General features: G+C 45.3%; 40 protein-coding genes. 25 read left to right on the forward strand and 15 right to left on the reverse strand.

All coding sequences use genetic code 11. The annotated features are described in order from the left end of the window. Nucleotides 1-953: hypothetical protein (locus BW716_RS10505; protein ID WP_083722497.1), on the reverse strand; the 953-nt coding region annotated here is incomplete at its 3' end. A gap of 154 nt (nt 954-1,107) precedes the next feature. On the opposite strand from BW716_RS10505, the gene BW716_RS10510 reads away from it, so the two are divergent. Then, complete coding sequence (locus tag BW716_RS10510) at nt 1,108-1,653, forward strand: hypothetical protein (protein ID WP_083722498.1); 546 nt, start codon at nt 1,108-1,110, stop codon at nt 1,651-1,653. 114 nt (nt 1,654-1,767) lie between these two features. Continuing rightward, nucleotides 1,768-2,634 carry a Calx-beta domain-containing protein gene (locus BW716_RS10515; RefSeq protein WP_083722499.1) on the forward strand — a complete coding sequence of 289 codons (867 nt, stop codon included), beginning with the start codon at nt 1,768-1,770 and terminating at the stop codon, nt 2,632-2,634. A 112-nt stretch (nt 2,635-2,746) separates the two neighbouring features. On the opposite strand, the gene BW716_RS10520 is transcribed toward BW716_RS10515, so the two are convergent. Both BW716_RS10520 and BW716_RS10525 read right to left on the reverse strand, forming a co-directional pair. Then, nucleotides 2,747-3,241, reverse strand: coding sequence for a lysozyme (locus BW716_RS10520; protein ID WP_083722500.1), 495 nt, complete (start codon nt 3,239-3,241; stop codon nt 2,747-2,749). A 241-nt stretch (nt 3,242-3,482) separates the two neighbouring features. After that, entirely contained in the window at nt 3,483-3,962 is a 480-nt protein-coding gene (locus tag BW716_RS10525) for a GNAT family N-acetyltransferase (protein WP_083722501.1), read from the reverse strand. A gap of 468 nt (nt 3,963-4,430) precedes the next feature. On the opposite strand from BW716_RS10525, the gene BW716_RS10530 reads away from it, so the two are divergent. The 10 genes from BW716_RS10530 (at nt 4,431) to BW716_RS10575 (ending at nt 13,466) form a co-directional block, all read left to right on the forward strand. Beyond that, nucleotides 4,431-5,258: a sensor histidine kinase gene (locus tag BW716_RS10530; RefSeq protein ID WP_083722502.1), complete on the forward strand. Its 828-nt coding sequence runs from the start codon at nt 4,431-4,433 to the stop codon at nt 5,256-5,258. Beyond that, nucleotides 5,248-5,916 (forward strand): response regulator transcription factor, encoded by a 669-nt coding sequence (locus BW716_RS10535; protein ID WP_083722503.1) that lies wholly within the window; start codon nt 5,248-5,250, stop codon nt 5,914-5,916. The genes BW716_RS10530 and BW716_RS10535 overlap by 11 nt, the downstream gene beginning before the upstream one ends. Nucleotides 5,917-5,931: 15 nt before the next feature. Beyond that, on the forward strand, nt 5,932-7,353 hold the full coding sequence (gene miaB / locus BW716_RS10540) for a tRNA (N6-isopentenyl adenosine(37)-C2)-methylthiotransferase MiaB (protein WP_083722504.1): 1,422 nt from the start codon (nt 5,932-5,934) through the stop codon (nt 7,351-7,353). Between the two features lie 59 nt (nt 7,354-7,412). Next, the gene (locus BW716_RS10545; protein ID WP_083722505.1) at nt 7,413-8,669 is read left to right on the forward strand and encodes a sigma-54-dependent Fis family transcriptional regulator; all 1,257 of its coding nucleotides are present in this window, start codon (nt 7,413-7,415) and stop codon (nt 8,667-8,669) included. A gap of 9 nt (nt 8,670-8,678) precedes the next feature. Beyond that, nucleotides 8,679-9,194: an LPS assembly lipoprotein LptE gene (lptE, locus tag BW716_RS10550; RefSeq protein ID WP_083722506.1), complete on the forward strand. Its 516-nt coding sequence runs from the start codon at nt 8,679-8,681 to the stop codon at nt 9,192-9,194. Nucleotides 9,195-9,239: 45 nt separating this feature from the next. Next, nucleotides 9,240-10,382, forward strand: a complete 1,143-nt coding sequence (locus BW716_RS10555; protein ID WP_083722507.1) for a hypothetical protein — start codon at nt 9,240-9,242, stop codon at nt 10,380-10,382. 12 nt (nt 10,383-10,394) lie between these two features. Further along, entirely contained in the window at nt 10,395-10,736 is a 342-nt protein-coding gene (gene secG, locus BW716_RS10560; RefSeq protein WP_083722508.1) for a preprotein translocase subunit SecG, read from the forward strand. A 67-nt stretch (nt 10,737-10,803) separates the two neighbouring features. Continuing rightward, complete coding sequence (gene mltG / locus BW716_RS10565; RefSeq protein ID WP_083722509.1) at nt 10,804-11,868, forward strand: endolytic transglycosylase MltG; 1,065 nt, start codon at nt 10,804-10,806, stop codon at nt 11,866-11,868. 18 nt (nt 11,869-11,886) lie between these two features. Then, nucleotides 11,887-12,831 (forward strand): YihY/virulence factor BrkB family protein, encoded by a 945-nt coding sequence (locus BW716_RS10570; RefSeq protein ID WP_083722510.1) that lies wholly within the window; start codon nt 11,887-11,889, stop codon nt 12,829-12,831. Between the two features lie 53 nt (nt 12,832-12,884). Beyond that, nucleotides 12,885-13,466 carry a redoxin domain-containing protein gene (locus BW716_RS10575; protein ID WP_235643595.1) on the forward strand — a complete coding sequence of 194 codons (582 nt, stop codon included), beginning with the start codon at nt 12,885-12,887 and terminating at the stop codon, nt 13,464-13,466. A gap of 231 nt (nt 13,467-13,697) precedes the next feature. Here the strand turns inward: BW716_RS10575 and BW716_RS10580 are convergent, their stop codons facing one another. The 3 genes from BW716_RS10580 to BW716_RS10590 all read right to left on the reverse strand — a co-directional run bounded on the left by BW716_RS10580 (nt 13,698) and on the right by BW716_RS10590 (nt 19,504). Next, nucleotides 13,698-16,220: a M14 metallopeptidase family protein gene (locus BW716_RS10580; RefSeq protein WP_083722512.1), complete on the reverse strand. Its 2,523-nt coding sequence runs from the start codon at nt 16,218-16,220 to the stop codon at nt 13,698-13,700. Between the two features lie 40 nt (nt 16,221-16,260). After that, the gene (locus BW716_RS10585) at nt 16,261-16,605 is read right to left on the reverse strand and encodes a toxin-antitoxin system YwqK family antitoxin (RefSeq protein ID WP_143708817.1); all 345 of its coding nucleotides are present in this window, start codon (nt 16,603-16,605) and stop codon (nt 16,261-16,263) included. 127 nt (nt 16,606-16,732) lie between these two features. Then, nucleotides 16,733-19,504, reverse strand: coding sequence for a TonB-dependent receptor (locus BW716_RS10590; protein WP_083722514.1), 2,772 nt, complete (start codon nt 19,502-19,504; stop codon nt 16,733-16,735). A 121-nt stretch (nt 19,505-19,625) separates the two neighbouring features. Between BW716_RS10590 and ggt the strand changes: the two genes are divergently transcribed. The 5 genes from ggt (at nt 19,626) to BW716_RS10615 (ending at nt 24,222) form a co-directional block, all read left to right on the forward strand. After that, nucleotides 19,626-21,311, forward strand: a complete 1,686-nt coding sequence (gene ggt, locus BW716_RS10595; RefSeq protein WP_083722515.1) for a gamma-glutamyltransferase — start codon at nt 19,626-19,628, stop codon at nt 21,309-21,311. Between the two features lie 11 nt (nt 21,312-21,322). Continuing rightward, the gene (locus BW716_RS10600; protein ID WP_143708818.1) at nt 21,323-21,844 is read left to right on the forward strand and encodes a DUF1572 family protein; all 522 of its coding nucleotides are present in this window, start codon (nt 21,323-21,325) and stop codon (nt 21,842-21,844) included. Between the two features lie 69 nt (nt 21,845-21,913). Beyond that, nucleotides 21,914-22,318 (forward strand): hypothetical protein, encoded by a 405-nt coding sequence (locus tag BW716_RS10605; protein ID WP_083722517.1) that lies wholly within the window; start codon nt 21,914-21,916, stop codon nt 22,316-22,318. Then, nucleotides 22,319-23,368: a pyridoxal phosphate-dependent aminotransferase family protein gene (locus BW716_RS10610; RefSeq protein ID WP_083722518.1), complete on the forward strand. Its 1,050-nt coding sequence runs from the start codon at nt 22,319-22,321 to the stop codon at nt 23,366-23,368. Nucleotides 23,369-23,370: 2 nt separating this feature from the next. Continuing rightward, the gene (locus BW716_RS10615) at nt 23,371-24,222 is read left to right on the forward strand and encodes a TraB/GumN family protein (RefSeq protein WP_083722519.1); all 852 of its coding nucleotides are present in this window, start codon (nt 23,371-23,373) and stop codon (nt 24,220-24,222) included. Between the two features lie 3 nt (nt 24,223-24,225). On the opposite strand, the gene pstB is transcribed toward BW716_RS10615, so the two are convergent. The 4 genes from pstB to BW716_RS10635 all read right to left on the reverse strand — a co-directional run bounded on the left by pstB (nt 24,226) and on the right by BW716_RS10635 (nt 27,831). Then, on the reverse strand, nt 24,226-24,981 hold the full coding sequence (pstB, locus tag BW716_RS10620; protein WP_083722520.1) for a phosphate ABC transporter ATP-binding protein PstB: 756 nt from the start codon (nt 24,979-24,981) through the stop codon (nt 24,226-24,228). Between the two features lie 2 nt (nt 24,982-24,983). Continuing rightward, nucleotides 24,984-25,817: a phosphate ABC transporter permease PstA gene (gene pstA / locus BW716_RS10625; RefSeq protein WP_083722521.1), complete on the reverse strand. Its 834-nt coding sequence runs from the start codon at nt 25,815-25,817 to the stop codon at nt 24,984-24,986. Further along, a complete protein-coding gene (gene pstC / locus BW716_RS10630; RefSeq protein ID WP_083722522.1) occupies nt 25,814-26,701 on the reverse strand; it encodes a phosphate ABC transporter permease subunit PstC in 888 nt (295 codons plus the stop codon). Before pstC ends, pstA begins: the two co-directional genes overlap by 4 nt. A 302-nt stretch (nt 26,702-27,003) precedes the next feature. Further along, on the reverse strand, nt 27,004-27,831 hold the full coding sequence (locus BW716_RS10635; protein WP_083722523.1) for a substrate-binding domain-containing protein: 828 nt from the start codon (nt 27,829-27,831) through the stop codon (nt 27,004-27,006). A 224-nt stretch (nt 27,832-28,055) separates the two neighbouring features. On the opposite strand from BW716_RS10635, the gene BW716_RS10640 reads away from it, so the two are divergent. After that, on the forward strand, nt 28,056-32,807 hold the full coding sequence (locus BW716_RS10640; RefSeq protein WP_083722524.1) for a translocation/assembly module TamB domain-containing protein: 4,752 nt from the start codon (nt 28,056-28,058) through the stop codon (nt 32,805-32,807). A 95-nt stretch (nt 32,808-32,902) separates the two neighbouring features. Here BW716_RS10640 and BW716_RS10645 read toward each other — a convergent pair whose 3' ends face one another. Continuing rightward, nucleotides 32,903-34,105, reverse strand: coding sequence for a bifunctional 3,4-dihydroxy-2-butanone-4-phosphate synthase/GTP cyclohydrolase II (locus BW716_RS10645; RefSeq protein ID WP_083722525.1), 1,203 nt, complete (start codon nt 34,103-34,105; stop codon nt 32,903-32,905). Nucleotides 34,106-34,577: 472 nt separating this feature from the next. Between BW716_RS10645 and BW716_RS10655 the strand changes: the two genes are divergently transcribed. From BW716_RS10655 to BW716_RS10680, 6 genes are all read left to right on the forward strand, one after another. Next, complete coding sequence (locus BW716_RS10655) at nt 34,578-37,757, forward strand: carboxypeptidase regulatory-like domain-containing protein (RefSeq protein ID WP_083722527.1); 3,180 nt, start codon at nt 34,578-34,580, stop codon at nt 37,755-37,757. 71 nt (nt 37,758-37,828) lie between these two features. After that, nucleotides 37,829-38,536: an alpha/beta hydrolase-fold protein gene (locus BW716_RS10660; RefSeq protein WP_083722528.1), complete on the forward strand. Its 708-nt coding sequence runs from the start codon at nt 37,829-37,831 to the stop codon at nt 38,534-38,536. Between the two features lie 44 nt (nt 38,537-38,580). Beyond that, nucleotides 38,581-39,735, forward strand: a complete 1,155-nt coding sequence (locus BW716_RS10665) for a RimK family alpha-L-glutamate ligase (protein WP_235643597.1) — start codon at nt 38,581-38,583, stop codon at nt 39,733-39,735. Between the two features lie 214 nt (nt 39,736-39,949). After that, nucleotides 39,950-41,050, forward strand: coding sequence for a carboxylate-amine ligase (locus BW716_RS10670; RefSeq protein ID WP_083722529.1), 1,101 nt, complete (start codon nt 39,950-39,952; stop codon nt 41,048-41,050). Nucleotides 41,051-41,053: 3 nt separating this feature from the next. Beyond that, nucleotides 41,054-41,827, forward strand: coding sequence for a type 1 glutamine amidotransferase (locus BW716_RS10675; RefSeq protein ID WP_083722530.1), 774 nt, complete (start codon nt 41,054-41,056; stop codon nt 41,825-41,827). Continuing rightward, entirely contained in the window at nt 41,824-43,005 is a 1,182-nt protein-coding gene (locus BW716_RS10680; RefSeq protein WP_083722531.1) for a hypothetical protein, read from the forward strand. Before BW716_RS10675 ends, BW716_RS10680 begins: the two co-directional genes overlap by 4 nt. A gap of 42 nt (nt 43,006-43,047) precedes the next feature. Here BW716_RS10680 and BW716_RS10685 read toward each other — a convergent pair whose 3' ends face one another. The 4 genes from BW716_RS10685 to BW716_RS10700 form a co-directional block, all read right to left on the reverse strand. Next, complete coding sequence (locus BW716_RS10685; protein WP_083722532.1) at nt 43,048-43,356, reverse strand: rhodanese-like domain-containing protein; 309 nt, start codon at nt 43,354-43,356, stop codon at nt 43,048-43,050. A gap of 46 nt (nt 43,357-43,402) precedes the next feature. Continuing rightward, on the reverse strand, nt 43,403-44,212 hold the full coding sequence (locus BW716_RS10690) for a PASTA domain-containing protein (protein WP_083722533.1): 810 nt from the start codon (nt 44,210-44,212) through the stop codon (nt 43,403-43,405). Nucleotides 44,213-44,257: 45 nt separating this feature from the next. Further along, nucleotides 44,258-45,247 carry a D-alanine--D-alanine ligase gene (locus BW716_RS10695; protein ID WP_083722534.1) on the reverse strand — a complete coding sequence of 330 codons (990 nt, stop codon included), beginning with the start codon at nt 45,245-45,247 and terminating at the stop codon, nt 44,258-44,260. A gap of 175 nt (nt 45,248-45,422) precedes the next feature. After that, entirely contained in the window at nt 45,423-45,770 is a 348-nt protein-coding gene (locus BW716_RS10700) for a 4Fe-4S dicluster domain-containing protein (protein WP_083722535.1), read from the reverse strand. A gap of 92 nt (nt 45,771-45,862) precedes the next feature. Between BW716_RS10700 and BW716_RS10705 the strand changes: the two genes are divergently transcribed. Further along, nucleotides 45,863-46,861 carry an acyl-CoA reductase gene (locus BW716_RS10705; protein ID WP_083722536.1) on the forward strand — a complete coding sequence of 333 codons (999 nt, stop codon included), beginning with the start codon at nt 45,863-45,865 and terminating at the stop codon, nt 46,859-46,861. Nucleotides 46,862-46,950 lie beyond the last annotated feature (89 nt).

Raw genomic sequence — 46,950 nt, forward strand, 5'->3', positions numbered from 1 at the left:
TAACTTCCCGATTGCGCCAATGACACTGCTGCCATCGGTACTATCACCGCATTGTTATACCCACCTTCAAAATGGGAGTAATCCAATTGCTTTGTATACCCGAGTACACGTCTCAACAGTGCCTTTCTGCACCATCTTTTCCAGGTCGCCGCTTTTCGTTTTACAACCACTTTCAGCGTCTTGCTCTTCTGCACATCCATCAACCCTTCATTCAGCAACTTGATATGATCATAAAAAATATCATCGCGGGTGATCCGGACCAGACCATTACAAGCCATATAACTATACATGCGCTTCTCAAACAGTTCCCCTGCATAGTAAGGGTACTTTTCAGAACCGTAGTTATAGCAATTATAGATATCTCCCTGCAACCTTTCAGCTTCTACCAGAAAACACTGGTCAGAAAACCCCGTGGAGTGGATAAAATGATTGGCTGTTTTGATGATCTTCAGTTCTGCCTCATAGGTAAAATCCGTCCACATGGGGTTTGCTACGAAGATGTACCTATTACGTTTCATCTCTTCTATAGCCGCCCATACCCATTTACCACCTGCTCCTTCCTGCATCATACAATCGCAGGTGAAGTAGAGTAAATACTGGCCCTTACAGAAGTAAGCCGCTGTAAGGGGGCCTACACTATAGTAATATCCGTCGAAAAAATCGAGTTTGAAGCTTTCCCTGGTCATATTGTACTTGTCCAGGATCGCATCCATATGATCTTCTGCAAAGTAATAGGCATCAATGACCTTGCGGTTCATCGCACTGATCGCATATTGCTCTACCGTAGCCCGGTCCTTTACATTGTTAATGATTAGAATTTTCTCATAAAACGCTAGTTCGCATCTGTCTACCATTTGTTCCAGTCTATCTCCTTTCAATACTTTTTCCCAGTCGTTTTCATAACAATTTGTGAAAAATGATACAGTTGGCTGGCTTCCATTGTTTTCACTCATAGAACTCTTTAAATTGTAGCAGGTTGATAATTAGGTTAAAAATGTATCGTAATATACATAAATATTATTATCTGTTTAACTAATTCTTAACAAACACATGTACGCATATTTGCGAAATTCACTATGGCAGGGCATTTGCATTTAAAAAATTATCATGATCAGGGTCATATTCATCATTTCTATCATCTTCTTAACATCATGCTCCACCGGGAAGCATTCATATGGTTCTCAAGAGCCGGCATCTATTCAATGGAATCCGCTTCGCAAACTGACCTGGTCAGATTATAAAGGCACCCCTTACCGGGACCAGGATACCAATATTGCCGCGCGAACAAATTGCCGTTTTGGTATTAAAATAAATGGATTACAAGTCGACGTAATCAGTGAATTTATCCCTGAAAGGAGCAATGTACGCCCTGGAAAGGAAACGGCTGCCCTACTCGCGCATGAACAATTGCACTTTGATCTTTGTGAAGTATATGCGAGGTTATTGAGAAAAGAATTACGCAGATCTCCCCTCACTACCGACAATATTGCAGCTGTATCAAGAGATGCTTTCCTCAAATATTATGATGCCTATAAGGAAAGACAAATCATATATGACAGCGAAACTCACCACGGGCTTAATCAGGAGAAACAAAATTTATGGAACGCACAAGTAGCCACTGCACTCTCAGATCTGGCTGCGTATGCTAAGTAGTCATACTCATCGATAAAAGATTAGCATTCAACGATTACTCCAATTGTTGGGGCAACAAAGTTTTTTGCATTCCGTTAAACCTCCAAAAGCATCCCTAATTTTAAAAACTAAGTAATGCAAAGAAACCTTATTAGCGTCTCAACGATGGCGTGTGTCATGCTGATGACCCTCTCCTGTAAAAAAGATGATTCAACTGCGACCCAACAAATGGCATCCCTCAGTGCCACTTCTCAAACGGTAACTGAAGCTGCCGGTACAGCAAGTATCACGGTAACCCTACCTGCTACACAAACCAGCGATGTAACGATCAAGGCTACATTGGGAGGTACTGCTATCCTGAACGGGGACTATCAGGTAGCTACAGACACTACCTTAACCATTGCTGCGGGTAGTACTTCCGCTACTTTGACTTTTGACATCTTTGATGATGAAGTGGTGGAAAGCAGCAAGACGATCAATGTTACTTTCAGTAGTAGCAATGTTACGCTGAGCAACTCTACTGCCACTATCACCATTACAGACAATGATACGGATCAGTCCTCTGATGGCTTGCTCTCTGAACTGACATGGGATGCAGGCACGTTGGTAGATCTGGACCTTTATCTGGTGAACAATTTAACGACGACCAGTGATGGTTCCATCGATACTTACAATGTATTGTCAGGTTCTACTAACAGCACAGGTTTTGAATCTTACCTGCTGAGCAATGACCTCGATGATGATACGTATTATGTAGTGGTTGCTTATGCAGATGGTTCCAGAGAAGTAAATTATGACCTGACGATGAAAGTATCCGGTAATACCATTCTGGAAGATAGTTATGACTTCCTCGCAAGTGAAGTTGGATATGGTTACTTCTATGGTCCGCTTACCAAAAGCGGTACGGCTTATTCAGTTGGCAAAGCGACGAATTCAGTGTTGTGGGATGTGAAACTGTTAGAGCCGCATTTGTATAAAGGGAAAATTGCTAAAACTAAATAGGTGAAGTGGGGGAAACTCAAAAGTAAAATCAGGCACTGACATTTGGTTTAATAACTACCAGTATCCGAATAAAATGGGAGTGTATCATTCTTTAGATACACTCCCCTGATTATTATTTCTCATAATACTCCAACGTATTATTCGTATATAAGTTTGCTTCAGACTTCCTTCTTCTGGTCAGTCCGTCCAGTACTTTGCCACCACTTGTATTCCATTTCAGGAACTCAGCGGCGATTTTAGGATCTTTGGGGTTCGCTTTTACCAGCTTTAATAAGGTGCTGTCACCCAGCCCTTCTGCAATGCCGTTGTTGTTCATATCGCTGCCTACATTGTAAGCGAAAGATACTAATGCATCGAATTGATTTTGTTTTAAAACTATGCCTTTGGTAAGTTTGTTTACATCATTTACAAACCCTTTTACAATCACTAAGAATAACTCATCCGCGCCATCCTGTGTCAGTACATCGCCTTTCAGTACAGGTGAGTCATCGATATAGCGGGTATTGCCCCAGCCGATTGTCCACACACCCTTGCTATCCTGGTATGCCGACAAGCGGCACTTTTCATAATGCTTTATCAGCGTTTCGCCGTTAGCTCCTAAATTCATTGGTATAAGTATTTTCACATTAAAGATATACCAAATATATTTAATATTCTAGAATATGAGGGTTGTCCACTCTTCAGTTATAGTGTCAACCAAACAATAATAAATCCTATCTTCCCTCAAATTCCACATATGAAACCTTTACTGATAACCTTTATCTTGTGTATAGCCCTGCCATTGAACGCCCAGGTAAAGTCATCAGTAGTGATAATGCAATTCTTTTCAGGTGCATAAGGTGTGTGTGTTACATCAATGTTTTTTGCATCCAGATGGTGCAGGCAAAATGACCAGAATCTCCTAATGGCGCTGTTAAATGGCGGAACCCATTTCTTTCATACAGGGGAATAGCAGTGGTGAGTTCAGGCATTGTTTCGAGGTACATAGATTCGTAGCCCATTTCTTTGGCGCCGCTGATGCATTGTAGTAATAATTCTTTTCCCAGTCCTTTTCCACGCGCTTTTGGTAGTAGATAGAATTTTACCAGTTCTACACAACCTTTGTCTAATCCTTTTGTGGGGAAGATGCCTCCGCAACCTACGATTTCGTTGTCGATTTCAACGACCCAGTAGTTGGAACCGGGGGTTTGGAATGATTCGTATAATGAATATAATTGTGGATCGTAATAAGCGGTGCCTGGACGGTCTATGCCGAATTCTTTTAAAACGGTTTGGATAACTGAGCCTAAGGTCTGGTTGTCGTTGGGTTGTATTTTTCTGATTGCCATGGTGCAAAGGTATGGAAGGATGGGGTGAGAAAATTGTATGATAATAACCGGATAGTAATACAATCCCTCTCCCACTACATTAATGTCGGACTGCCCCTTCACCAACTCTTTACTACCACCACAAAGTATATGTTAAAAATGCAGATTCGCATGATAATGCCATTCAGAAGTATACCCCGTGGCATAAGTCGTCCCGGTGGTAATAATATGGTTAAAGATGTTCCTGAACCTTCCGGCCCACATACGTACCTTTCGCCATCTGAACCTGGCATTGTTGCATTATCATTTATTCCTTAATTGATTATTTCAATAAATATAAACAATCCCACATAGCTGACCACTTGAAAATTATTTTTATCCAATCCAATGTTGCAACCCTTTTTTTCCTTAAAATTGTAGAAGATTTGGGACAAACTTTTCTACTTCTCTCATAATTAACAGGATCTGACCCCTTTATTCTCTGTAACTATGAGCACTCATCTGTTCACGCACTTTATCCCCTCAACACCGCTACAGGCGGCAATGCATTTTTTTGAGTATAAGTCAGGGGATGTTACCGGTTTGCTGCCTTTACTAGGCATATGGAGTTTCATTTTTGTATTGATCCTCCTGCTGTACAAAATTGAAAGTTACAAAAAGAAAGAATTCCTTCTACTCAACCGCATTCATGAACAACAGGAACTTGAATTGAACATCCAGGAAGCGGAACGCCGCCGTATTGCCGCTGACCTGCACGATGAAATAGGCAGTAGTCTCGCAGCTATCAGAATCAACCTCCAAAGCCTGCACTACAGCTCTGCACACGATGAACAACGTGCCACTACGCTACTGGAACTGGTAGACCAGACCAGTCAGAATGTACGGAGGGCCACACACAACCTCATTCCCCCTCATTTCGAAACCACTCCCTTTACGTCTATATTGCAATCGTATTTTTCTTCCCTCGATTCCCGGAACACGATCGCCTTCCATTATTATTGCAACGCCTATCAGCGTCACTTTACCACCAGGCAGGAATTACTACTTTACCGCATTGTCATGGAACTCACACACAACATTATCAGGCATGCAAAGGCATCGGAAGCCACCATACAGGTACTCTTCTGCCCTACTTACCTCGAAATTATGGTTGAAGATAATGGTATCGGGTTTTCTACGGCTACTCATCAGGGTATCGGTTTGATCAGTGTGCATACACGGGTCAGATCACTGGGAGGAAATATTCACACAGACAGCGGAAGATGTGGTACTACCATCATCATTCATATACCTGTAAGCTGCGAACATGCCTGTTAACATCATGCTGGCGGATGATCACCGGCTTTTTACCACCGGAATCCGCTCCCTCTTAAGTGCCGACCCTGCCCTCAGGGTCACCCATATTGCCACCAATGGCCAGGAATTACTGGACCTGCTCTGCCTCCGGCTTCCCGACATCGTACTGATAGACGTAAATATGCCTGTCATGAACGGTCTGGATGCCACCCGGCTAATCAGGGACCTGTATCCCCAGGTAAAAGTGATCATTATAAGCGGGTACAACGACGCCTACCTCATTGCCGAAGCCATGCAGACCGGCGCCCGGGGTTACCTGCTGAAAGATTGTAATGCCAACGACCTTTACCACACCATTCACCTCGTGAATTCAGGGCAGACCAGCTTCCCTTTCCGCCCCCACCTCCCCGTTCAGAACTTCGAAACCGACAACGCCTTTTTGCAACAATTTAACCTCACCCGCAGGGAAAAAGAAATTCTCCAGCTCATTAGCAGCCAACACACCAATCAACAGGTGGCCGACCACCTACACCTTAGTATATATACCATTGAAACCCACCGGAAAAATATTATGAAAAAACTTCAACTCAAGACCCCGGCGGCTCTCATCAAGTTTATATTGACTCATCCATGCCATTCTGTCATTTTCGGATTTTATTGCTTAGTTTTGCTATCCTAAAATGATAAGAAAAGAATGCTGGATCAGGTAACAAAAGTGCATGACGAAAACCGGCAGGGCGAGGCTCTCGCTCCTGAGGCTGCAGATATTCAGACTTATACCAAGAAATTCTACATAGAAAGTTATGGTTGCCAGATGAACTTCAACGATAGTGAAATCGTAGCTTCCATCCTGAAAGAAGAAGGTTTCGGCCCTACCCGCAATGTGGAAGAGGCCAGCCTGGTGCTGCTCAATACCTGTTCAATCAGGGAAAAAGCGGAAACGACTGTGCGTAAAAGGCTCACCGAGTTCCAGAAAGTAAAGCAGCGTAATCCTGAACTCCTGGTAGGTGTACTTGGCTGCATGGCAGAAAGACTGAAAGCCAAACTGTTAGAAGAAGAAAAACTGGTAGACATGGTCGTTGGGCCGGATGCCTACCGTACCCTCCCTGCCCTCATAGAAGAAGCCGAAACCGGCCAGAAAGCAGTGAATGTACTGCTGAGCCGTGAGGAAACTTACGACGACATCAGCCCTGTAAGACTTGATTCGAATGGCGTAACTGCCTTTGTATCCATCATGCGTGGTTGTAATAATATGTGCTCCTTCTGCGTAGTACCTTTTACACGTGGTCGTGAACGCAGCCGTGACTACCGCTCTATTCTCCAGGAAGCTACTGACCTCTTTGAAAGAGGTTATCGTGAAGTGACCCTGCTGGGTCAGAACGTAGACTCCTACTACTGGGTAAACCCTGTGAACGATGCTGAAACCGTAACTTTTGCCAACCTGATGGAAAAAGTAGCGCAGATCAGTCCACTCCTCCGGGTTCGCTTCAGCACCTCACATCCGAAAGATATTACGGACGAAGTGCTGCACATTATGGCGAAGTATGAAAACATCTGCAATTACATTCACCTGCCGGTTCAAAGCGGTAGCAACAGGATATTGCAGCTCATGAACCGTACTTATACCCGTGAGTGGTACATGAAAAAAGTAGACCGCATCCGCGAAATACTCCCCGACTGTGGCATTTCTACCGATGTCATCACCGGTTTCTGCACAGAAACGGAAGAAGATCACCAGGACACCATGGATGTAATGGCGTATTCCCGTTATGATCTCGCATATATGTTCTTCTACTCCGAGCGCCCGGGTACCCTGGCCGCCCGCCGTTACCAGGACGATGTGCCGGAAGATGTAAAGAAGAGAAGACTGGCTGAAGTAGTGGAACTGCACAGGGGGCAATCCCTGGCAAGTATGCAGCAGGATGTGGGCAAGACCTTCAAAGTGCTGGTAGAGGGTACTTCCAAAAGGTCAGCAGACCATCTGTTTGGAAGAACCAGCCATAACAAGGTGATTGTTTTTCCTAAAGAAAATTTCCAGAAATGTGACTACGTTTGGGTGAAAGTAGACAGTTGTACCTCCGGCACCCTGATTGGTACCGCTACAGGAAAAGCATAAGAAGAAAATAAATTGGATCACAGCCGGGACTGATACCCTCAGCCCCGTAAATTAAGGATATGGATAACATACAGTCCATTAAAAACAGGTTTGGCATTATAGGAAATTCACCGGTACTCAACTACGCCTTACAGGTGGCCGCCCAGGTGGCCAATACAGACCTGACGGTATTGATAGTCGGGGAAAGCGGCGTTGGTAAAGAAGTGTTTTCCAATATCATCCACTCATTAAGTGCACGTAAACATAACCCTTTCATTGCGGTCAACTGCGGAGCTATACCCGAAGGAACAATCGATTCCGAATTGTTCGGACATGAAAAAGGATCATTTACAGGCGCTGTCGATAGCCGTAAAGGTTACTTTGAAACCGTAAGCGGTGGTACCATCTTCCTCGATGAAATCGGCGAAATGCCATTAGGCACACAGGCCCGCCTGCTCCGTGTACTGGAAACAGGTGAATTCATCAGGGTAGGTTCCTCCAAAGTGCAAAAAACAGATGTACGTGTGATCACGGCTACCAACCGCGATCTGCTGGATCATACCCAGGATGGAAAGTTCAGGGAAGACCTGTACTACCGTCTGAATACCGTGCCTATCCGGGTACCCTCGCTACGTGACAGGAAGGAAGACATTCCCCTGTTGTTCCGCAAATTTTGCCTTGACTTTGCCGAAAAATATAAGACCACTTCTATCCAGCTGGATGATGAATCACGTAATATCCTTGTCAATTATCCGTGGAGAGGGAATGTACGTGAACTGAAGAATATGGCGGAACAGATATCCGTACTGGCGCATGATAAACTGATCAACGTTCAGGAACTGAGAAGATTCCTGCCAGAAGTACCGGAAACGCCTCGTCTGCCTATGCTGGCAGCACCACAGGCCAAGGCTAACGGTGATTTTTCGAACGAAAGGGATATTCTCTACAAGTTGTTTTTCGACATGAAGAAGGATGTGACAGAACTAAAGAAGATGTTCTTCGAAGTACTGCAGAATCCTAATCTGGCGCATAGTGCCCCGTCCAATTACCAGGATAGTCATGTGCTACACAATTTTCATACTCAGCAGGAGGTGAATACGAATATGACATCTACGGCGATTGCTGCACCGCAACAACCGATCATCCTACAGGACAATAATAAGATAGACCACCACGAAGAAGTAGAAGAGACGCTGTCTATTGCCGACAAGGAGAAGGAACTAATTGTAAAAGCGCTGAAAAAACACAAGGGCAAAAGAAAAGATGCCGCGCTTGATCTGGGCATTTCTGAGAGAACATTGTATAGAAAACTGAAAGAATACAACATTAACGAATAAAGTATTGCAATGACCAGATTATTTCAGGGGATAATGGCCATCAGCCTGTTGCTGATGATAGGTGGATGCTCCGTTAAATACTCCGCCAACGGCGCCAGTATAGATCAGGGGGCAAAAACAGTGAATGTACGGTTCATTGATAACAGGGCGCCAATTAATAACCCAACCCTGAGCCAGAACGTAACTGAAAAACTGAGAACGAAAGTCACTTCACAAACAAGGCTGGTACAGGTGAATGAAGACAATACCGACTATGAGTTCAAAGGAGCTATTACGGGGTATGCTTTCAGCAATGCGGCAGTAACCAATGTGGATAAGGCGGCGACATCCCGTTTGACAGTGACCATCAGTATCACTTTTGTAAAGAGAGTGGGCGATAAGAAAGGATGGACCCAGGCCTTTACCCGATCTGCTGACTTCTCGGCCACGCAGTTGCCCAGTTCAGTGGAAAACAGCCTGTTAGAAAATACAATTCTCCCCCAGGTCGTGGATGATATTTTTAATAAGGCCTTTGCAAACTGGTAAAATGTAGCTTTCGTATTTAAATTTTTTTCATACTTTAGCAGCTATATGACCGCAAACAGGATCATTCAACATATTTTCCAAACGCCTGATATTAAGCAGGTAAACGAGCCGGATATAGATTGGGTTATTTCACAATATCCATACTTTACGGCGGCCAGGCTATTATTAGCCAGGAAACAGTATAGCGAACAAAAAAACCTGCTGGCGCCGGCTGTAAAGAAGGCACAGCAGTTCAGCAATAACATGCATTATTTCTATCGGTTTATTACTACGGATGAGGCAGTAGCAGCACCTGTAGTAGTAGAGCCGGTAACTTCGATAAATGAGGAGCCTGAGCAGGAAACGGGGTATGAGGCAGGGGGTTATGAGGCGCCTGAGCAGAAAGCGACTTACGAGACAAGGGGTTATGAAGCGCCTGAGCAGGAAGCGACTTACGAGACAAGGGGGTATGAAGCGCCTGAGCAGGAAGCGGCTTACGAAACACCTGAGCAGAAAACCGCACCATACGATACTCCTATAGAAGAAGAAATAACGACATTTATTGCTGATGACGAGCTCACCGTGACACCTGATAATGTGACAGTTACAGAAGAAGTACCAGAGCCGGAACCAGAAATAATAACAGAACAGACAAAAGTAGAAGAGCCAGAGATGGAACCAGAACCGATTATAGTAGCGTCCGACCTTCCGGTAGCCATCACAGCTGAAGAAGAGCCAATTAGAATATTCCCGCTGAACATGCCGGCGTTGGATGATAATTCTCCCCTTACATTCCAACCACTTTTTTCAGATGATTATTTCGCCTACAAGCGCCTGAAAGATCCTGAAAGAGCAGATGAACTGAATGAAAAGGGCAAAGCGGAGATGAAGAGCTTCACCTCCTGGCTGAAAGATATGAAAAGCAGCTTTGCTGATAAGGCCAGTAAAGACTGGTACCGTCAGCAGATCAATATTAGTTACCAGGATGCAGATCCTGAAGTATCTGAGGCTGTAGAGAAAATGGCGATGAATTCAATCACACTTAATAATGATATGGTCACCGAGACGCTGGCTGAGGTATGGGCGAAGCAACGCCAGTATAATACAGCGATCCTGATATATCAAAAATTAAGTTTGCTTAATCCCGCCAAAAGCGCTTATTTTGCGCAAAAGATCAAAGAAATACAAATTCTGACAGACAAAAATTAACACATTTATAATATGTTATTGATTTTCGGTATTTTAATCATCCTGGCCTGCGTGCTGTTAGGCTTTTTTGTGTTGATACAAAACCCAAAAGGTGGCGGTTTGAGCGGCTCTTTTGGTGGTTTTGGTAACCAGGTAATGGGTGTGCGCCAGACTACCGATGTACTTGAAAAAGGTACCTGGATCCTGGCTGCTATCATTGCTGTACTTTGCATGACCTCTTCTGTCTTCATTTCAAAGGGGACTGTAAAACAGCAGGAAAAGTCAGTGATCGAGCGTAATGTACCAGCTTCCGGTGGCCTTCAGCAGCAACAGCTGCCTGCTCCACAGGGTGGTGCTACTCCGCAATCTAAATAATCTGGCTAACTAAGCTATTAATAGAACCTCGCCAAACCAGCGAGGTTTTTTGTTACCTATCCTTTTTATGGCAAAGACAAAGAGCAGCAAATCAAAGCAACAGCAACATAAAAGCCTATGGATCAGACGCGCCGTGGTGGTCGTGATTGCCCTGGCCGCCGGAACGCTTGTTTATTTTGGATATCGCCTTTTTGGTCCTAATACCCGGTCATTTGGCGATAACAAATTCTTTTATGTCCGCACTGGCAGTACCTATACCGACGTTCTCAATGGACTCATGGACCAGGAAATCATCCGTAGCCGTGGCAGCTTTGACTGGGTGGCACGGGAACTGGGATACCCTGACCGTGTAAAGGCAGGTAAGTATAAGATCAACAGGGGCATGAGCAATTTCGAAATTGTAAAACTGCTCCGCTCCGGCCGTCAGACACCCGTGGTGCTCACCATCACCAAACTCAGAACAAAGCGGGACCTGATACATAAGATCTGTGCAAACCTTGAAGCAGATTCCGCTACTTTCCAGGCGCTGATCAATGACAATGTGTACCTCAGGCAGTATGGACTGGATACCAATACAGTGATGTGTGCCATTATGCCAAACACCTACCAGTTTTACTGGAACACTTCTGCAGAGAATGCATTTAAGAAGATTGAAAAAGGAAGAGAAGACTTCTGGACGACAGAAAGAAAAGAGAAAGCACAACATTTGAACCTTTCTATTGACCAGGTGACCATACTGGCTTCTATTGTAGAAGAGGAATCTAATAAGAATGACGAAAAACCATTGATTTCCAGTGTATATTTAAACAGGTTCAGAAAGGGAATGCGACTGCAGGCCGATCCGACTGTGAAATTTGCCCTGCAGGATTTTGCTTTGAGAAGGATCAGGGAAGGACATCTGCAGTTTGATTCTCCTTATAATACGTACAAGTATGCAGGTTTGCCTCCGGGTCCGATTTGTACACCATCCGTAAAAACACTGGAAGCAGTGCTCAATACGCCCGAGACGGATTACCTGTATTTTTGCGCTAAATCTGATTTTTCTGGTTATCATGCTTTTGCGGCCACCTACGCAGAGCATATGAAAAATGCCCATTTATATCAGGCAGCCCTGAATGCAAGAGGTATATAGTGGCCTACCTGCTTAGCTATGAGAAAAATAGAATCTATCATACTGGCAATCAAACCTATCAGCTTCCTTATCCACAGGAGCAAGGGGATCGTATTGCCCGGTTTTGAGGGCCTGCCCCTTTATGATGTGATCCATTACTTCTTCAGGGAAATCAAGAATAAAAGCCTCGGAGAAAGAGCTGCCGCCATTTCGTTTAACTTCCTGCTGGCGATACCGCCGTTCTTTATCTTCCTGTTTACATTGGTGCCTTATATCCCCATGAATAATGTGGAGGCTACCCTGTATGAACTGGCCGAGGATGTGACCCCGAATTACAACACTTACATCATAGTGCGTGATATGATCCACGACTTCCTGTATACACATCATAACGGGTTGTTGTCGATCTCATTTGGGATGAGCTTTTTTGCGTCTTCAAATGCCGTAATGGGGGTAGCCCGTTCGTTCAACAGAAAGCAATCGGGATTCAGGAAGCGGAAGTGGTGGCAGAAAAGATTACTGGCGCTGCAACTGACCGCAATATTGGTGTTTTTGCTGTTGCTGACGGTGGCATTGATCATTGCGCAGGGTACTGTACTGCATTATATATTTGATACACTGGGCATTAAAAACAAGTCGGTTATTTCACTGGCGGAGACAACAAGATGGGTATTGATTATCTTCCTTTTTTATTCTATCTTGTCTGTGTTGTACAGGTTCGTGCCAGCGACGAATAAGCGTTGGAAGTTTATTACGGCCGGAAGTACCCTGGCTACGATTTTAATGATTTTGGTGACTATTGGCTTTTCAGTGTTTGTGAATAACTTTAGTAATTACAATAAGATTTACGGGTCCGTTGGGACGTTGTTAATATTGATGATTGCGGTATATTTGAATTCCTTGACCTTGTTGATTGGTTTTGAGCTCAATGCGAGTATTAAGTATCTAAAGGAAGCCCACCACTCATCCAATAGATTGAATTAATTTAATACATAAGTATTATCTTGGCCCAACTGTTACCCCGTAAACCTATATTTATGATGAAGTCTCACTACCTAGCGCTATGCTTTGCTCTCACCGCCATGCAGGTGAGGGAAGTATCTTTGGAAATAGGAGCACCTATCCCTAAAGGTGATCAGGCACTTAAAGACATTTCCGGAAAAGAAATTACACTCAACAAAGCCAAACAAACCAATGGCCTGTTAGTCATGTTTTCGGGCAATGACTGCCCGTATATTGAAAGGAACAAAGCCAGAACTATTGAAATTTGCCGCTATGCCCTCACCAACCAGGTTGGGGTAGTGCTCGTGAACTCAAATGCCAATGCTACGCTGGAAGCTATGAAAGCTTATGCGCTTTCTCAGCAATACAACTGGTATTATGTAGCTGATCCTGGAGCAGGTATAGCAGATGCGTTTCAGGCTGATCATATGCCGGAGTGTTATCTTTTTAACCAAAGTGGTATGCTGGTTTATAAGGGCAGTATTGATGATAGTCCGGGTAATGCGGATGCTGTGAAGACAAGGCATCTTAATAATGCGATCAATGATTTATTGGCGAAGAAATCACCAAAGGTGAATACTACGCCTTCGCTGGGGTGTAATATTAAACGGTTTTAGGGAATTGAATTGACTCAATTGGTTTTGTATAAAAAAATAGCCAGGGCTGACCAAAAAGTAATGGTCAGCCCTTATTTATTCGGATACCTGATGGAGGCATGTCATCGTTTATGCAATTGCCAGGACCTTCATTTTGCTTTTGAGGTCAGCCCCGGGGAGGTATGGCATGCGGCCGGCTTTAAGATTAGAAATAAGTTTTACCACTTTTAGAATACCAGGTTGCTGCCGCTTTTAGAATACCATGAATACCGCATTGCCAAACAGCAATTTCCCATTCTCCCAGAAACTGCGGAACAGCGGATCATCTGCCAGCATCACAATCTTACCATTCCCGATCTCCTTTACACCAAATAGCACCCCATCTTTCAGGCGCTTGCGGGTTTCTGTTCCTACAAATCCACTCAGGTAATTATCCTTTTTCAATATACCTACATTCCAGCCATCACTATCCATAAATTCATACAACCTGTCATCCTGTTTCAGGGTATAATAAGTATCTGAAAATCCAAATGCCAGCGGATGTGTATTATCCAATTGTACCCTGTAAATAGCGCCCGGAATCGCCTGTTTGATACCATCTCTTTCCCTGTTTCCATAACTCTTCAGGAGTGCATATTCATCCTTCTTTTCATCCAAACCCGGCATGGCATCTTTCTTCACTTTGATACCCCACTCCTGTTGCGCTACCTGGAATAATGCATCCTGTAATGCAATCAGTTTTCCGCCATTGCTCACCCAGTCTTTCAGTTTATTTGCATTCTCCTTATCGGCCAGGAATTTATAATTACCATCCGGCAGGATCAATACATCCACATCTTTCCAGTTCACCTGCTCCAGATTATTTTGATCGACGATTGTCAGCGGGTAGCCGATCTGCTGTTCGAAATAATACCAGATCTCACCAGCTGCCAGTGAAGACACACCGCTACCCATTACCAATGCGACTCTCATTGGTTTGATATAATGGACTTTTTCAGATCCAAAGTCAACGCCTTTATCTACAAACCCAGTACTCGCTACATCCAGCGTCACACCGACTGTTTTAGCCAGTCCGGTTACCATCACATCAAAGCCCTCTCCTACCCCCTCATTCCCTGATCTTGTAATGATCAATGTGCCTGCAGGATAAGATTTACCACTTGCAGTAAAAGGGCCTTCTGCAAATCGTACTCTTATTTTTCTTTTCAATAAGGCGGAGAGGAAACGTACATCTCTGATACTATTCCATTTTGCCAGATAGGCATAACTACGTTCTGAATTCATGGGCGCTGCTACCGGTATCAGTAAGGTATCGCGCTCTGCATTCAAAGGCTCTTTCACTGCATAAGATTGCAAGCCATATGCATAAGGCAATGCCCACGCTGTAATATCATAAGTAACAGAATCAGTGAGGCGGCTATCCGGTTCAAACAATACTTTCAGCAGGTTAGAACGCGATTGCATGGCATTGATCACCATATCTTCTTTATCGACAGAAAAGCCTTCGATCTTACCACTGAAGTAGTTGAAACCAGTGGCGCGCGCACCATTTGCACCATACCCGAATTTGATATTATTGCGTTTCAGCAATATGGCCAAAGCGGCTAATTTTTCTGCATTACCACCGGATTTGATCACATACGTTTTGTAAGGACCATCGGGGTTATGACTTGCTTCGTTGAAGTAGCCGGAGAAATCTTTCAACAACTGTTGCCCCTGACCTGCAGCTACTTCTATGGTAGACATACCAGTGGTAAAATGGTGTGCAATACGCTGTGTCAGCGTCAGTGTATCACCATCCTGTTTCAGGACCATGATACCTGCGCGGCCGCCACCACCCTGCTCATACGTCATACCAATGGCACCATTATACGTAGGATATGTATCGCCATAGCTGGGATAAAACATATCGAATGTTTCTTTCGTAAAGTACAACCACCCTTCTTTATCAAAGTACTTCGCATTGTTCTTACCGATCATCTTCAACATATCTCTCTGCCATGGTTTGATGATATCGTGCAAAGGTTCTGCTGCAGGTGCAAAGTAATAAGGTGCATCGATGCTTTGTTCATGAAAATCCACATGTACCTGAGGCATCCAGCGGTTGTATTGTGCCATCCTGGCCTGTGATTCAGTTTGTGTTTGCCACGCCCAGTCACGGTTCAGGTCAAAGTAATAGTGGTTCGCCCTGCCACCCGGCCAGGGTTCTTTATGCTCCCTGCCGGACAATACCGGATCAGGAATAATGGTATGTACCTGGTTGTAGTAATTTACATAACGCTCACGACCATCCGGGTTCAGACAGGGATCGATGATCACCACCGTATTTTCAAGCCATTGCTGTTGCTGTGTATTGCTCTTATTCGCCAGTGTGTACAGGGTTTTCATAGCCGCTTCTGTAGATACGGCTTCGTTTCCGTGTACATTGTAACTGAGCCATACAATGACAGGATCATTGTCCGCCACCTTCGCTTCTCCACTCACCAGCTGCATATTATGCTGCCTGATCTGGTCGAGTCTGGCAAAGTTTGCAGGCGAAGTGATGGTCGCCATCATCAGCGGCCGGCCTTCGTACGTAGTTCCATATTGTTCGAGCTGCATATTGGGCGTAACGGCGGCTACTGCCCTGAAGTATTCCAACACCCGGTAGTGTGGTGTAAAGTGTGTGCCTAGTGGATATCCAAGAAACTGATCCGGCGAAGGCAGTGTTTGAGCAGAAAGGGAAAAAGTTGTGGCAAGAACTGCAAAAACCAGTGTCAGTAAACGGTATTTCATCTGTTGTAGAATTACTACATGAAGATAGGAAATATAAGTATTATCTGCTACCGTCTCCCAACAAACCGAAGTACTGCACGCAATCCAGCTGCCCATCTTCGCGGTAATAACGGAACTCACCTATACGACGATCACTCCGCCAGTTGCCGGATTCTGACAGCATGCCATTGCTATAAAAGAGTTGACGCGGGCCTTCCAGCCTGCCATCCCTGCGGAAGTAAAGCTCCTTCAGGCCACCGGATTTGAAATAGATCTCTACCCGTTCCCTGTTGGGTGCTGTTGATAATGTAAATACGCGTTTGTATACGGAGCCATCTTCATCCCGCATAATCTGTTTCAAGGTCGCATTGTCGGGTTGCTGGTTATTACAGTGTACTGTAATCATAAACAGCAATAAAGTGCCCGTGCATTTTAAAGCTGTTCTCATAGGTAATTATGTCCCTTACAAACATATATAAAATATTAATAACTCAAAATAGCACGAAAGGGGGGAGCTTCCTGCTCCCTCCCTGTTATAAATTCAGCTCTATCCTGGCGAATAAAAACCGGCCATTATACCCAAACTGGGTGGCACGGCGGCTATATCGGAACTGGTTATTGGTTGTATTGGCGGGATTTTTTACCAGGTCAGGATAAACGTCCAGTACATTGTTGGAGCCGATGCTGACTTTGACCTCTTTGGCGAGTCGGTACCCTATGGCCACGTCTGTGATCACTTTGCCTCCGTAGGTCTGGTAAAAAGCAGGATCATTGGTCGCTTCTTCCACGCTACCGAAATGCACATTTCTTACAAACAGGTTTAATTTATGGATGGTATATGCCAGCGTGAGATTAACCTTTTCCCGTGGTACGCTTCTTTCTAAATAAATACGGCTGGTACGGCTGAAATAGATATTCTCCTTGCCTTTCAGTTTGGGAGAGGAATGAATATCGCCCACCTGCTGGGTGTAACTATAGGTGCCTGACAGGTCTGCACGGAAAGTACCTTTGCCCAGCCTGGTACTGTAAGTCGCCACGAGGTCAACACCCTTTGTTTCTGAGTTGATGGCATTCGCAAAGAAAGCTGCCCTGTTAGCATTTGCGAGGGAGAGTAACTGGTAAATTTCCTTATCTACTGCAGAAGCGGTATCTGCATTGCTACCGGAAAACTGATCGGTGTATACGATCCTGTCATTGATGCGGGTATAGTAACCATCCAGGGTGAAACTGAATTTGCCTGCGATGGTGGTAAACCCTGCACTCACGCTCTTTGACTTCTCTGGCTTGAGTTTGGGAATACCCAGCAGTTGTGCCGGACGACTATCGTTTGTAAAAGTGCCTACTTCATAAGCTACGCCATCTACAAACAAGGTACTTGTAGAAGAATAATACTGCTGATGCAATGAAGGTGCTCTGAAGCCGGTGCTGGCCGATCCACGGATAGCAGTGCCTTCGCTGAGTTTGTAGCGGGCGGTGATCTTACCATTTGTGGTGCTACCGAAATCATTGTAGTTTTCAAAACGGATGGCACCCCCTAATAAAAATGCCCTGCTTAAATTCGCTTCTACATCCAGGTAGGCGGCAATGGCCGATCGGGTGGCAGTGATCGCATTCTCTGGTCTGAAACCGGGAAATACCTGTGCACCACCGGCTCTTGCGGTACCATCAGGACCAAATAATGTATTGATCGGGCCCTGTGGATCTGGTATCAAAATATCATGGCCATTTGCATCTACACCTATTTTTGAGGCACGGCCATAGTCCGTATAAGAGTTCTCTGCACCTGCTACCAGCTGGTATTTTTCAAAGCGATGTTCTGCACCAAAAGCGATATCAAAAATGTCTGCCCTTCTTGAGAAATCAAGGTTCGTAGTATTCTGTGCAAAGATCGGCCCACCGCAGGTAAACTTAGTAGGAGATGCATTTTCCAGCGATGCATTCAGCGAATGCTGTACGGAGAAATCAAATTCATTTCTGCCATAAGTATTGCTAAAATCAACTTTCCATTCACCGAGTGTTCCCCTGATACCCGCGCCGAATGAGCGATCATAGATATCGCTATTGATCTCTGGCAGGAAACCCAGTGGATAGATCTCTATCACATTGCGGCTATCATTGGGCAGGCGGTATACACCTGCTGCATTACCTGCCCTGTAACCAATGCCACCAAAGAAGTACACTTCACCATTGTTCTCCAATGGAATATTAGCATTCACAAACAACTGTGCACTGCGTAGTTTTGACTGTCCTACCCGCATGCGGATATCATTGCGGGTAATGTGATTGGCTACGAGAAAACTATCTGTCTTATCCACACCACCGGGGTATGCTTTGTAGATAGTACCTACCCATGCACCTGAGCGATTGGTATAATTCCTGAAATCATAGGAACCGCCGAAGTTGATATAGCCTCCTTTATTACCAATGGGAATGCCATAATTGACGGCGGTTTGCACGGTTTGCCCATCTAAATTGTTTGCTGCCTGCGAAGTGACATTCCCGCCTGTAGTAACGTTGATACCTAATTGATTGACGCTACTCTTCAGGATAATGTTGATCACACCTGCAATGGCATCAGAGCCATATTGCGCCGCAGCACCATCTCTTAAGATCTCGATACGATCGATGGCGGCAGTAGGAATGGAGTTCATATCAGTACCTACTGCACCACGGCCAAAGGTGCCGTTTACATTCACGAGTGCTGTGGTATATCTTCTTTTACCATTCACCAAAACCAGTACCTGATCAGGACCTAAACCGCGCAGGGATGCGGGATCTATGTGATCGGTACCATCTGCCACTGTTTGCACGCCAGAGCTGAAAGAAGGTGCTACATAATTCAGGATCTGGTTTACACTCACCTGTGGTGCATCTTCCACTATGCGTTTGATGTCTATCACATCTACAGGCACGGGCGTTTCTGTCTGACTACGTGGCAACCCGCGGGAACCCAGTACTACCAGTTCATTCATGGTTGTACTTGCCACCAGGGAGATGTTGACTTCGAAGGTACTTCCGGCTTTTACAGTGACAGGTTGATGTTGTGTTACAAATCCCACGTAACTCACCAGCACGGTGTAATTGCCGGGGATGGTCTCCAGCGAAAACCGTCCCTGGGCATTGGTATAACCACCTTTGTTGGTACGTTCGATCTGTACGGTAGCACCGGGTAATACAGCGCCATTGCCGTCTTTGACAATGCCGGTAATGATACCTGCTGTTTGGGAAAATGTAAATTGTGTCGAGGCGATTAATAGAGAAAAAAGGAGCAATAGCCCCCGAAAATGGTTAACTGGGTAAATCATACGAAGTAGATTTTGGGTTTTATATTTAGATTTGTTCTTTGAAGTTGGCGAATATGGGTTATAGACTATAGGCTGTTAACCAAAATACTAAATTGATCGATAAGAATAAAATACGTTTCAGATGCGCACAGTATTACTCACGCTTACGTTGTTCTCCTGCACCAGTATTTATGCGCAGGACGACGCAATCCACTACAAAATTGAAAAAGAAACAAATGCTTCTCATGGTGCCGTAGTCTCGGCCCATCCCCTTGCAAGTCTGGCAGGGATTGAAGTAATGAAACAAGGTGGTAATGCTGTAGATGCTGCAATTGCAACCCAGCTGGCGCTGGCAGTTGTATATCCCGCCGCCGGTAATCTGGGTGGTGGCGGATTTATGGTGGCCCACCTGAAGACAGGTAAAAACGTGACGCTTGACTATCGGGAAGCGGCACCAGCAAAGGCAACCAGGGATATGTACCTGGATGCGGATGGTAATCCTGTCAGGTCGCTCAGCATTGACGGTCACCTGGCCTGTGGTGTACCGGGTACTGTGGCCGGCCTGTTTGCTTCCCTGCCTTATGCCAGATTACCTATGAAAAAACTCATTGCCCCAGCGATCCGGCTGGCGGAAAAAGGCTTTGCTATTACGGCTGCTGAAGCACGTAGCCTCAATGCAGCACAGGCACAATTTAAAAAACTCAATACCGAAGACAACGCATTTATGCGCGACACTCCCTGGAAGGAAGGAGATATCCTGATCCAGGAAGATCTGGCCAACACCCTGAAACTAATACGTGACAAAGGCCGTGAAGGTTTTTATGAAGGTGAAACTGCCCGGAAGATCGTAGATGAAATGGAAAGAGCCAATGGCCTGATCACGCTGGAAGACCTGAAATCTTATCGTGCAGTAGACAGAACACCTGTCGTGTTTAAATATAAGCAATACGACATTGTCACTATGCCGCTGCCAAGTAGTGGTGGCATTGCTTTGCAACAGCTCATGGGCATGGTGGCTCCTTATCCTTTAGCTACATGGGGCTTTCACGCTGTGAAGTCTATACAGCTGATGGTAGAAGCAGAAAGACGCGCTTATGCTGACAGAGCACAGTTCCTGGGTGATCCTGATTTTGTAAAGGTACCGGTGAAACAATTGACTGATGCTACTTATATCCGATCGCGCATGAATAACTTCGACTCTACCAAAGCTGGTTCCAGCGAAGTTGTAAAGGCGGGTAGTATTCATGAAAGTGATGAAACCACTCACCTATCGGTGATGGATGCCGAAGGAAATGCAGTATCTGTGACCACTACATTGAATGGTGGTTATGGTTCTAAAGTAGTGGTAGGTAGTGCAGGTTTTCTGCTGAATAATGAAATGGATGATTTCAGTGTAAAACCAGGCGTACCAAATATGTATGGCCTGGTAGGTAACGAAGCCAATGCCATTGCCCCCGGCAAAAGGATGTTGAGCTCCATGACGCCCACCATTGTTTTAAAAAACCAAATGCCCTACATTGTAGCAGGTACACCAGGTGGTTCCACAATCATCACTTCTGTATTCCAGACCTTAATGAACCTGCTGGAGTTCAACCTGTCTCCGAAAGAAGCTGTAGATGCGCCTAAATTCCATCATCAGTGGCTGCCGGATGAAGTAGTGGTAGAGGAAGATTTTGAGAAAGCACCATTGCCAGGTCTGGAAAAAATGGGGTACAAGATCACTACAAGAGGACATATTGGTCGTACTGAAGTCATCAAAGTAAACGCGGATGGCCAGATGAATGCCGTTGGCGACAAACGCGGTGATGACAGTGCAGCTGGTTTTTAATACATACGATTATGCTTGGAAAGATTTACCTGGACAGCGCACTCGAAAGACTGTCCTCCTACAAATCACTGGGCGACAACACCATCGCCCAACTGACAGGTGAGCAAATGCTGTGGCAACCGGAAGGTGAGCCAAACAGCATTTACCTGATCGTAAAACACCTGAGCGGGAATATGCGTTCACGTTGGACGGACTTCCTGACATCGGATGGAGAGAAGGCATGGAGAAACAGGGACAGTGAGTTTGAAAATGGCGTTGCTTCGAAGGAAGCCATTATCCAATTGTGGAATGATGGCTGGAAAGTGATACTGGATGCCATCGGCAGTCTTACACCAGATGACCTGGAGAAGACGGTATTGATCAGGAGTGAACCACTTATTGTATTAGATGCCATCAACAGACAACTGATGCATGTACCATATCATGTAGGACAGATTGTGTATTTAGGTAAGATCCTGAAAGGCGACAAGTGGCTGAGTCTGAGCATTCCGAAGGGAGGCTCACAGGCATTTAATGATCGTATGATGAAATGACTTTTTGCGTTACTGGCAGCCGCCAGTAACGCAAATTGCTTTAACTTGTTCCCATAAAATTATTCTCCCGTGAAATATATCGCTCTATCAGCCATCCTTTTTCTCTGCTCCTGTGGCGCTGGCGACAAACAACTCCTCCATAAAAAATGGAGAGTGTACGATGTAGTTGTTCCACCCGGCTCCGGTTATGACATCACGCAAATCAACCAGGCGACTGAACTGAAAAGAGGCTACTATACGAACGTGTTCTACCAGTTCCTCGACAACAACCTGTTCATCGCCACGATCGATAACCAACCTGATTCCGGCAAATACAAGATGCTCAGCGCAGGAAAGGTCATTTCCATCACCGCTAATAACGGAGACCGTACTTACGAGAACCTTGTCACCGTTGTTACCCTCGACGATACGCACTTCGATATGAAAGTGAAATCAGGTGATTACTATTTCATTTTGAAAACAAAGGCTGAATAAATGTATCTGCACACAAATTCGACTCCTGACAAGGTAACCCACATCAGCGGGAAAGAATATCTTTTCTTCTCCGGCTTCTCTTACCTGGGCCTGCACGCGCATCCCCATTACAAAGAAGCACTCCGTAACGGCATCGACCTGTATGGAACCGTATTTGTGTCTTCCCGCATAGCTAACTTACGCCTTGATCTATATGAAGAACTGGACGATACGCTTGCTGACATGCTTAAACAGCCCGCAGCAGCTTCCTTTTCTTCCGGCTACCTTGCCTCGCAGGCAGCGGTGCTATACGCTGCCACACAGGGTGAGCTATGCTACTCTCCGACCACACATCCCTCGCTCCGTTTAGGTAAAGCCAGTATCCCCAATCAGACCTGGGAAGAATGGACAGCACAAACGATTGAGAAAGTAAACGCCTGGCCGGATCGCACCTTTGCGATCGTGACCGATAGTGTGAATCCACTTACCAGCAATATCAACGATTTCAACTGGCTGAATGAAATTAATAAAGAAGTGATGGTAGTGATAGACGACTCTCATGGCTTTGGGGTATTAGGACCCAACGGTAATGGTATTGTTCATGTACTGCCACAGCACCCGCCACTCCGCTACCTGCTCTCCGCTTCACTGGCCAAGGCATTTAGCATACAGGGAGGCGTGGTCTCGGGTAGACTGGAAGACATCATCGCTATAAAAAAAACACCCGCTTTTACAGCAGGTACTTCATTGATGCCGGCCAGCGCCTGGGCATTTCTGCAAAGCAAAAAACTGCATCATCATCAACGAAAACTGATGCAGCAACGCATCGCTGAGTTTGCAACGTTAACGGCTGATATGCCTCAGCTACATAATCCTTTTCGACTACCTATCTTCCTGGTGAAAGCGGGTATTGAAAAAAAGCTGGAACACCAGGGAACCATCATCTCCTCTTTTGGCTACCCTGATCCGGATAGCCCACCCATTAACCGTATTGTCGTAACTGCACTGCATCAAAAATCCCAGCTGGAAACATTGCAACAGCAATTAAAACAAGCCTTCAAAACTGCCTGATCATGTTCACTACATTACTTTGCCTGTTAACGACCTTTTTGCCGGCAGCACAGAAAGATTCGTCTTCCCTGCTCTGGAAAATCAGCGGCCATGGCCTGTCTAAGCCATCATACCTGTTTGGCACCATCCACATGCTCTGCACTGACGATCTTCCATTTTCTGTCGCCATTGGCAAAACGATGAAGGAGACCAAAGCCTTCTATATGGAATTCAACATGGACGATACAGAAGCCATGACCCGCATAGCCGGTGAGATGATGATGCCTGAAGGTTATTCATTCAAAGCCCTGTTATCGCCGGAAGATTATACAATACTCAGCGATTACTTCCGCGACTCTATCGGCACCTCATTGCAGTTATTAGACAAGATGAAACCCATGCTCATCATGAGTATACTGATGGAAAAAACCGCTACCTGTCCGAATCCTGTCTCCTGCGAAAATATGCTCCTGCTACTCGCCAAAGACCAGGGTCTCACCATACATGGACTGGAAAATGCAGAAGATCAGATCGCGATATTTGATAGTATTCCTGATAAAGAGGAAGCAGAAAGTCTTGTAAAGCAGGTGAAAGATATGGCAGCTTCCAGAACGGAGTACCAACAATTGCTGGATGCTTATTATAAGGCAGATCTCAACCAGCTGCTTGGTTTAATCCTGCAGGAAGAAGATGTGGTCCGCTACAAAAAACTCATGCTGGACGATCGTAATAACAACTGGATACCCGTTATCACAAAGCAAATACAGCAGACACCTGCATTCTTTGCATTTGGCGCAGGTCATTTAGCCGGCAAAGGTGGGGTCATCGCACTGCTCAGAAAAGCAGGTTACAAGGTAGAACCGGTGGCGTTGTAAGCATTATCCAAAATGTCCGTTTACATAATTCTTTGTCAGCTCCTGTTGAGGGGAATGGAATATCTGTTCGGTATCGCCATATTCAATCAGTTCGCCGAGGTACATAAAAGCGACTTTGTCTGAAATACGCTGGGCCTGCTGCATATTGTGGGTGACGATGACGATGGTATAATCCCGCTTCAGACTGAGGATGAGTGATTCTATTTTATTTGTGCTGATGGGATCCAGTGCAGAACAGGGTTCATCCATCAGGATCACCTCGGGGCGCAGGACCACAGCTCTTGCTATACACAATCGTTGTTGCTGCCCACCGGATAATTTTACGGCAGGTTTCTTCAATTCATCTTTTACTTCATCCCACAGGTAACTTTCTTCCAGTGCCCGCTGTACCAAACCGGGAATTTCATGTTTGGGAAACTGATGGATGCGCAGTGGATAAGCGAGGTTATCAAAGATACTTTTGGGCAAAGGATTGGCTTTCTGAAACACCATCCCGATCCTTCTTCTCACTTCATTGACAGAGAGCTGGTGATCATAAATATCCTGGTTATCCAGTTGGATCTCTCCCTTAATCTTCGCATCAGGCGATAGATCATGCATGCGGTTAAACGAACGTAGCAAAGTAGACTTTCCACATCCTGAAGGCCCGATCAGCGCCGTCACCTTGTTTTCAGGGAAGTCGATATTCACCTGTTTCAGGATCTGTTTATTCCCAAAATACAGATCCAAATGGTGTGCTGACAATTTGATCTTATCCATAGTCAATCCTGCGTTCTTTGTTTAAACCTGAAATAAAATGCGACCATGTTCAGCAGAAACACGATTATAATCAGTACCACAGCCGTTCCATACGCCAGGGGCCGTACGGCTTCGATAGACTGGTGCTGTGTGCACAACATATACAGGTGATAGGGCAATGCCATGAACTCCTGATCCAGGGCCGTTGTCATGCCATTGATATAGAAGGCGGCACCTGTAAATAAGATAGGCGCTGTTTCGCCTGCGGCTCTTGACAGGGTCAGAATAACGCCTGTGAGAATGCCTGGCAATGCCTTGGGTAATACTACATCCCTGATCGTTTCAAACTGTGTAATACCCAGTGCCAGTGTGGCTTCGCGCATACTGACAGGTACCCGCTTCAGCGCCTCTTCGGTAGTAGTAATGATATAAGGTAATGATAGTAACCCTAATGTAAGACCTGCAGCAAATACAGAAGTACCGAGCCTGAAGGTCTGTACAAAAAGCGCCAGCCCAAACAAGCCATAAATAATAGAAGGAATACCAGACAGGTTTCGGATAGAACCCCGGATCACATTCGTCAACAACGAAGGTCTGGCATATTCATTCAGGTATACGGCACAGGCAACACCGAAGGGCACGGAGAATAATGTCGTGATAAAGGTGAGTAACAAAGTACCGGTAATAGCTGGCAGTATTCCTCCTTTAGTCATAGCCGCTACCGGGGGCTGGCTTACAAACTGCCATGATAATACAGATAATCCTTTTGAAAAGATATCCCATAGGATGACGCCCAAAAACAGGCAGACGATGAACGTACTACCTGTTAATATCAACCAGTTAAACCATTTTCTCATGCCTGAAATTTTCTCAACCTGTTAGCGGCATATTCCCCAACGAGGTTGATGATTAATGTAATTAAGAACAACACTGCTGCAATAGCAAAGAGCGCAAAGTAGTGGGTGGTGCGGTAAGGCACCTCTCCCATTTCGATGGCAATGGTAGCAGTGATGGTTCTGATAGAATCCAGGAAACCTGTGGGCATCTCGGCAGTATTGCCGGTGGCCATGAGTACTGTCATTGTTTCGCCGAGGGCTCTGCCTAATCCTAACAACACGGCAGCAATTAATCCCGGGTAGGCAGCGGGTATGACCACTCTATACAAGGTTTGCCATTGATTGGCCCCTAGTGCCAGCGAAGCTTCGCGATGACTTCGGGGGATGGCATTGATCGCATCTTCACTGATGGTAATGATGGTAGGTAATGCCATCACTGCCAATAAGATAGAACCATTGAGGGCATTCAATCCATTTGCAATACCGAATATCTTTGCAATACCCGGTCCAACCAGGGTAATACCCAGGAAACCAATGGCCACAGAGGGGATGGCAGCCAGCATTTCGATAACAGGTTTTAATACGACCTGCAATTTTCGTGGCGCCAGTTCTGAAAGGAAGGCGGCACATAAAATACCCAATGGCACCGCGATGATCATAGACCCAAAAGCCACCAAACCCGTGCTCACGAGCAATGGAATGATGCTATAGGCATTCTTGGAATTATCCGGATCCCACTGTGCCCCAGTAAAAAAGTCGATGGGAGGTACATCGAAAAAGAAGCTTACACTGTTGTAAAACAACATAATGAAAATTCCTGCCAGCAAGGCAATGGTGAGTAAGCCAGTCGTTTTGAACACCTGTTTCATGAGCCAGTCCATCCTTTCCCGTCTTTTGATACGCATAAAGATTATTTTTTGGGTAGAATATAACAGTTTGAAAATCAATATTAGGTTATAGAAGCGTCGAAGAGCAATCGAAAAGTAATCGAAAAGTAATCGAAGAGCAATCGAAGAGCAATCGAAGAGCAATCGAAGAACAATCGAAGAGCAGTCGAAGAAGCATCGAAGAAGCATCGAAGAGCAATCGAAGAGCAATCGAAGAAGCGTCGAAGAGCAATCGAAGAACAGTCTAAGCGCAGTCTAAGAACAGTATAAGCGCAGTCTAAGCGCAGTCTAAGAAAGCTTATAGAAATGTGATCCATTATCTATTTTCCAACTGGATAATACCCTCCTGTCTTAATTATTTTCTGGCCTTCGGCACTTTGTTCAAAATCGATGAAAGGCCTTACCTGTATTGAATCTTTCGCCCTGAAGTATTGGAACAGGGGACGCTGGAAGAAGTACTTTCCTTCTTCAATTTTTGCAGCATCCAGGGGTGACACTGCATCCACTTTGTCTGTAGTATACACCGGTAATACTTTTATCCCTTTGTTGGCCCCGGCGCTCACATATCCGGCGCCTACATAGCCGATGCCGGAGTGATCTGCACGAATGGCTTCCACGATCTGTGCATTGCCATTCATTTGTTTTGCGCGTGGGGAGAAAGCGATATGCAAACGATCTTTTACAAAATCATGGGTCCCGGAATTACTTTGACGCCCATAAATGTTCACCGGCAGGTGCTTTCCCGTAATCTGCTCCCAATCCCGGACCTTTCCACTCAGCACATCAGCCAGCTGTTGGGTACTGATAGATTCCATTGGAAGATCATCGGCTACGATAAAGGCGATGGCATCCTGTGCAAAGATGAATGAATCGAGCGCGATGCCTTTTTCCCGGAACAAGGCCACCTCTTTATCATTGATCCTCCTGCTGGAATTGGCAATATCTGCCGTGCCATTCAGCAGGGAGGCGATACCCAATCCGGAACCACCACCGGATACGGAAACGAATAAAGAAGGTTTGTAATGATGAAATGACTCTGCAAACTGTACGGCAAGGTTAACTTCGGTATCTGATCCCTTCACTTTCACTGTTTTATTGCCCGAACAGGATAACAGCACAATGCCCAGAATGAGGAATGAATACTTCATATGGATAAGATATCAATTCCCAATCCAAAAACTTTAACAACTGTATTAACTTACTATTAATTAAACTTGTAAAACAGGGGCATATCACTTAAGAAAAATTGCTACCCTGATCGCTCCAAGAGCCCGGTATTATCAACTTATTCAATTAAATTTGCCGCTTAAACATTGCTGCGCTGAAAAAGGTACGTAAAATAATCACGATTGTTCTCCTTAGTATACTGGGTTTGGCTATCCTTCTGGGTATCCTGGTCAACATCCCTGCAGTACAGAATTTCCTTGTTCAGCAAGCAATCACCCGACTCTCGCACCAGCTGAAAACAAGGGTAGATCTCAAGCATGTAGATATCCGTCTCTTCAATAGCCTTCGCCTGGAAGGTCTCTATATCGAAGACCGGAACAAAGATACTTTGCTATATGCCGGTACTGCCCAGGTAAAGATCACCGATTGGTTCTTTGTGCAGGATAAGCCGGTGCTCAAATACATCGGCCTGGATAATGCCAGCATCAACTTAATACGTACCCGCAAAGATTCTCTCTGGAACTACGATTTCATCATCGACGCCTTTGCCAGTGCACCAGATACATCGAAAACAAAGAAGCCTTCCGGCGGCGTATCGATCGACCTTCGTAAGATCGACCTCACGAATGTCAGGATCAACCAGGTAGACCAGTGGATTGGTGAAGACTACTACGTAACTGCCAAACAAATTTACCTGGATGCCAAGAACCTTGATCTGCAGCAACACAATATTGACATACAGGAGCTGAAACTGGACAAGCCATCGTTTATCATTTCCAGTTATAAGTCCTCACCCCTGCGTCACAAAAAACCAAAAGCAGACAAAGAAGAGCTGACAGATACTACCGCTATTCCTGAGCTTCGCTGGAACAGTGCCAACTGGAAACTGCTGGTCAAAGAAGTCTCGATCAAAGACGGCCTCTTTGGCGTAGACGACCCGGATGATACCACTGCTGTAACAGCCGGTTATTTTGCACCGAATCACATACGCTTCCAGAAAATAAATCTACAGCTCACCAATACGACATTAGTAAAAGACAGTATCCTGGGCGACCTGACCTTCAGTACAAAAGAACGTAGCGGATTTGAAGTAAAGAAACTCTCTGCACGCTTTAAGATGTCGCCAGTGGAAATGGAGTTCTCTCACATGGACCTCCTGACAGCCAACAGTCACCTCCGTGATTATTACACCATGCAATATGCCGATATCAGTGATATGAACGATTATATCAACCTGGTATTCATGCGTGCACATATTGTAAACAGTAAACTATCTTCTGACGATATTGCTTTCTTTGCACCGGAACTGAGGGACTGGAAAAAGGTAGTCACCCTCTCTGGCGATGCCCGTGGACCAGTGTCAAACCTGAAAGCGAATAATATAGAACTCTCTGACAATGCAGGTACACACCTGAAAGGAGGTTTGGAAATGCGTGGGCTGCCTGATATCGCGGAAACCTTCATCGACTTCCATGCCGATGAACTAACCACTAATGGCGGGGAAATCCTGAGCATTGCCCCTTCCCTGCGCAACGTGGAGCCACTGCGTATTGACAAACTGAGCAACATTCTCTTCCAGGGTAGCTTTACAGGGTTTATCAATGACTTTGTGGCCTATGGTAAGTTCCAGACTAACCTGGGTAACCTGAATTCTGACTTGAACTTCAAGACCAGCAAGGATGTGCCGGTATACTCCGGTAGTCTGACCACGAATGATTTCAATATGGGTACCTTGCTGGATGTACCCCAACTCTCCACCGTGTCGCTAAGTGCGAAGGTAAACGGCGCAGGTTTCAACTTTAAAACACTGAATGCAACAGTAGATGCGGATGTACAGAAAATTACGCTCTACGACTACACCTATACCAATATCAAGACGAAGGGTGAGATGAACAGGAAGTTCTTCAACGGTTCGCTCGCAGTGGGTGACCCTAACCTTGATATGGACTTTGCCGGTACCATTGACTTCAATGCGCCGGTGCCCGTGTTCCGTTTTGATGCTGACATCCGACACAGTAACCTGAAGGCCATGCGCCTCACGGATGACTCCCTCACTTTCCAGGCAAAACTGGACCTGAACTTTGCGGGTAGTAATATCGATAACTTCGATGGTTCTGCCCGTGTGTACGATGTATCGCTGTACCGCAAGCTACACAGACTGGAATTTGACTCACTGAATGTATCTACACATCTGGAGAACAATATCAAGGTACTGGCTATTCAGGGTAGTGAGATCAGCGGGTTTGTGAAAGGGAACTATAGTTTTATGGACCTGCCGGATGCATTCAAACTGTTGCTCAATAAATACTACCCCAGCTATTTCCCTACTGCACCAACCAAAGAGATTAAGCAGGATTTCTCCTTTTCCTTCCAGATGGGAGAAGTGGATAAGCTGATCAAGGGTTTTACAGACAAGGTGACGGGTTTTGACCAGTCTAAAATAGATGGGTCGCTGAATACGGTGAATGGCAACCTGTCGCTGAATGTATTTGTGCCACAGGCGGGCTATGGCGGGTATATGGTGAATGATCTGCAACTGAAAAGCTCCGGTAATTTTGATAAGATTGACATCAGTACAAGTATAGGCAGGGTTACCAGTGGAGACAAGGTATTACTACAGCACCCATTGATCCTGGCCAGTTCCGGCAAAGATACTTCTTACCTGAAAGTAGACCTGCAGGCACAGGACACTTCCTCCCTGGATGGTTTCTATGCCAGGGTGATCACTGTATCGGATGGGGTGAAGATCAGCTTCCTGAATAGTGCCTTTACCGTAAATGAAAGACAGTGGAATGTGAGACCGGGCAATGAAATCTATTGGAGTAAGAACTTCCTCACCGTACATAACCTGAAGGTGACGCGCAATGAACAGAGCGTGTCCGTAGAAACCAACGAATACAACCCGGATGAGTCTACCTTCATGATCAACCTGAAGAACCTGAACCTGGCCGATGTAATTCCGGCGCAATTGACGCCTATGCGTATAGAGGGACAGGCAGACGGGAAGATCCTGATCACAGACCCGATGCGGAACCTGGATATAGATGCGGATATTGTGACCAAAGAACTACGACTGGACAATGACTCCATCGGGCTGGTATCTTTTGCAGGGGGATATAGTCAGGGCACCGGCGAAGCCACATTTGAATTACATAGTGATAATGCCGGTAAGAACCTGGATGCAAAGGGAAGTGTGGGATTAACGAAAGAAAATAACAGACTGGAAGGTACAGTGAACCTGAAGGGTGTAGACCTGGTATTGCTGGATCGCTTTGTAAAAGATTATGTGACAGATCTGAAAGGGCAGGTAAATGGGCAGATCAATGTGAGTGGCACTACAGAACTGCCTTCGGTGAAAGGGAACCTGAAAGTGGATAGTGCGAAAGTAAGGGTATTGTACCTGGGTACAAATTATACCATTCCTAAGTTGAACATTAATATAGATGATAACCTGATTGAGTTTGGCAACTTCACCATTATTGATAAGAACAACAGTAAAGCAAGTGGTAGTGGATATATTTCTCATGATCATTTCAATGCACTGACGTTCGACTTTGATGTAACGGCGAGAAACTTTGTCTTCCTGGGTACAGGTGCGGCGGATAGTGATCTCTTTTATGGAGATGTGATTGCGGATGGAAAGGTTTATTTCCAGGGTCCGTTAAATGATATGGTATTGAAAGTGCAGGCAAAGCCGGATAAGGGTACCCATTTCTACCTGCCATTGTCGGATAGTAAGGATATCGGGAAGTCGGATTACATTACCTTCAAAACCTATGGTACAGAGATGAAGGAAGAGAAGCGGAAGAAGAAGGATAACGTGAAGCTGAATGTGAAACTGGATATATCTGCTACCCCTGATGCACAGATTGATGTGATTATGGATGCTGCGAGTGGTGATATGATTTCTGCCAATGGTACCGGAAACCTTCAGATCAATGTAAACCTGGATGGAGATTTTACCATGTTTGGGAACTATGAGATCAACCTGGGTAGCTATAATTTTACTTTGCAAAGGCTGACCAGCTGGAAGTTTGATATCGACAAGAGCAGTTCAATTACCTGGAATGGCGATCCGCAGGCAGCGAAGGTAGATATACATGCAAAGTATTCTTTGCCAAAAGTGAGTTTGTACAACCTGGTGGGAACGGCTTCTACCACAACAGATAAACTGGCGACCCGTACAGAGCGGGTGGATATCCTGATTAACCTGCGGGGGGAGTTGATGAAACCTGATATTTCTTATGAGATCAATCTGCCAGAGGTAGGGTCACTGGCATATGAAAGTGGTGTGGCAGCGAAACTGAAGGAAATAAACCAGGATCAGAATAAGGCCTTGCAACAGATGGCGGGGTTGTTGCTCTTTAACCAGTTCCTGCCTGAAGATCCGAGTTCGGGAGGTGCGAGTGTGGCGATCACAGGTAAGAATAGTGTGGGACAGGCATTGAGTGCGCAGGCACAGGCGATATTGAATAATATAACCGGGGCACTGCTCAAGAACAGTGGTATTGGTGTGAATGTGAACTATCGTGCTTATAATATTGGTAATGTGGATAATACGGCGATGGACAGGAACCAGGTGAGTGCCGGTATTACCAGTACCTTATATAATAACAGGGTACGGTTGTATGTGGGTGGTGATTATGACTGGGGGAAGGCGGCTACTTCAGCGAATACGAACCGGCTGGCGGGAGACTTCAGGGCAGAGTACCTGCTGACGCCGGAGGGCAGGTTCCGTATCAATGCATTTAGTAAGTCGGATTATGACGTATATAATTTGGTGAACAGGACTAAGGCGGGTTTGGGGTTATCTTATGTACGTGAGTATAATAAATTCACCGAGTTGTTTAATGAGCGGGCGAGAAAGCGGATGATAGATAGTATGAGGAGGTCTGAGATGCAGCGGTTGGACGAGAAGGATACAACGGTGAAGCCGGCGAGGGATACAACGCATTAAATAAAAAAGGGTCCTGCCAGAGGGAATTCACCAACGAAGATGAAAACCATTTTCATAAAGAAAGGGTCCTGCCAGAGGCAGGACCCTTTCTTTATTTATCCTTTCAGGATCTCGTGACCCATTTTATCTCTTTTTGTTTTCAAATACACCTCATTATGCGGGTTGGGATGAATTTCGATCGGCACATTTTCTACCACTTCTAATCCATATCCTTTCATCCCGGCTCTCTTTTTGGGATTATTTGAAATCAACCGCATTTTGGTAATATTCATATGCCTCAGGATCTGGGCACCCACACCATAGTCTCTTTCATCCATCTGGAAGCCTAATTCCAGGTTTGCTTCTACAGTATCTCTCCCTTCTTCCTGTAATTTATAGGCTTTCAGTTTATTCAGCAAACCAATACCTCTACCTTCCTGGTTCATATATAATATAAGACCTTTTCCTTCCTGTTCTACCATCTGCATGGCTTTGTGGAGTTGCGGGCCGCAATCACATCTCAGGCTATGGAGAATATCGCCGGTTACGCAGGAAGAGTGGATACGCACCAGTACGGGTTCATCTTTCTCCCATTCTCCTTTCTTCAGTGCCATATGGGTTTCGCCGGAATTCAGTTGTTTAAACGCAATCAATTCAAAATCACCATATTCAGTCGGCATCTGTACGCGTACCTCTTCTTCGATCAGGGATTCCTTCTTGAGTCGGTATTCGATCAGATCTTTGATGGAAATCAGTTTCAGGTCAAACTTCACTGCTATTTCCTTCAGTTCAGGTAGTCGGGCCATGGAGCCATCTTCGTTCATGATCTCCACCAGTACGCCGGCAGGCTCAAATCCTGCTAGCCGGGCCAGATCGATCGTAGCTTCGGTATGTCCGGTGCGGCGCAGCACTCCTCCTTTCTTTGCTTTCAGGGGGAAAATGTGCCCGGGCTTACCTAATTCTTCAGAACGAATATTGGGATCGATCAGGGCCTGAATTGTTTTAGCTCTGTCATGGGCGGAGATACCGGTGGTACAACCATGTCCCAGTAAGTCAACAGAAACTGTAAAAGGTGTTTGGTGTAAAGCTGTATTATCACGCACCATCATTTCCAGACCGAGTTCCTCGCATCTTTCTTCAATTAATGGTGCACATATTAATCCACGGCCGTAACGGCTCATAAAGTTGATAATCTCCGGAGTCACATTCCTTGCAGCTGTGATGAAATCGCCCTCATTCTCCCTATCCTCGTCGTCTACTACTATGACCAGTTTACCCTTCTTTATATCTTCTATGGCTGATTCTATTGTATCTAACATATCACTGTTGTTATATTGATTGCAAAGTTAGGTTAAAAAGAGGCATGAAACATTGGATTAATCCCGGATTTTACGCCCTTTTGACAGCACAAAAAGTCACCCTCCAGTGGTGTTGGGCGTCCAATATTTCCCTAATTCCTCTCAAACACGCTCCCATCAGTTTAATACCCTTCTTTCTTTATCATATATTAAATATAAGCATATCAACATTTGTCAGAAAAACTAATATAAAAACAGCCCTTGCCCGACAGAGAATTAAGTATTCCAACAAATTATTATTCGAAATATTAGAATTTCTTACCCTATTAGTTGAACAAACTCCATTTAAAGACTGTTTTGCCATATAGTTTCGAATATACACAGCCATCTACTCAATCTTTTAATATGGCTTAACAATTTGTTAATTTCAAGTTAAAATTCGTAAGAAAAATTTATTAACCTTTGCGGTCTTATAAAATCAAACTGCTCAAATATGGGATGTAAAAAACTACTGTTAACATTCATTGTCTTGCTTAGCGTTTGCTATTCTTTCGCGCAGGTAACAACAAGTGCTGTTACCGGTCTGGTGAAAGATGCAAAGGGGGAGGGCCTGATTGGGGCCACAGTTAAAGCCATTCACGTTCCAACCGGAACCGTTTATGGTACCACAACACAAGCGGGAGGTCGTTACACCATTCCCAACATGCGTGTAGGGGGTCCTTACACCGTTACAATTACCTATATAGGCTATCAGGAACAAAACATTAAAGATCTGTATCTGAGCCTGGGTACTGCATTGACCCAAAACGTAAAACTTGAAGATGGTAGCAAATCGCTGAACGAGGTAACTATTACCGGTCAAAAAAGCAGCATTATCAGTTCAAACCGTACTGGTACACAGACCAACATCAGCCAACGCCAGCTGACTGAGTTGCCAACTGTAGGCCGTAGCATCCAGGATTTCGCCCGTTTGACACCGCAGGCAGTTGCTACTTACAGCAGCTCGAACGGTAGCCCACTGGGTATCTCCTTTGCAGGTCAGAGCAACAAATTCAACTCATTCACTGTGGATGGTGCGAATGCAAATGACGCATTTGGTCTGACTGCTACAGGTACCAATGGTGGTCAGGCGAATGTAAACGCTGTTCCACTGGAATCGGTACAGGAAGTACAGATTGTACTGTCTCCATATGATGTTACCCAGAGTAACTTCACGGGTGGTGGTATCAACGCTGTTACCAAATCAGGTACTAACCAGTTCCACGGTTCGGCTTATTTCCTGAACCAGAACCAGGGTCTGGTAGGTCACAACGTACAGAGCGATGTGAAATACGCTACTTATAATAATACAACATGGGGTGCCAGCTTAGGTGGTCCTATCGTTAAGAATAAAGCATTCTTCTTCGTAAACGCTGAAAGAAACGACTACAAAACGCCGCTGCCTTACAATCCGGCAGATGCAGGTTCAGGTTCTAAATTCAGCACTGCGAGACTGGATTCTATCCGTAACTACCTGATGACCAACTATGGTTACGATCCAGGAAGCTACACTGATATCAGTTCTAAAGGTTATGCGACTTCGGTATTCGCACGTATCGACTGGAACATCAGCGACAAGCATAAGCTGACCCTGCGTCATAGCTATGTAGATGGTAGCAACTACGTAATTTCACGTACTGCCACTACTATGACCTTTGGTAACAGCGGTTACTACATGCTCAGCACTACTAACTCTTCTGTAGCTGAACTGAACAGTAACTTCAATGCAACAACATCCAACGTGCTGCGTGTGACTTACAACCGTATCCGCGACAGACGTAATACATCTGCATTCCCTTCTATTTACCTTACAGAAAGCAGTCTGAACTACAATGCTGGTGCTGACTATTCTTCTGCACGTAACTCACTCGGTCAGGACAACTTCACTATCGTGGACAACCTGACTATCCAGAAGAAGAAGCACACCCTGACCTTTGGTACTGACAACCAGTTCTTCAACACGAACAACGTGTTCCTGCAGTACTACTATGGTTATTACACTTACAGAAGCTTGAGTGCTTTGCTGGCTAACTCAGCTGCACCATCTTCATATGGTATCAGCTACTCTGCCAAGGGTGGTGATGACGTAGCTCCGGGTAAGATCCACGCAGGTCAGTTCAGCGTATATGGCCAGGATGTATGGGATATCAATGACAGGTTCCGCCTGACTTATGGTGTTCGTATTGATCTGCCTGTATTCTTCAACAAACCTGATGCAAACACCGGCTTCAACTCTTCTGATCTGGCAGCTAAATACAACGTACAGAACAACGTAGTTCCTAAGTCTAAACTGCTGTTTGCACCAAGAGTTGCCTTCAACTACGATGTTAATGGCGATGGTACTACCCAGCTGAGAGGTGGTGTTGGTCTGTTCACTGGTCGTGTGCCACTGGTATGGATCTCTAACGCTTACTCTAACACAGGTGTTGCCTTCACTAAATTCAGTGGTACACCTGATGCTTCTGTTCGTTTCAACTACGATCCATCTGACGTACACCTGGGTGCTTATATCCCAACTACTACGGCTGCGCCAACTGAAGTTGACGTTACTGACAAGAACTTCAAATATCCTCAGGTACTGCGTGGTAACCTGGCTATCGACCAGAAACTGCCATGGTGGGGTCTGATTGGTACCATCGAAGGTCTATATACCAAGACTATCAACAACATCGCTTATCAGAACCTGAACGTAGGTGACCAGCAAGGTACTGTGACTGTAGGTAACACTACCCGTCCATGGTACAACTTCACCCGCGCAAACAGCAGCTATACTGACGTAATCTACCTGAAAAACACCAGCAAGGGTTACGCTTATAACTTTACTTTCCAGATCCAGAAACCTCTGGACCATGGATGGGCTGGTAGCGTCGCGTATACTTATGGTAAATCTACCTCAGTAAACGATGGTACTTCTTCTACCGCTTATTCTAACTGGCGTTTTGCTTACAACCAGAACGGTCTGAATAACGTAGGCGAAGCTCGTGCTAACTACGATCCAGGTCACCGTGTAGTTGCTTTTGCAAGCAAGACTTTCCGTTATGCTAAGAACCACATGAGCACTACTGTTGGTCTGGTTTACCAGGGTTACACTGGTCAGCGCTACTCATTCCTGTATAACTATAACCTGACAGGTGATGATGCTTCCGGTAAAACCGGTTCTTCGAGCTTAGCTTATCTGCCTACAGATGCAAGCCAGTTTGCAAACCTGACAGTAAATGGTGCAACTGTTACTCCTGATCAGCAGCTGGCTGACTTCAAGGATTTTGCTTCTCATAACAAATACCTGCAGGATAACCTGGGCAAGAACACTGTTCGTAACGGTGCAAGAATGCCATGGGAAAGTCACTTCGACCTGAAGATCGCCCAAGACTTCATCCTGAAAAACACACACAGACTGGAAGTTGGTTTCGACGTTCTGAACGTTGCTAACCTCCTGAACCGTAACTGGGGTTGGGGTTACTACCTCGGTAACCAGTCAGTGTCTCTGTTCAGCATAGTATCTCAGACACAGAACCCAACATTCACCTTTGATAAAACAAAGATGAACAACATCAACGGTATCCTGAGACCATACACAGTGAGCGACTACCTGTCACGCTGGAGAGGTCAGTTGAGTGTTCGTTATAACTTCTAATCTGCATTTATACAGATACAAAAAACGCTTCGGCCTAACAGCCGAAGCGTTTTTTTATTATATTTATATGAATGCATGAACAATATTACAAATGGAAATCCCCTCATCTCGGCCGTGAATTCGAGATGCTGGTATTCGGAGAGGAAGGCTATCCCCTCATCCTCTTCCCTACCTCTATGGGGCGCCATTATGAACATAAGGAAAGAGGCCTAATTCATGCATTACAATGGTTCATCGACCATCAGCTCATTCGGGTCTATTGCCCTGATAGTATAGATGCCCGAAGCTGGTATAACAAACAGGTCTCCCCTGCCCAACGCACGCTCAATCACATTGCTTACGACAACATGCTGCGGCATGAGGTGCTGGAAAGGGTCATATACGAAACCGGCGTTCACCGCGTAGCCTTAGCCGGCTGCAGTTTTGGTGGGTACCATGCCTCCAACTTTGCCTTCCGCTACCCGGAGCAGGTATCTTACCTCTTTAGCCTCAGCGGCATTTTTGATATTACCTCCCGCCTGGATGGTCATTATGATGATAATGTCTATTTCAATAATCCCATGGATTACATGCGCGACAATCCGCGCGAGGCCCTCTGGCGCATGGGAATTATACTAGGCGTAGCCGACGAAGATATAGCCCGTAACCAGAATGAACGGATGTCAGGGATACTCGCTCACAAAGGCATCAGCCACTGGCTGGATGTAAGGCCCAATCAAAAACATGACTGGCCCGTATGGAACGAAATGTTACCATATTACCTTTCCCTTATAAAATAAGCTGGCGAATCCATTGGCGCGAATATTGATCCTCAACCGCTTTTATGGCAAACGGAATCATTGATACACTCAACGTAAAAACATTTTTCAGGATGAAAAAAATAGGCCTTCTCTATGGTCAGGAAAACAGTTTCCCCCAGGCATTCATTGACCGCGTAAACGCAAAAAATGTCAACGACATCTCTGCTGAATTCGTATCTATCGACAAAGTAATACAGGGTATTCCAAATGAATATGCTGTGATACTGGATCGTATTTCGCAGGATGTTCCTTTCTATCGTACCTGGCTCAAACAGGCTGCACTGGAAGGAAGCGCGGTGATCAATAATCCATTCTGGTGGAGTGCGGATGATAAATTTGTGAACAATGAGCTGGCTGCACGTGCGGGTGTCAATGTTCCTAAAACTGCATTACTCCCCTCCCGCGATCTACCGGTAAATACTACGGATCAATCGTTCAGAAACCTGATATATCCTTTTGACTGGGAAAGCATTTTCGCGCACATTGGCTTTCCTGCTTATATGAAACCTTACAATGGCGGAGGTTGGAAACATGTCTACAAAGTCAATAGTGCTGAGGAATTCTTTGCACAACATGCGCATACCGGCCAGCTGGTGATGATGTTGCAGGAAGAGATTGAATACGATTCTTATTATCGTTGTTATTGCATTGGCGGCAAGTATGTACGTGTTATTCCTTACGACCCGCACCAGGCTCCTTATCAACGTTATCTTGATAAGGCACAGGGAGACGATGACCTGGAAGGTGTGATCATCGAACAGGTGGCTAACCTGAACCGTTACCTGGGATACGATTTCAATACAGTAGAAATAGCCGTGCGTGCAGGGATCCCTTATGTGATCGACTTCTGGAACCCTGCGCCGGAGGCAGATGAGGCGACGATCGGTGCAGAGAATTTTGAATGGGTGGTAGAGACAGCGGCGAATTATGCTATTGAAAGAGCGCTGAAACAGTTGCCGGGAACAGATAACCTGACATGGGGTGCGTTTATGACCCATGCGGTGCCAGGAAATCAGACGGCGATAGTACCGGGTGCGAAGAAGACGGCGGCAAAGAAATCGACGACACCGGTGGGTGCTGCGCCTGCTGAGAAGAAGACTACTGAGAAGAAGGCTGCTGCTAAAAAAGAACCTGCGGCAAAAAAGACAACTACTAAAAAAGCAAAGGCCAAAGAATAGGTTGTTTGTTTGTATACAACCGGCCTGCATTACCAGCTATCTCCCCTCAGCCGGTATGCAGGCCTTTTTGTTTCTGAAAATGGTTTTCATCCCCGTTTGTGAATTCCCTCTTTCATGAATGTTCTATTGGCGGCTGCGAAAAAAGAGTACCCCTTCCTTGCTGCCGCAGTCCATTTTCCATATTCTTCTTATCTTGCCTCCCTAATTACCAGCTATGCTCCGGAATTTCACACTAGGCATTGAAGAAGAATACATGGTCATGGACCCTCGGACGCTCGAGTTATGCTCCCATGAACAGAAAATTGTAGAACAGGCCCACAAAGTCATCCCGGAAAAAGTAAAAGCCGAATTTCATCAGGCAGTCGTAGAAGTCGGCACCCACATTTGTGCAAACATCGACGAGGCCCGTGCAGATGTAGCACACCTTCGCAAAACGGTGGCACAGATTGCCGGCGACCTGGGATATAGTATCGGCGCCTCCGGTACTCATCCCTTTTCCAAATGGGAAGCCCAGCTCATCACAGACCATCCCCGGTATTTCGAAATTGTGAATGAAATGCAGGACGCTGCCAGATCGAACCTGATCTTTGGGCTGCATGTGCATGTAGGAATGGAGAACAGGGAAATGGCCCTGCATATCGCGAATTCTGTGCGTTATTTTTTGCCTCACGTATTTGCCTTAAGTACCAACTCTCCTTTCTGGGAAGGTCGGAATACAGGCTTTAAATCATACAGGGTAAAGGTATTCGATAAGTTTCCCCGTACTGGTATCCCTGATTATTTTGCCAGTATCGGAGAATACGACCGCTATATACAGTTACTTGTCAAGACCAAGTGTATTGACAACGCCCGCAAGGTATGGTGGGACCTCCGTGTACATCCTTTTTACGATACGGTAGAATTCCGGATCTGCGATGTGCCGCTCACCCTGCAGGAAACCTGTACCATTGCAGCCATCTTCCAGGCACTCTGTGCAAAGATCTATAAACTGCGCATGCAGAACCTGAACTTTATTATCTACAACCGCGCACTGGTCAATGAAAATAAATGGAGAGCCAGCCGCTATGGTATAGATGGCAACCTCATTGACTTTGGTAAAGAAGCGGAAGTCAATACCCGTTCACTCATTTTTGAACTGCTGGAGTTTGTAGATGATGTGGTCGATGAACTGGGTAGCCGTCATTATATCGAGCATACAAGAGAAATACTGCAGAATGGCACTGGTGCTGACAAACAACTGGCTGTTTTCAATGAAAACAAAAACATGCACAGTGTGGCGGACTTCATTATTAAACAATTTCTCAAAGACTGCTAGCACATGAAAGTAGCTATACTTGACATGTATGAAGGCGTTCCGAACGAAGGGATGCGTTGTATCAGGGAAATACTCGCGGCGTATGCTGTGCGTCATTCACTGGTATTGCAGTGTGATGAGTATGAGGTGCGCATCGCTGCCCAGGTACCTGATCTTTCTTACGATATTTATATTTCTACAGGTGGTCCCGGTTCACCGCTGGATAGTGAAGGCAGTGAGTGGGAACACCGTTATTTTGGTGTGATGGAAGCGTTGATGAAAGCTTCAAAGCCGGTGTTATTGATATGTCATTCCTTTCAGCTTATGTGTCGCTATTTGAAGCTCGGAAATGTATGCAGGCGCCGATCACCTGCATTCGGAGTGTTTCCTGTGCATAAGACAACTGCAGGTGAATTTGAACAGCTCCCCGATCCTTTTTACATCGTGGATAGCCGCAACTGGCAGGTGATTGGTTTAGATCATGCACGTATGGATGCAATCGGCGCTTCCGTTTTAGCGCTTGAAAAAGAACGCCCCCATGTACCACTGGAAAGAGCGGCCATGGCGATACGTTTCGGCCCTCATATGATCGGCACACAATTCCACCCGGAGGCTGATGCAACCGGGATGCGGATGTACCTGCTTCAAAAAGAAAAGAAAGACCAGGTGCTCACCAACTATGGTGCGGAAAAATATTACAGCATGCTGGAACAACTTTCAGACCCGGATAAGATCATGCTCACGTATGATACGCTTATTCCTGCATTTCTGAACAATGCCTTATCTATTCAATCATGATCCCTTCTTTACGCAAATATTATAACGAAAATTTTACTGCGGAGAAATACGCGGCATTTATTGAATCAATGGCTGCTGCTGCCGGCGAAGCCCCTGCTTTTAAAGTAGCGGAAACACCCGTGTTTGTACCAGCTGCACTCACGAAGCAACTGATTGATACCAGCGAAGCGATCATTGATGTGATTACACAACCTGACTTCAAAGCCAGTAGTGAAGCGTCTTTTCCTGCATGTATGAAAGTACCGGGCGAAAATGAGCATGCGCATTTTGTGATCATTGATTTTGCTGTGTGTCAAAATGCAGAAGGCGTGTTGCAACCACAGCTCATAGAACTACAGGGCTTTCCTTCTCTGTATGCGTTTCAGGAGCTGATGGCTAAGGAATTTAAACATCATTTCCAGATCCCTGATACAGTAAATAACTATTTCAATGGGTATGATGATAATAGCTATTTAGCGTTATTGCAAGAGATCATTGTGGGTCCTTATCAACCGGAAGAAGTGGTATTGCTGGAAGTAAAGCCACATGAACAGAAAACCCGTATTGATTTTTATTATACGCAAAAGGTACTGGGAATACCTGTTGTTTGTATTACAGACCTTGAGCAGAGAGGTGACCAATTATACTATAAGGATACTTTAATCAAACGCATATACAACCGCGTGATCTTTGATGACCTGCAAAGACAGGCGGCTTCATTGCCGGCACATGTGTCTTTATTCCAGGATTTTGATGTAGAGTGGATCACGCATCCGAACTGGTTTTACAGGATCAGTAAATATACCCTGCCTTTTATTCATAGTGAATTTGCACCGGAAAGCTGGTTTCTGCATGCAAAGGAGTTGCCAGCCGATCTGGAGAACTATGTATTGAAACCGCTTTTTTCATTCGCAGGTCAGGGGGTAGTGATTGATGTAACATTATCAGATATTGCCTCGATTAAAGATCCTGAGCACTGGATTTTACAGCGAAAGGTACAATATGCCCCGGCTATCGAAACACCTGATGGACCCGCTTATTGTGAGATCAGGATGATGTATGTATGGAAAGATGGAGCGGAAAGGCCATTGTTGGTGCATAACCTGGCGAGGCTTAGTAAGAGTAAAATGATAGGTGTGACGAAGGATAAGTCGCATACCTGGGTGGGTGGTACCTGCGCTTTCTTTGAAAAGTATTAAAAAGGCTGACCTTACGGTCAGCCTTTTTAATTTCAAATTCTTTTATTTCCCGAACTTCTCCTGCCAGTTCAACATACCACCGGTCAGGTTCTTTACATTCTGAAATCCCATTGTTTCCAGGATCATTGCTGCCTGGCCGCTTCTGCCTCCGCTTCTGCAATACACAATCACTTCTTCATCCTTCAGATCTTCCAGCTCATCCACCTGCATGGCTCTGATTTCGCCCAGGGGCAACAGGATACCACCGATATTAAATTCTTCGTGTTCATGTGGTTCCCTTACATCGACGATGTGCAGGGATTCGCCATTGTCAATACGTTGTTTCAGTTCTTCAGCAGTTATATTTTCCATCGCTGTAAATTTTATAAGTTAAACGATTATGGGGTATACTACTTTGTTATTGCGGTTCTTTTGTAGAATCAGTTGCACCTTTTACCGGTGCGGTAGGCGACAACCAGATATCCACTACTTCTCCTGCTCTTACCATGCTCAGCTCCTGCAGTGAATTTCTTGGCATCGGATCCTGTTTGATCACAAATGCATTGGCAGTGTCTGTTACAGAAGGATCTACCATTACTGTACCCAGGTTCAGGTTTCTGCCACTCAGGGTCACCTTGGCTTCCTGGAAGGTCATTCCGATCAGATCCGGTACGGGATTTTCGATACTACCTGTACCGCTACTCAGTACCAGCGTGATGCTGCTACCTTCGGGCACCTGTCTGCCGGCTTTTACCAGTTTACCATTCAGCAACTGCTGCAATACGGTATTGGTAGCAAAGTCCGGTTTATAAATTGTATCTCCTACATTCAGCCTGCGGCTATGCAGGGTCATTTCAGCACTACGGAAAGTGAGTCCTACCAGGTCAGGCATGTCCACCATTGGCGGCACTACCTTATTGATAGTCAGGTAAATAGTTCTTCCAACTTTTACTATCGCACCTTTTGCGGGGGTTTGTTCCCATACAGCCAGGGCAGGCAAACTATCGATAAAAATGGAGTCTCTTACATCTACGTTAAACCCAGCATCTTCCAGCTGTTTGGTAGCGTCTTTCACACTCTTACGGTATACGTCAGGCACGGTTTGGGTATCTCCATGCCTGGTAATTACCCCCAGCAGCAGGAAGAAAATCAGCCCCAGTACCAGGAACAACCCTACCACAACGGCCAGGTTGAACCCAAAGGAGCGTTTTGTAATTTGATTGAACACAGATTATATTTTAACTTAAAGATAGCGTAATCTTATACCGCTTTGTTATTTCCTCAGGCACTCTTCAATTAATGTGCCGTAAAACTCCTGCAGGGTTTTACCGGCAGCTCTTACCTGCTGAGGCACGAGGCTGTTATCGCTCTGACCAGGCATGGTGTTCACTTCCAGGAAGAACAGGCGGTTGTTTGCCTCTTCATAGATGAAGTCTGCACGCACAATACCTTTGCAATTCAATTTGTTATACAGTTCTTTGGCGGTATTCCTGATCTGCTCACACACGTCGTCCGGTGCTGGGGCAGGGGTGATTTCTTTGGTCATACCCGGCGTATATTTCGCCTCATAGTCAAAGAATTCTTTGCTGCTTACAATTTCTGTCAGCGGCAAAACGTTGATTTCGCCATTCACTTTATATAAACCACAGGTTATTTCCCTGCCTTTGATAAACTCTTCGATCAGGATCTGTACATCTTCTTTGAAAGCCTTGTCGATAGCGGGTTGCAGTTCTTCGGCAGTATTTACTTTAGACATACCGATGCTGCTACCACCTTCCGCAGGCTTTACAAATACAGGCAGTTTGAGCTGTGCCAATATTTGTTTGGTATCGTAAGGCTGGTTACTGAAGATATGCACAGATTTGGATACATTCACCACATTCAGGGCTGCCACTACTTTGTTGCAATAGCTCTTATTGAAAGTCATGGCGGAGGTGACCATGCCACAGCTGGTAAATGGAATACCCAGCATTTCGAAATATCCCTGCAGTCGGCCATCTTCGCCAGGTGTACCGTGAATACCGATGAAAACGGCATCAAAAGTTACTTTTTGCCCTTTGATAGTCAATGAAAAATCGTTCTTATCCACGGCTATCGCCTGCCCGTCGTCCCCCGTATAATTCCAGCCCTCTTTTGTAATAACAATTTTATACACATTGTATTTGCTGCTATCCAGGTTTTTCTCAATTGTTACGGCACTTTGTACGGAGATAACGTATTCTCCTGAGTATCCGCCGGCAACAAGGGCGATATTCTTTTTCATATAATAATTAATAATAAGCGGATAAAGTTAATAGAAAAATGGGGGATGCAAACTTTTTTACTCCAAAAAGAAGGGGAGAAAAGGTAATTAGCCTTTTCTCCCCATTTAGGTTCGGTATGCGTGCCAGCGATTTGCATCTGACGACCAGTTACCGATAATTCCTTATGCTTCCTGATTAAATATGTAATTTCTCTTTCTTTGCCAGCAGTTCTTCTTCAGACTCCTGGTACATTTCGTCTGGTACACAACAGTCTACCGGACATACTGCCGCACACTGTGGCTCTTCGTGAAAGCCTTGACACTCAGTACATTTATTAGGAACAATATAATAACTGTCAACAGCTATAGGAGCGTTACGCTGGTCGGCATCGATAGAAGATCCATCCATCAGCACATAAGAACCCTTAATCGTAGTGCCATCGGCCATTGCCCATTCAACACCACCTTCATAGATCGCGTTATTAGGGCACTCAGGTTCACAAGCTCCACAATTAATACATTCATCTGTTATTTTGATTGCCATGTTATAAACTTTTTGTTTAAGAAGTAAGCCATTAATTTTGCAGACAAAAATAGAATATCTCCCTTTAAAAAGTAAACTATTTATATAGATTCATGAGCAGTACAGAAAAAGTAGCCGCCCTGGTACGTTTAGGTCAATACCTGACAAGCAATGATCCAGCGCTTCTGGCAGTAAAGGAAAGAGCTTACCAGGCTAACGGCTGGTTCACCCCGGAATTCATAGATCTGGCCATCAGCCAGATTGCGGAGAATTTCCTGGAAGCCGCCCACCTCAACAGCTGGATCAATGCCTACCCGGAATTGACTAAGAACAAACCTGCCCGTACAGTGGGCATCGTTACCGCTGGTAACATCCCTCTTGTAGGCTTTCATGACTGGCTCTGCGGTTTCGTGAGCGGCCACAATGTTCGCCTCAAACTGTCATCAAAGGATGTAATACTGATGCAGCATGTGCTGGATAAGATGAAAGAGTGGCACCCTGAATGGGCGGAGCAGACTACAGTACAGGATATGTTGAAGAACTGTGACGCTTATATTGCAACAGGCAGCAACAATTCTTCCAGGTATTTCGAATATTACTTTGCCCAGTATCCGCACATTATTCGCCGGAACCGGACTTCCGTAGCTATCCTCACAGGTGAAGAAACGCCTGCTGAGCTGGAAGGTCTGGCGGACGATATCAGTATTTACTTTGGGCTGGGATGCCGGAATGTAACCAAGGTATTTGTACCGGAAGGGTATGATTTCAGCCAGTTGCTGGAGGCACAGAAGAAGTATAGTTATCTTGCCGATCATAATAAGTATAAGAATAATTACGACTATAACCTGGCTTTGATCCTGCTGAATAACAGTCCTTATATGTCGAATGAGAGTATGTTATTGCAGGAGGCGGCGCATATTTTCTCGCCAATAAGTGTGCTGAACTATGGGTATTATACCGATAAGGACACGCTGGCGGCGGAGTTGCAGGCGAATACAGCGTTGCAATGCCTGGTAGGAAGAGGGTTTACTCCTTTTGGAACGGCACAGCAACCATCGCTCACGGATTATGCGGATGGAGTGGATACGCTGGAATTTTTGAGTAAGCTATAAAACATTCATAAAAGAAGGATTCACCAACGGGGATGAAACCACTTTCAGTAGAAAAGGACCGCCCTTATGGGAGGGCACTGAAGAAGTTG

This window comes from [Flexibacter] sp. ATCC 35208 (assembly GCF_001975825.1).
Taxonomy (GTDB): domain Bacteria; phylum Bacteroidota; class Bacteroidia; order Chitinophagales; family Chitinophagaceae; genus Chitinophaga.

Excerpts from the sequence above, each read along its gene's own strand:
- BW716_RS10510 (WP_083722498.1), top strand. The coding sequence starts at position 1,108 with ATGATCAGGGTCATATTCATCATTTCTATCATCTTCTTAACATCATGC.
- BW716_RS10515 (WP_083722499.1), top strand. The coding sequence starts at position 1,768 with ATGCAAAGAAACCTTATTAGCGTCTCAACGATGGCGTGTGTCATGCTG.
- BW716_RS10520 (WP_083722500.1), bottom strand. The coding sequence starts at position 3,241 with ATGAATTTAGGAGCTAACGGCGAAACGCTGATAAAGCATTATGAAAAG.
- BW716_RS10525 (WP_083722501.1), bottom strand. The coding sequence starts at position 3,962 with ATGGCAATCAGAAAAATACAACCCAACGACAACCAGACCTTAGGCTCA.
- BW716_RS10530 (WP_083722502.1), top strand. The coding sequence starts at position 4,431 with ATGAGCACTCATCTGTTCACGCACTTTATCCCCTCAACACCGCTACAG.
- BW716_RS10535 (WP_083722503.1), top strand. The coding sequence starts at position 5,248 with ATGCCTGTTAACATCATGCTGGCGGATGATCACCGGCTTTTTACCACC.
- miaB (WP_083722504.1), top strand. The coding sequence starts at position 5,932 with ATGCTGGATCAGGTAACAAAAGTGCATGACGAAAACCGGCAGGGCGAG.
- BW716_RS10545 (WP_083722505.1), top strand. The coding sequence starts at position 7,413 with ATGGATAACATACAGTCCATTAAAAACAGGTTTGGCATTATAGGAAAT.
- lptE (WP_083722506.1), top strand. The coding sequence starts at position 8,679 with ATGACCAGATTATTTCAGGGGATAATGGCCATCAGCCTGTTGCTGATG.
- BW716_RS10555 (WP_083722507.1), top strand. The coding sequence starts at position 9,240 with ATGACCGCAAACAGGATCATTCAACATATTTTCCAAACGCCTGATATT.
- secG (WP_083722508.1), top strand. The coding sequence starts at position 10,395 with ATGTTATTGATTTTCGGTATTTTAATCATCCTGGCCTGCGTGCTGTTA.
- mltG (WP_083722509.1), top strand. The coding sequence starts at position 10,804 with ATGGCAAAGACAAAGAGCAGCAAATCAAAGCAACAGCAACATAAAAGC.
- BW716_RS10570 (WP_083722510.1), top strand. The coding sequence starts at position 11,887 with ATGAGAAAAATAGAATCTATCATACTGGCAATCAAACCTATCAGCTTC.
- BW716_RS10575 (WP_235643595.1), top strand. The coding sequence starts at position 12,885 with ATGATGAAGTCTCACTACCTAGCGCTATGCTTTGCTCTCACCGCCATG.
- BW716_RS10580 (WP_083722512.1), bottom strand. The coding sequence starts at position 16,220 with ATGAAATACCGTTTACTGACACTGGTTTTTGCAGTTCTTGCCACAACT.
- BW716_RS10585 (WP_143708817.1), bottom strand. The coding sequence starts at position 16,605 with ATGATTACAGTACACTGTAATAACCAGCAACCCGACAATGCGACCTTG.
- BW716_RS10590 (WP_083722514.1), bottom strand. The coding sequence starts at position 19,504 with ATGATTTACCCAGTTAACCATTTTCGGGGGCTATTGCTCCTTTTTTCT.
- ggt (WP_083722515.1), top strand. The coding sequence starts at position 19,626 with ATGCGCACAGTATTACTCACGCTTACGTTGTTCTCCTGCACCAGTATT.
- BW716_RS10600 (WP_143708818.1), top strand. The coding sequence starts at position 21,323 with ATGCTTGGAAAGATTTACCTGGACAGCGCACTCGAAAGACTGTCCTCC.
- BW716_RS10610 (WP_083722518.1), top strand. The coding sequence starts at position 22,319 with ATGTATCTGCACACAAATTCGACTCCTGACAAGGTAACCCACATCAGC.
- BW716_RS10615 (WP_083722519.1), top strand. The coding sequence starts at position 23,371 with ATGTTCACTACATTACTTTGCCTGTTAACGACCTTTTTGCCGGCAGCA.
- pstB (WP_083722520.1), bottom strand. The coding sequence starts at position 24,981 with ATGGATAAGATCAAATTGTCAGCACACCATTTGGATCTGTATTTTGGG.
- pstA (WP_083722521.1), bottom strand. The coding sequence starts at position 25,817 with ATGAGAAAATGGTTTAACTGGTTGATATTAACAGGTAGTACGTTCATC.
- pstC (WP_083722522.1), bottom strand. The coding sequence starts at position 26,701 with ATGCGTATCAAAAGACGGGAAAGGATGGACTGGCTCATGAAACAGGTG.
- BW716_RS10635 (WP_083722523.1), bottom strand. The coding sequence starts at position 27,831 with ATGAAGTATTCATTCCTCATTCTGGGCATTGTGCTGTTATCCTGTTCG.
- BW716_RS10645 (WP_083722525.1), bottom strand. The coding sequence starts at position 34,105 with ATGTTAGATACAATAGAATCAGCCATAGAAGATATAAAGAAGGGTAAA.
- BW716_RS10655 (WP_083722527.1), top strand. The coding sequence starts at position 34,578 with ATGGGATGTAAAAAACTACTGTTAACATTCATTGTCTTGCTTAGCGTT.
- BW716_RS10660 (WP_083722528.1), top strand. The coding sequence starts at position 37,829 with ATGCATGAACAATATTACAAATGGAAATCCCCTCATCTCGGCCGTGAA.
- BW716_RS10665 (WP_235643597.1), top strand. The coding sequence starts at position 38,581 with ATGGCAAACGGAATCATTGATACACTCAACGTAAAAACATTTTTCAGG.
- BW716_RS10670 (WP_083722529.1), top strand. The coding sequence starts at position 39,950 with ATGCTCCGGAATTTCACACTAGGCATTGAAGAAGAATACATGGTCATG.
- BW716_RS10675 (WP_083722530.1), top strand. The coding sequence starts at position 41,054 with ATGAAAGTAGCTATACTTGACATGTATGAAGGCGTTCCGAACGAAGGG.
- BW716_RS10680 (WP_083722531.1), top strand. The coding sequence starts at position 41,824 with ATGATCCCTTCTTTACGCAAATATTATAACGAAAATTTTACTGCGGAG.
- BW716_RS10685 (WP_083722532.1), bottom strand. The coding sequence starts at position 43,356 with ATGGAAAATATAACTGCTGAAGAACTGAAACAACGTATTGACAATGGC.
- BW716_RS10695 (WP_083722534.1), bottom strand. The coding sequence starts at position 45,247 with ATGAAAAAGAATATCGCCCTTGTTGCCGGCGGATACTCAGGAGAATAC.
- BW716_RS10700 (WP_083722535.1), bottom strand. The coding sequence starts at position 45,770 with ATGGCAATCAAAATAACAGATGAATGTATTAATTGTGGAGCTTGTGAA.
- BW716_RS10705 (WP_083722536.1), top strand. The coding sequence starts at position 45,863 with ATGAGCAGTACAGAAAAAGTAGCCGCCCTGGTACGTTTAGGTCAATAC.